At 57.2% G+C, this 57,671-nt stretch carries 46 protein-coding genes and 8 pseudogenes (2 of these 54 running past the window's edge); 36 read left to right on the forward strand and 18 right to left on the reverse strand.

What is annotated here, in order from left to right; translation table 11 throughout:
* The 3 genes from AC3WK5_RS12205 to pdxR all read right to left on the reverse strand — a co-directional run.
* Positions 1-1,202, reverse strand: partial view of an MFS transporter gene (locus AC3WK5_RS12205; RefSeq protein WP_103315128.1) — the 5' portion only. It extends 64 nt beyond the left edge of the window; only the first 1,202 of its 1,266 coding nucleotides appear in the window; the start codon lies at positions 1,200-1,202; its stop codon lies beyond the left edge, outside the window.
* A 38-nt stretch (positions 1,203-1,240) separates the two neighbouring features.
* Entirely contained in the window at positions 1,241-2,311 is a 1,071-nt protein-coding gene (locus AC3WK5_RS12210; RefSeq protein WP_103315129.1) for a sugar phosphate isomerase/epimerase family protein, read from the reverse strand.
* A 112-nt stretch (positions 2,312-2,423) separates the two neighbouring features.
* The gene (pdxR, locus tag AC3WK5_RS12215; protein WP_103315130.1) at positions 2,424-3,932 is read right to left on the reverse strand and encodes a MocR-like pyridoxine biosynthesis transcription factor PdxR; all 1,509 of its coding nucleotides are present in this window, start codon (positions 3,930-3,932) and stop codon (positions 2,424-2,426) included.
* Positions 3,933-4,178: 246 nt separating this feature from the next.
* On the opposite strand from pdxR, the gene AC3WK5_RS12220 reads away from it, so the two are divergent.
* From AC3WK5_RS12220 to AC3WK5_RS12250, 7 genes are all read left to right on the forward strand, one after another.
* Positions 4,179-5,159, forward strand: a complete 981-nt coding sequence (locus AC3WK5_RS12220; protein ID WP_054596673.1) for a quinone oxidoreductase family protein — start codon at positions 4,179-4,181, stop codon at positions 5,157-5,159.
* Between the two features lie 14 nt (positions 5,160-5,173).
* Positions 5,174-6,022: a TauD/TfdA dioxygenase family protein gene (locus AC3WK5_RS12225; RefSeq protein WP_103315131.1), complete on the forward strand. Its 849-nt coding sequence runs from the start codon at positions 5,174-5,176 to the stop codon at positions 6,020-6,022.
* 86 nt (positions 6,023-6,108) lie between these two features.
* Entirely contained in the window at positions 6,109-7,161 is a 1,053-nt protein-coding gene (locus AC3WK5_RS12230; RefSeq protein WP_103315132.1) for a beta-keto acid cleavage family enzyme, read from the forward strand.
* Positions 7,162-7,254: 93 nt separating this feature from the next.
* A complete protein-coding gene (locus tag AC3WK5_RS12235; protein WP_103315133.1) occupies positions 7,255-8,586 on the forward strand; it encodes an MFS transporter in 1,332 nt (443 codons plus the stop codon).
* Positions 8,583-9,248, forward strand: a complete 666-nt coding sequence (locus tag AC3WK5_RS12240; protein WP_103315134.1) for a DsbA family oxidoreductase — start codon at positions 8,583-8,585, stop codon at positions 9,246-9,248. Before AC3WK5_RS12235 ends, AC3WK5_RS12240 begins: the two co-directional genes overlap by 4 nt.
* The gene (locus AC3WK5_RS12245) at positions 9,245-9,571 is read left to right on the forward strand and encodes a Rieske (2Fe-2S) protein (protein ID WP_054596677.1); all 327 of its coding nucleotides are present in this window, start codon (positions 9,245-9,247) and stop codon (positions 9,569-9,571) included. Before AC3WK5_RS12240 ends, AC3WK5_RS12245 begins: the two co-directional genes overlap by 4 nt.
* A complete protein-coding gene (locus AC3WK5_RS12250) occupies positions 9,568-10,578 on the forward strand; it encodes a YeiH family protein (RefSeq protein ID WP_054596678.1) in 1,011 nt (336 codons plus the stop codon). Before AC3WK5_RS12245 ends, AC3WK5_RS12250 begins: the two co-directional genes overlap by 4 nt.
* A gap of 263 nt (positions 10,579-10,841) precedes the next feature.
* On the opposite strand, the gene AC3WK5_RS12255 is transcribed toward AC3WK5_RS12250, so the two are convergent.
* Positions 10,842-11,894: an AraC family transcriptional regulator gene (locus tag AC3WK5_RS12255; RefSeq protein WP_054596679.1), complete on the reverse strand. Its 1,053-nt coding sequence runs from the start codon at positions 11,892-11,894 to the stop codon at positions 10,842-10,844.
* Positions 11,895-12,247: 353 nt separating this feature from the next.
* Here AC3WK5_RS12255 and AC3WK5_RS12260 point away from each other — a divergent pair, with 353 nt between their 5' ends.
* The 7 genes from AC3WK5_RS12260 to AC3WK5_RS12290 all read left to right on the forward strand — a co-directional run bounded on the left by AC3WK5_RS12260 (position 12,248) and on the right by AC3WK5_RS12290 (position 23,531).
* The gene (locus tag AC3WK5_RS12260; protein ID WP_103315136.1) at positions 12,248-12,814 is read left to right on the forward strand and encodes an RBBP9/YdeN family alpha/beta hydrolase; all 567 of its coding nucleotides are present in this window, start codon (positions 12,248-12,250) and stop codon (positions 12,812-12,814) included.
* Between the two features lie 128 nt (positions 12,815-12,942).
* Positions 12,943-14,958 (forward strand): DUF1302 domain-containing protein, encoded by a 2,016-nt coding sequence (locus AC3WK5_RS12265; protein ID WP_103315137.1) that lies wholly within the window; start codon positions 12,943-12,945, stop codon positions 14,956-14,958.
* 40 nt (positions 14,959-14,998) lie between these two features.
* Positions 14,999-16,357: a DUF1329 domain-containing protein gene (locus AC3WK5_RS12270; RefSeq protein ID WP_103315138.1), complete on the forward strand. Its 1,359-nt coding sequence runs from the start codon at positions 14,999-15,001 to the stop codon at positions 16,355-16,357.
* Between the two features lie 71 nt (positions 16,358-16,428).
* The gene (locus AC3WK5_RS12275; protein WP_103315139.1) at positions 16,429-17,502 is read left to right on the forward strand and encodes a WD40/YVTN/BNR-like repeat-containing protein; all 1,074 of its coding nucleotides are present in this window, start codon (positions 16,429-16,431) and stop codon (positions 17,500-17,502) included.
* Between the two features lie 31 nt (positions 17,503-17,533).
* The gene (locus tag AC3WK5_RS12280) at positions 17,534-20,068 is read left to right on the forward strand and encodes an efflux RND transporter permease subunit (RefSeq protein ID WP_103315140.1); all 2,535 of its coding nucleotides are present in this window, start codon (positions 17,534-17,536) and stop codon (positions 20,066-20,068) included.
* Positions 20,069-20,075: 7 nt separating this feature from the next.
* Positions 20,076-21,854, forward strand: coding sequence for an acyl-CoA dehydrogenase C-terminal domain-containing protein (locus tag AC3WK5_RS12285; protein WP_103315141.1), 1,779 nt, complete (start codon positions 20,076-20,078; stop codon positions 21,852-21,854).
* Positions 21,855-21,878: 24 nt separating this feature from the next.
* Complete coding sequence (locus AC3WK5_RS12290) at positions 21,879-23,531, forward strand: fatty acid--CoA ligase (protein WP_103315142.1); 1,653 nt, start codon at positions 21,879-21,881, stop codon at positions 23,529-23,531.
* A 208-nt stretch (positions 23,532-23,739) separates the two neighbouring features.
* Here the strand turns inward: AC3WK5_RS12290 and AC3WK5_RS12295 are convergent, their stop codons facing one another.
* Positions 23,740-24,225, reverse strand: coding sequence for an Lrp/AsnC family transcriptional regulator (locus AC3WK5_RS12295; protein WP_103315143.1), 486 nt, complete (start codon positions 24,223-24,225; stop codon positions 23,740-23,742).
* A gap of 371 nt (positions 24,226-24,596) precedes the next feature.
* Here AC3WK5_RS12295 and AC3WK5_RS12300 point away from each other — a divergent pair, with 371 nt between their 5' ends.
* Positions 24,597-25,019: a DUF2000 domain-containing protein gene (locus tag AC3WK5_RS12300; protein ID WP_103315144.1), complete on the forward strand. Its 423-nt coding sequence runs from the start codon at positions 24,597-24,599 to the stop codon at positions 25,017-25,019.
* Positions 25,020-25,302: 283 nt separating this feature from the next.
* Positions 25,303-25,923: a LysE family translocator gene (locus tag AC3WK5_RS12305; RefSeq protein WP_054596689.1), complete on the forward strand. Its 621-nt coding sequence runs from the start codon at positions 25,303-25,305 to the stop codon at positions 25,921-25,923.
* 86 nt (positions 25,924-26,009) lie between these two features.
* On the opposite strand, the gene AC3WK5_RS12310 is transcribed toward AC3WK5_RS12305, so the two are convergent.
* The 3 genes from AC3WK5_RS12310 to AC3WK5_RS12320 form a co-directional block, all read right to left on the reverse strand.
* The gene (locus AC3WK5_RS12310; RefSeq protein WP_103315145.1) at positions 26,010-26,495 is read right to left on the reverse strand and encodes an adenosine-specific kinase; all 486 of its coding nucleotides are present in this window, start codon (positions 26,493-26,495) and stop codon (positions 26,010-26,012) included.
* Positions 26,496-26,595: 100 nt separating this feature from the next.
* A complete protein-coding gene (locus AC3WK5_RS12315; protein ID WP_103315146.1) occupies positions 26,596-27,225 on the reverse strand; it encodes a Vgb family protein in 630 nt (209 codons plus the stop codon).
* Between the two features lie 35 nt (positions 27,226-27,260).
* Positions 27,261-28,481, reverse strand: coding sequence for a helix-turn-helix domain-containing protein (locus AC3WK5_RS12320; protein WP_103315147.1), 1,221 nt, complete (start codon positions 28,479-28,481; stop codon positions 27,261-27,263).
* A gap of 338 nt (positions 28,482-28,819) precedes the next feature.
* Here AC3WK5_RS12320 and AC3WK5_RS12325 point away from each other — a divergent pair, with 338 nt between their 5' ends.
* Positions 28,820-28,978, forward strand: coding sequence for a hypothetical protein (locus AC3WK5_RS12325; protein ID WP_177474855.1), 159 nt, complete (start codon positions 28,820-28,822; stop codon positions 28,976-28,978).
* A 61-nt stretch (positions 28,979-29,039) separates the two neighbouring features.
* On the opposite strand, the gene AC3WK5_RS12330 is transcribed toward AC3WK5_RS12325, so the two are convergent.
* Both AC3WK5_RS12330 and AC3WK5_RS12335 read right to left on the reverse strand, forming a co-directional pair.
* Positions 29,040-29,834, reverse strand: a complete 795-nt coding sequence (locus AC3WK5_RS12330; protein WP_103315148.1) for a carbohydrate deacetylase — start codon at positions 29,832-29,834, stop codon at positions 29,040-29,042.
* A pseudogene (locus AC3WK5_RS12335) lies at positions 29,806-30,178 on the reverse strand (GNAT family N-acetyltransferase); the annotation flags it as partial. The pseudogene AC3WK5_RS12335 and the gene AC3WK5_RS12330, both read right to left, overlap by 29 nt.
* Between AC3WK5_RS12335 and AC3WK5_RS12340 the strand changes: the two are divergent.
* From AC3WK5_RS12340 to AC3WK5_RS12360, 5 genes and pseudogenes are all read left to right on the forward strand, one after another.
* Positions 30,179-30,312, forward strand: a pseudogene (locus AC3WK5_RS12340) (MFS transporter); the annotation flags it as partial. It lies immediately after the preceding pseudogene.
* A gap of 126 nt (positions 30,313-30,438) precedes the next feature.
* Complete coding sequence (locus AC3WK5_RS12345) at positions 30,439-30,996, forward strand: polysaccharide biosynthesis/export family protein (protein ID WP_054598290.1); 558 nt, start codon at positions 30,439-30,441, stop codon at positions 30,994-30,996.
* Between the two features lie 26 nt (positions 30,997-31,022).
* Positions 31,023-32,141, forward strand: coding sequence for a hypothetical protein (locus tag AC3WK5_RS12350; protein WP_103315149.1), 1,119 nt, complete (start codon positions 31,023-31,025; stop codon positions 32,139-32,141).
* A 20-nt stretch (positions 32,142-32,161) separates the two neighbouring features.
* On the forward strand, positions 32,162-33,712 hold the full coding sequence (locus tag AC3WK5_RS12355; protein ID WP_103315150.1) for a GumC family protein: 1,551 nt from the start codon (positions 32,162-32,164) through the stop codon (positions 33,710-33,712).
* Positions 33,713-33,786: 74 nt separating this feature from the next.
* A complete protein-coding gene (locus AC3WK5_RS12360; protein ID WP_256585129.1) occupies positions 33,787-34,530 on the forward strand; it encodes a CpsD/CapB family tyrosine-protein kinase in 744 nt (247 codons plus the stop codon).
* 44 nt (positions 34,531-34,574) lie between these two features.
* Here the strand turns inward: AC3WK5_RS12360 and galE are convergent, their stop codons facing one another.
* The 3 genes from galE to AC3WK5_RS12375 all read right to left on the reverse strand — a co-directional run bounded on the left by galE (position 34,575) and on the right by AC3WK5_RS12375 (position 39,856).
* Positions 34,575-35,552: a UDP-glucose 4-epimerase GalE gene (gene galE / locus AC3WK5_RS12365; RefSeq protein ID WP_103315152.1), complete on the reverse strand. Its 978-nt coding sequence runs from the start codon at positions 35,550-35,552 to the stop codon at positions 34,575-34,577.
* 87 nt (positions 35,553-35,639) lie between these two features.
* Positions 35,640-38,324, reverse strand: a complete 2,685-nt coding sequence (locus AC3WK5_RS12370; RefSeq protein ID WP_103315153.1) for a cellulase family glycosylhydrolase — start codon at positions 38,322-38,324, stop codon at positions 35,640-35,642.
* 5 nt (positions 38,325-38,329) lie between these two features.
* Positions 38,330-39,856 (reverse strand): O-antigen ligase family protein, encoded by a 1,527-nt coding sequence (locus AC3WK5_RS12375; protein WP_103315154.1) that lies wholly within the window; start codon positions 39,854-39,856, stop codon positions 38,330-38,332.
* 96 nt (positions 39,857-39,952) lie between these two features.
* Between AC3WK5_RS12375 and AC3WK5_RS12380 the strand changes: the two are divergent.
* Positions 39,953-40,501, forward strand: a pseudogene (locus AC3WK5_RS12380) (oligosaccharide flippase family protein); the annotation flags it as partial.
* 46 nt (positions 40,502-40,547) lie between these two features.
* A complete protein-coding gene (locus AC3WK5_RS12385) occupies positions 40,548-41,264 on the forward strand; it encodes a glycosyltransferase family 25 protein (RefSeq protein WP_054596700.1) in 717 nt (238 codons plus the stop codon).
* A gap of 894 nt (positions 41,265-42,158) precedes the next feature.
* Here AC3WK5_RS12385 and AC3WK5_RS12390 read toward each other — a convergent pair.
* Both AC3WK5_RS12390 and AC3WK5_RS12395 read right to left on the reverse strand, forming a co-directional pair.
* Entirely contained in the window at positions 42,159-43,529 is a 1,371-nt protein-coding gene (locus tag AC3WK5_RS12390; protein ID WP_103315155.1) for an oligosaccharide flippase family protein, read from the reverse strand.
* 66 nt (positions 43,530-43,595) lie between these two features.
* Positions 43,596-43,835: pseudogene (locus tag AC3WK5_RS12395) on the reverse strand (IS5/IS1182 family transposase); the annotation flags it as partial.
* 233 nt (positions 43,836-44,068) lie between these two features.
* On the opposite strand from AC3WK5_RS12395, the gene AC3WK5_RS12400 reads away from it, so the two are divergent.
* Positions 44,069-45,049, forward strand: a complete 981-nt coding sequence (locus tag AC3WK5_RS12400) for an IS5 family transposase (protein WP_103315297.1) — start codon at positions 44,069-44,071, stop codon at positions 45,047-45,049.
* 211 nt (positions 45,050-45,260) lie between these two features.
* Positions 45,261-46,319, forward strand: coding sequence for a GT-B fold glycosyltransferase domain-containing protein (locus tag AC3WK5_RS12405; RefSeq protein WP_146039801.1), 1,059 nt, complete (start codon positions 45,261-45,263; stop codon positions 46,317-46,319).
* A 516-nt stretch (positions 46,320-46,835) separates the two neighbouring features.
* Here the strand turns inward: AC3WK5_RS12405 and AC3WK5_RS12410 are convergent.
* Positions 46,836-47,021: pseudogene (locus tag AC3WK5_RS12410) on the reverse strand (transposase domain-containing protein); the annotation flags it as partial.
* A 200-nt stretch (positions 47,022-47,221) separates the two neighbouring features.
* On the opposite strand from AC3WK5_RS12410, the pseudogene AC3WK5_RS12415 reads away from it, so the two are divergent.
* The 10 genes and pseudogenes from AC3WK5_RS12415 to AC3WK5_RS12460 all read left to right on the forward strand — a co-directional run.
* Positions 47,222-47,562: pseudogene (locus tag AC3WK5_RS12415) on the forward strand (IS630 family transposase); the annotation flags it as partial.
* A gap of 180 nt (positions 47,563-47,742) precedes the next feature.
* Positions 47,743-48,570, forward strand: a pseudogene (locus AC3WK5_RS12420) (oligosaccharide flippase family protein); the annotation flags it as partial.
* Positions 48,571-48,607: 37 nt separating this feature from the next.
* A complete protein-coding gene (locus AC3WK5_RS12425; protein WP_103315157.1) occupies positions 48,608-49,564 on the forward strand; it encodes a glycosyltransferase family 2 protein in 957 nt (318 codons plus the stop codon).
* A gap of 9 nt (positions 49,565-49,573) precedes the next feature.
* Positions 49,574-50,098 carry a serine O-acetyltransferase gene (locus tag AC3WK5_RS12430; protein ID WP_054596705.1) on the forward strand — a complete coding sequence of 175 codons (525 nt, stop codon included), beginning with the start codon at positions 49,574-49,576 and terminating at the stop codon, positions 50,096-50,098.
* 49 nt (positions 50,099-50,147) lie between these two features.
* On the forward strand, positions 50,148-51,125 hold the full coding sequence (locus tag AC3WK5_RS12435; protein WP_103315158.1) for a glycosyltransferase family 2 protein: 978 nt from the start codon (positions 50,148-50,150) through the stop codon (positions 51,123-51,125).
* Positions 51,126-51,132: 7 nt separating this feature from the next.
* Positions 51,133-52,080 (forward strand): DUF535 family protein, encoded by a 948-nt coding sequence (locus AC3WK5_RS12440; protein ID WP_103315159.1) that lies wholly within the window; start codon positions 51,133-51,135, stop codon positions 52,078-52,080.
* Positions 52,081-52,326: 246 nt separating this feature from the next.
* Positions 52,327-53,529 (forward strand): glycosyltransferase family 4 protein, encoded by a 1,203-nt coding sequence (locus AC3WK5_RS12445; protein WP_054596708.1) that lies wholly within the window; start codon positions 52,327-52,329, stop codon positions 53,527-53,529.
* Positions 53,526-54,713 (forward strand): glycosyltransferase family 2 protein, encoded by a 1,188-nt coding sequence (locus AC3WK5_RS12450; protein WP_103315160.1) that lies wholly within the window; start codon positions 53,526-53,528, stop codon positions 54,711-54,713. Before AC3WK5_RS12445 ends, AC3WK5_RS12450 begins: the two co-directional genes overlap by 4 nt.
* Positions 54,713-55,465: a WecB/TagA/CpsF family glycosyltransferase gene (locus tag AC3WK5_RS12455; protein ID WP_103315161.1), complete on the forward strand. Its 753-nt coding sequence runs from the start codon at positions 54,713-54,715 to the stop codon at positions 55,463-55,465. The genes AC3WK5_RS12450 and AC3WK5_RS12455 overlap by 1 nt, the downstream gene beginning before the upstream one ends.
* 9 nt (positions 55,466-55,474) lie before the next feature.
* A pseudogene (locus AC3WK5_RS12460) lies at positions 55,475-55,594 on the forward strand (transposase); the annotation flags it as partial.
* Positions 55,595-55,596: 2 nt separating this feature from the next.
* On the opposite strand, the gene AC3WK5_RS12465 reads toward AC3WK5_RS12460, so the two are convergent.
* Both AC3WK5_RS12465 and AC3WK5_RS12470 read right to left on the reverse strand, forming a co-directional pair.
* Entirely contained in the window at positions 55,597-56,097 is a 501-nt protein-coding gene (locus AC3WK5_RS12465; RefSeq protein ID WP_177474853.1) for a hypothetical protein, read from the reverse strand.
* A 490-nt stretch (positions 56,098-56,587) separates the two neighbouring features.
* Positions 56,588-57,671 carry the 3' portion of a glycosyltransferase 61 family protein gene (locus AC3WK5_RS12470; RefSeq protein ID WP_103315163.1) on the reverse strand. The gene runs 23 nt beyond the window's last position, so 1,084 of the gene's 1,107 nt are visible here — the last part of the coding sequence; the start codon falls outside the window, past its right edge — the gene reads right to left on this strand; its stop codon occupies positions 56,588-56,590.

Raw genomic sequence — 57,671 nt, forward strand, 5'->3', positions numbered from 1 at the left:
AGGCTGGACACCATGAACCCAAGAATGGCCAATACGCTCATCAAACTGAAGACATAGTTGTAGCCTTGCTGGCCGGGGAAATGGTCGAGGATTGCACCATAGATGACGTAGGCGAACATGCCTGGCGCATAGCCGATCAGACAACCAATACCGAAGGCTGAGCCGGTGATGTGCTGGGGAATGCCGATTTCACCCATGGGCGCCCAGAACACACCGCGCATGGAAAAAACTATCAGCGCGAAGGAGAGGGTGGCCGCCATGCCCGCGTAGATGAAACTCGGGCTTTTCGGGATGAGCATGATCACGCCCATCAGCGGCAGCAAAGCCAGGAACGCCCATTTCAGATAGCGGCTGGTGCTCTTGAACTGTTTGTCGGCAATGAAGCCTCCGGCAGGCCCGCCGAGGATCTTGAGAAAGTACTGATTGATGATGCCGTAGGCGCCCACCAGTGCCACGGGCAGTTCGTACATGTCCTTGAGGTAGGGAATGAAATAGGTCAGGCCGCAGTAGACGATGTAGACCATGAACACGTTGAGGCTGACCAGCCAGATACCCGGGACCTTGATGGCCTCGAGCAGGTTCGACAGACCGTTCTTCGGCTTGGCGCTCGACTGCGCGGTGCCGCCCTTGAGCAGGAACCAGGTCAGGGTGCCGGCAAGAATGTCGATGACCGAGTAAAACAGGATCGCCGATTTCAGACCGGCCTCACCGGAGCCCATGGCGACGAAGACGCCCAGCGCAGAAAAGGCGACCAGGGTATCAATGACCCCACGCCCGCCTTCCAGAAGACCGAACAACCGACCCTGCTCCTGATCGTCACCCAGGTTGCGGATGGCCTTGAGCAGTGAAGGCCAAAAAATGCAATCGGCGCAGACGGCCAACAGGCTGAACACGATCAGCAGGTTGCTGAAGGGCGGGAAGGTCGCAAGGTAGAGCCCCAGGCTGCCGGTGCCGAGCAGGCCGATGGGAATCAGCTTGCGTGTGTCGTATCGGTCCGCCAGCAGGCCGCCGACGACAAACAGCGCGGTGGCGATAATGGCGTTGGCGCTCAGTAGCAAGCCGATTTCAGTATGGGTCAATCCCATGAACGTTTGCATCGGCACATAGAAGGCGTCCTTGAGGTTCGCCAGCTTGTAGATGGTGCCGCCACCGAGGATGAGAATCAGGAATCTGAGCCATTTGGCCTTGTCACGAGTTGTCATTATTGTTCTCCAGGCGTAATCGGGTAGTAACGTCAGGTTCAGGCGTTTGCGCGGTTATCCAGGGTCAGTTCGGCCAGGGTCCGGAACTCGGCCAGCAGACCTCGAACATAGGCAACCTGGTTGTTCGCCCAGCGGTGTTCGTCGGCCAGCATTCGCTCCAGCGAGTAGCCGATTGGCAGCGGCGTTTCACTCATTTCCCGATAGGCAATGAACGGGTCGGCGGCCTCGAAGGTCTGGCGGAATGCCGGGGCGACGTAGTGGTTTTCCTGCTCGAGGATGAATGCAATCACTTGCGGGGTTGATTCGCCGAGCATCAGCAATTCGAACAACATGCGTGCGCTGGGCAGGTCATCTTCGTCACAGCCCTGCAGCACGCCGTAATGGCCGAAGCCGTTTTGCTCGGGGACGATGCGCACGCCCTTGAGGTGGGTCTGGCGTATGTGCGGCGCCAGGGTACGGAGCGCCGGCAGGGGCTGTTCGCAGGCGTTGATCATGTTGCCGAAGTCGAACAAGGCATGCAGTCGAGGATGGTTGAGGCGGTTCAGCAGGTGCGCGATTTCGGCACTCTTGAGTTCTTCATGCTGCTCGAAGTCGAAGAACAGATCGTGCTCGTCAGCCTGCTGCGCGAGGTAATGCAGGTCTGATGCGATCACGTCCATGACCCGTGACAGCGTTCCCTCGTAGCGTGAGTAAACGCGGATGTTGCGCACCCCCAGGGCCTTGGCGATTCCGATAACCTGATCGACATCTTTTTTCAGGGTGCTGCTGATTTCCAGGTGCACATCCAGTCCGAGCGCATGAGCCTTCTCGGCAAACGCTCGAAGTTGCGCGGGTGTCATTTGACTCAGGCTGTTTTCCTCACCGTCGAGCAAGTGCAGGCTCAGCCCCTGCAACTCGTGACGATAGGCGAAGTCCAGCAGGTCGGCAGGCGTGACGCGGCCATGGGTGAGGTTGGTCAGCAAGGGATAGGCATGGGCAAACAGGCGCACCTGCCCAAGTCGGTCGAGCAGCTGGTGGGCCAGTACTTCAGTCAGTGCGGGAGGTGCCCCGGCCTCGACAGCCTTATGGCTGAGCAAGGCATGGAATCGTTCCTGGATCTTATTGTTCATTCGAGTCATTCCTGGTTCAGACGCCGGGTCTGCCGGCGCAGCCTTTATCGCGCCAGTCAGGAACTCTCGATAGATCCATTATCAGTTAAATCATAAGACCACTTGCCTTGCCTCAAGTGGCCTGCTGCAGGTAGCCCATGTCGGACAAGGCCTGGGCCAGTGCTTCGACGCGCTCCTCGGCCTGGCTTTCAGGCGTGCCGGCAAAGCCGATCAACAGGGCCGGTGGCAGGACATGCTCAAGGCAGTAGTCGCTCAGGGCATAGGTGTGAATGTTGTGCCGGGCCAGTTCCTTGGCGATGGCATCGTCATTCAGCTCCGCTGGCAACCAGGCGATCAGGTGCATGCCGGCTTCCACCGGGGTGATCTTGAAGAAACCGCCCAGCCGTTGCTGCAGCTGCTCGACCAGTGCTTTCTGGCGAGCCTGGTACAGCGCACGCATGCGGCGGATGTGCCCAAGGAAGTGGCCTTCGCGCATGAAGTCTGCCGTCACGGCCTGGAGCAGCGTGGGCGGGCTGCGATCCATGACCGCCCGCAAGGTACAGAAGGGTTCGATCAAGGCCTGCGGCAGTATCACGTAACCCAGTCGTAGCGAGGGGAACAGGACTTTGCTGAACGTTCCGACATAGATCACCCGAGCCCATTGATCCATCGCATAGAGCGCAGGCAGGGGGCGGCCGTTGTAGTGAAACTCACTGTCGCAGTCGTCCTCGATGATCCAGCTTTGGTTGTGCGCAGCCCAGTCGATGAGTTCCTGGCGCCGCGCATAACTCATGGTGACGCCTAGGGGATGCTGGCGAGACGGCGTGGTAAACACCAGGCGGGCGTCAGGGCACTGAGCCAGGCCTTGCTGGATGTCGATCCCCTGTTCGTCGATACGCAGCGGGACCACCAGACCACCCTGGGCCTGGAGCGCGATTCGCGCCGCGATATGCCCCGGATCCTCCATCCACACGCTGTCCTGTGGATTGAGCAACAGCATGCCCAGCAGGTTAAAGGCTTGCTGGGCGCCGGAAACGATGACCACCTGCTCGGCACTGCAGTCGATGCCACGGGCATCAAAGACGTATTCGGCAATCGCCTTGCGCAGAGCCAGCAAGCCTTGCAGTTCGCCATAGCCGAGCATGGCCTTGGTCGGCTTGTGCAGGTGGCGGTTCATCAGGCGCTTCCAGATGTGTTGCGGGAACGCGTCGTAAGTGCTGTGGCTGGGCAGGAACGAGGTAGGGCTTGCCGGATCCCAGTCGGCATAGCTAACCCCTCGAAAATGATCGCTGCGCAACGACAGCATGGACTGGCTCAGATCGGACAGGCGGGGAGGCTGGCGCTGCCGCTCATCGTCGGCCACTCCGCGGTTTTCCCACTCATTGCCGACATAGGTACCGGCCCCGGTCCGTGACGCCAGAAAACCTTCGGCAATCAGCTGATCGAAGGCATTGAGGATGGTGATTCGCGACAGTGCGAGCTCTTTGCTCAAGGTCCGGGTTGACGGCAGGCGCACGCCCCCTTGAATTCTTCCACTGAGAACCTGTTGGCGAATCTGCAAATAGAGTTGGCGGTACAGGGGAATGGAGCTGGCACGGTCCAGCTCAATACCCGACAGCAGCAAACCTGCAGGGGATTTCATGACTTGCTCGTCTGGATGGGGAGTGGTTTGACCTGGAACACCGTCAGGCACCGAGGTGCGCAAGGGTATCGAGAGGCACTGGATAAGTCATCCATCGCAGGCGTTGATGCCGCGCCCCGGGTAGCTGTCACGAAATGAAAAGCCATTGTCGTCTGATGAGAAGCGGCCCGTCAGACGGCGTCCTAGAGTCCAATCAGCGCAAATCGACGCGACACGCCAATATTGCAGACTGGAGAATAAGACAACATGGCCAAAGCCGTACGCTTCTACGAAACCGGTGGTCCCGACGTTCTTCGTTATGAAGAGGTCGACGTCGGCGAACCCGGTCCAGGCCAGGTCCGTCTTCGTCATGTAGCGGTTGGCCTGAACTATGCCGACACCTACTTTCGCAATGGCACTTACCCGATTCCGATGCCCAATGGCATGGGGGTTGAAGCTTCCGGTGTGGTCCAGGCCATCGGCGAGGGGGTTACCAACGTACAGGTCGGCGACCGCGTCACCTACACCGGGTTTCTCAATACATTGGGTGCCTACAGCACCGAGCGGCTGATCCCGGCCGCGCCGCTGATCAAGCTGCCGGAAACCATCAGTTTCGAGACGGCCGCGGCCATGACCATGCGCGGCCTGACATCGTCGTACCTGATGCGGCGCATTTACGATTTCAAGGCTGGCGACAGCATTTTGCTACACGCTGCTGCCGGTGGTGTGGGCCTGATCGTTTCGCAGTGGGCCAAGCTGCTCGGCCTGACGGTCATCGGTACCGTGTCCACCGAGGTCAAGGGTGAAATCGCCCGGGCCCATGGCTGCGACCATGTCATCAACTACAGCCATGAAGACGTCGCCCAGCGCGTTCGCGAATTGACTGATGGCGTTGGGGTCAACGTGGTGTTCGACAGTGTTGGCAAGAATACTTTCATGGGCTCCCTGGATTCGCTCAAGCGCCGCGGCCTGATGGTGTGCGTCGGCACGGCGTCCGGCCCGATCCCGGCGTTCGATCCGGTGCTGCTGGCGATGAAAGGCTCGCTGTTCATGACCCGCCCGGCTCTGGCGGACTACATCGCCGACCCGGCGGAAAAAGCCGCCCTGGCGGGTGAACTGTTCGACCTCGTCGGCAGCGGTCGAATCAAGATCGAGATTAACCAGCACTATGCTTTGCAGGATGCCGTGCAGGCTCATCGCGACCTGGAGTCACGCAAGACCACGGGTTCATCAATCTTCGTCATTTAAGGGAGTCGTCCTCCATGAAAGTCGAACAGTTGACCTGCAGCATTGGTGCGGAACTGATTGGCGTGAACCTCGCCGACGCTCTCCATGACGACGGTCTTTTTGCCGAGATTCGGGTTCAGTTGCTCAAGCATCGGGTGGTGTTCCTGCGCGATCAGGACATCAGCCGCGCCGAGCACGTGGCCTTCGCCCGTCGCTTCGGCGAGCTGGAGGATCATCCGGTGGCCGGCAGTGATCCGGATCATCCAGGTCTGGTGCGCATCTATAAGAGTCCGGACCAGCCGATGGACCGCTACGAGAACGCCTGGCACACCGATGCAACCTGGCGCGAAGCGCCGCCGATGGGCTGCGTATTGCGCTGTGTGGAGTGTCCACCGGTTGGGGGCGACACCATGTGGGCCAACATGGTGGAGGCCTACGCGCGCTTGCCGGATGACATCAAGGTGAAGATTGCCGATCTGCGCGCCCGCCACAGTATCGAAGCGAGCTTTGGTGCCGCCATGCCGATCGAAAAGCGCCTGGCGCTCAAGGCGATGTACCCGGATGCCGAGCACCCGGTGGTGCGTACCCACCCGGAAACCGGGGAAAAGGTGCTGTTCGTCAACGCCTTTACCACCCACTTGAGTAACTACCACACCCCTGAGCGGGTACGTTTTGGCCAGGACGCCAACCCCGGCGCGAGCGAGTTGCTGCGCTACCTGATCAGCCAGGCGTACATCCCCGAGTATCAGGTGCGCTGGCGCTGGAAACCCAACAGCATCGCCATCTGGGACAACCGCAGTACCCAGCACTACGCCGTCATGGATTACCCGCCGTGCCATCGCAAGATGGAACGCGCCGGGATCATCGGCGACAAGACTTACTGATCGACCGTCTCTGCATTCGTACTTGCTACAGGCTTGCCCGGCATGTCCCCGGCGTGGGCGTACAACCATAATAAAAGGAGTAACTCATGCAATTCTTCGACGATTCCCTGCACCCGGAAAACATGGAAAAAGTGGTCATCACCGTGGCCCCGTATGGCCCTGAGTGGATGCCGGAAGACTTTCCCGAAGACATCCCGCTGACCATGGATGAGCAGGTGCAGAAGGCGGTCGATTGCTATGAGGCCGGTGCCACGGTGTTGCACCTGCATGTGCGCGAACTGGACGGCAAGGGTTCCAAGCGCCTGTCCAAGTTCAACGAGTTGATCGCCGGTGTGCGCGAAGCCGTGCCGGACATGATCATCCAGGTCGGTGGTTCGATTTCCTTCGCGCCCGAAAGCGATGGTGAAGCCGCCAAGTGGCTGTCTGACGATACGCGCCACATGCTGGCGGAGCTGACGCCAAAACCGGATCAGGTCACGGTGGCCATCAACACCACTCAAATGAACATCATGGAGTTGCTGTATCCGGAATACCTGGGAGGCACGTCCCTGGCGAATCCGGCCTATCAGGCGGCCTACAGCGAGATGACCGTACCAGCAGGCCCGGCCTGGGTCGCGGAGCATTTGCGGCGGCTGATGGCGGCGGGTGTGCAGCCGCATTTCCAGCTGACCGGCATGCATGCCATGGAAACCCTGGAGCGCCTGGTGCGCAAGGGCGTGTACATGGGGCCGTTGAACCTGACCTGGATCGGCATCGGCGGCGGTTTCGATGGCCCCAATCCGTTCAACTTTTTCAACTTTGTTCACCGCGCGCCGGACGGCTGCACCTTGACCGCCGAATCGCTGCTCAAGAACGTGCTGCCGTTCAATGTCATGGCGCTGTCCATGGGGCTGCACCCACGCGTGGGTATCGAAGACACGATCATTGATCAGAAGGGCAGACGTTTCAGCTCCGTGCAGCAGATCGAGCAAACCGTGCGTGTCGCCCATGAGCTGGGGCGCGAAATCGCCAGCGGCAAAGAAGCCCGTGAGATCTACCGCATCGGTGTGCAGTACCAGAGTATCGAAGAAACCCTGTTGGCCAACGGCATGGCACCCAACCGCAAGGCTGGCCAGAAAGGTGTGCCGCAACGCGGCTGACCGGCAACAAAGGCGGGAGGTCGATGGCCTTCCGTTCGTTGCATTGCAACACGCTCGATAACAATAAATACAACAATGTTTCGAGGAGGCTGCATGGCCTTTCACCCAATCGCCGCGGACGATGACGACGCCAGTGGTGTCGGTATTGCGCGCCAATATGCCTGGATCGTCTTTGCACTGACGTTCGGCTTGTTGATTTCCGATTACATGTCGCGTCAGGTGCTGAACGCGGTGTTCCCGATGCTCAAGGGCGAGTGGGCCCTGAGCGACGGCCAGCTCGGCCTGCTCAGTGGCATTGTCGCCTTGATGGTGGGGCTGCTGACATTTCCCCTGTCGTTGCTGGCGGATCGCTTCGGTCGGGTAAAAAGCCTGGCGCTGATGGCCCTGTTGTGGAGCCTCGCCACCCTGGGCTGCGCCTTGGCGCAGGACTACCAGCAGATGTTCATTGCCCGGTTCATGGTGGGTGTCGGCGAAGCGGCTTACGGCAGCGTCGGTATTGCAGTAGTGATTTCGGTCTTTCCCAAACACATGCGTGCAACGCTGGCCAGTGCCTTCATGGCGGGTGGCATGTTCGGCTCGGTGCTGGGTATGGCTCTGGGCGGTGTACTCGCTGCCAAGTTGGGCTGGCGCTGGTCGTTCGCCGGCATGGCGCTGTTCGGCCTGCTGCTGGCGATGCTTTACCCGCTTATCGTCAAGGAATCGCGCATCGCTCCTCAACGCGCGGCTCAAGCGGCGAACAAGGTGGTTGCAGCAGTCAAGCGCCCGCTGAGTACGCTGTGTTCCAGCCCTTCAGTGATCGCGGCCTATATCGGCAGCGGCTTGCAACTGTTCGTCGGCGGCACCGTGATTGTGTGGATGCCCAGCTACCTCAATCGTTATTACGACATGGCAACGGACAAGGCCGGCGGTGTCGCGGCGATCATCGTGCTGTGCAGCGGTGCGGGGATGATTCTGTGCGGCATGCTCAGCGACCGGCTGTGTCGGCACTCGCCGGAGCGCAAGGTCGCCCTGGCCATCGCTTATTGCCTGGGTAGTTGCCTGTTGCTGTCGGCGGCGTTCGCCTTGCCGGCGGGGCCTGCGCAATTGGCGCTGATCTGCCTGGGCATGCTGATTGCCGCTGGCACCACCGGACCTGCCGGGGCGATGGTTGCCAACCTGACCCACCATTCGGTCCACGGCACGGCCTTCGCCACGCTGACCCTGGCCAACAATATGCTCGGTCTGGCCCCGGGGCCATTCATCACCGGCAGGGTGTCCGACGTCATCGGCTTGCAGGCTGCTTTTCAATGGGTGCCGCTGGTCAGCATCGCGGCAGCGGCGGTGTTCTTTTATGCCAAGTGTCATTACCACAAGGATATCGCCCGGCTTGCGGGTGAGCGGGTCAACGATTCGATTAGTGAAGCTGTGTCAGAGGTGAAGGTGTGAGTGGTCGTTTACGGATTGACGTGTTCTTCGATTTTATCTGCCCGTGGTGCCTGATCGGTAAGCGCCAACTGGAATGTGCGCAGGATTTGCTGCGCATCCAGCAACCGGAGGTGGAGATCACCACGGTGTGGCACGGGGTGCAGTTGTTGCCACAACTGCCGGTACAGGGTGAGCCCTTCGCCGAGTTCTATCTCAAGCGTCTGGGCAGCGCTGAAGCCGTACGCATGCGCCAGGCCCAGGTGCAGCAGGCCGCCAACGCGGTGGGGGTGCCCATCGACCTGAGCCGCATCGCCACCATGCCCAATACTGCTGATGCCCATCGCTTGCTGGAGCGTGCCACTGTGCTGGGCAGTACGGCACAACGTGATGTCTTGCTTGAGCGTCTGTTCGCTGCCTACTTCCAGTACGGCGAGGACCTGGGTTGCCCTGAGACCTTGATCGCCATCGCCCGGGCGTGTGGCTTCGACGCTGATGCCATGGCCTCCGTTCTGCAAGGTGACGGCGATCCTTACGTCGGCAACGAGGCAGGCGCAGGCAGCGGTGTGCCGTGTTTTCAATTCGACCGCCGTCTGACGGTGGTCGGCGCGCAGCCTGCCGACGTACTGCTTGGCGCCATGGGCGAAGCCTTGCTCGATAGCCATCGCTCACGGCTGCCAGCATGAATCGGCGTGTCCCCGTGCCCGCTGGAAAACTCCCGCAGGCGGGTGGCCGTGCGCTAATTGAATTCGAGAGTAAAAGCCTGGCGTTGTTCAACGTCGAGGGCGACTTGTTCGCCATCGACGACAGCTGCCCGCATCAGGGCGCTTCGCTGTGCGGCGGGCGCCTTGAGGGGAGGGTGATTCAATGCGGCGCCCATGGCCTGCGCTTCGATCTGCGCAGCGGCTACCTGCTCAATTCAACCCAACTCAAAGTCGCCAGCTATCCGGTCGAGGTCGTCGACGGCCAGACTTTCATCGTCATCATTTCTGAGGAGTCCGCGCCATGAGCGTCATTGCTCTCACTCATATCCATAGTCGCACGCGCGAATTGGCGCCGGGTTTCGTTGTCAGTCTGATCGTTGCAGCGGCAGCCTCCTTTTTGTCCGAGCATTACGGTGCGCCGGTGATGCTGTTCGCATTGTTGCTGGGCATGGCGCTCAACTTCCTGGCCAGTGACGGCGCGTGCAAGGCCGGCATCGAGTTCACCGCTCGCACCGTGTTGCGCATTGGTGTGGCCCTGTTAGGCATGCGCATTACCCTCGAACAGATCGCCGCGCTGGGCTGGAAGCCTTTTGCTCTGGTGGTGATTCTGGTGGTGGTGACGATCAGTGTCTCGGTGGTGGCGGCCAAGGCGCTAGGCTTTCAGCGCTTGTTCGGCATGCTCACCGGTGGGGCTACCGCGATCTGTGGCGCCTCGGCTGCGATGGCGCTGGCGGCGGCGCTGCCCAATCATCCGCAGAAAGAACGCGCCACGCTGTTCACCGTCATTGGGGTATCGGCGCTGTCCACCACGGCAATGATCCTTTACCCGATGATTGCCAACTGGCTGTCGTTGTCGCCACAAGTTGCAGGGATGTTCCTGGGCGGTACCATCCACGATGTTGCCCAGGTAGTCGGTGCCGGTTACAGCCTGTCGACCGAGACCGGCGACATAGCCACTGTGGTCAAGCTGATGCGGGTCGCCATGCTGTTGCCGGTGATCCTCTGCGCCACCCTGATCACGCGTATGCAAGGCGCCGACACCTCCGGCAAACGGCCACCGTTGCTGCCGTGGTTTGCCGTCGGTTTTCTGCTGCTGGCCTGTATCAACAGTACGGGATGGGTGGCGCCGGCGGTGCAGGGCTCGGTCAACGAACTGTCGCGCTGGAGCCTGGTGGTTTCCATCAGCGCGCTGGGCATGAAGACTCAGCTCAAGGAGCTGGCCGCCGTCGGCATCAAGCCGATCCTGCTGATGGTGGGGGAGACGGTGTTTCTCGCGGTTCTGGTGTTGCTGTTGCTGCACTGGGGACTCTAAGCCCGGCCAAGCCTCAATGTTGTCCAGTTGATACCCTGTGGCGAGGGAGCTTGCTCCCGCTGGGGTGCGTAGCAGCCCCAAAACAGTCGCCGCGTACTTTCTGAAAAACCGCAGTCGCCTTGTTGGGGGCGCTTCGCACCCCAGCGGGAGCAAGCTCCCTCGCCACAGGGCTTTTGGGCGGTGTCATGAACATCGGTTCTTTCGCGGCGACTGTGCCAGCAGTTGCCGTTTTTTTTGCAATTCCAGCGTCCAATTCAATGGGTTCAGGGTTTGATGGAACCGGGCAGTGTGGTCGGGTTCATTGGTGCTTTGGCCGCCTGTTTTTGTGAACTGCGCCACGCGGCGGGCGGCATGCCGAACTGGGTGATGAACCAACGTGTGAAGGAGCTCGCCATGGAGTAGCCGAGCATGTCGGCGATCCGGCCCAGCGAATAATTCGGGTTTTCCAGGTAGCGCAGCACCAGGTCGCGGCGCACGTCGTTGATCAGGTCGTTGAAGGCGCAGCCGTCGTCTTTGAGGCGTCGCTGCAAGGTCCGAACATTCATGCCCTGGGTCTGGGCAATTTGCTCGATGGTGGCGCGTCCCATCGGCAACAGCAGGTAGATGGCTTTGCGCACCTCGAACAGCATCGACGGCCCTTCGTGGCTCAGCAGCGAGTCGAGGTAGCTCTGGGCGTAGCGAGCCATGGCCGGATCAGCATGGGGGTTGGTCATGTCGAGGCTGGCATCGGAACAGACAATGCCATTGAACTCGCTGCCGAACTCCAGGTTGCAGCCGAACAGGCGACGATGCAGTTGCAGGTTGTCGGGGGGCTGGTGCGTGAAGTTGACGCTGTAGGGATGCCAGTGTGTACCGAGCAGAGCGGCGCACAGGCGGAACATCACGCCGATTGCCAACTCAGTGGCTTGTCGGCTGGGCATCGGTGATTCGGTGACCACCTCTTCGCGGATGATCACCATCTTGCCGGCCTCTTCAATGAAGATGGCCAGCGAATCGTTCATCAGATGACGGTAATGCACTACGACCTGCAAGGCATCACGCAGCGTGCGCTGGTGGCTGAGCAGCAGGCTGACCACGCCGAAGTCCGAGAGCTGACGCGACTCGGCCATGCTCAGGCCGAAGTTTTGACAGCCGCTGGCGGCGGCCGACTCTTCCAGCAGACGCACCGCGGCATCGATGGGAATACGGTGTTCAGGGGCTTGCAACTGGGCTTTGCTCAGGCCGACGGCCGCCAGTAAATCGCGCGGGTTGAACCCCAGGTATTGGGTGACCTCCAGGTAGTTGGTCAAGACAGCGGCGCGAACAAGCTTGGTCATGCGAAGGTCTTTCCTGGGCAGATTCCGATGGAAATGAGCATGGCGACTATATCCAGCACTTCATCGATTGAACAGTTGCGACGTCATCGATGGCGCTCCTCCGGATCTGTCGGGATTGACCACCGACTTATGCGGCAATCGACGCTGACCCGTTGATTACCGCGGTCTTGATCGGACCTGTCGGTTTTTTTACCAGCGCTCGCGCCACGCTAACGCCTGGAAATCTGTCATCAAAAGAAAAGTGACTGACGTCCAATGAAAAGCGCCTCGGGTGGGCGCTCTTTAATGTCAGTCCTACAAAAAGCCCCTGGCGATAGAGCCAGTCGAGTCATCGAGAAAGCGAAGGTGTTGATGTGGACAAACTGCAGACTGCCGCAACCGTTCTGATCGTACCGGGCCTGCGCGAGCACGTTGCCGAACATTGGCAAACGCTGCTTGAGGCCCGCCTGAGCAAGGTGCGCAGTGTGCCGCCGCTTGAAACCGACAAGCTCGACTGCAGCAAGCGGGTCCAGGCGATCCAGCACGAACTTGAGCAGATCGAAGGGCCGGTGATTCTGGTGGCCCACAGTGCCGGTGTGTTGATGGTCGCGCACTGGGCGGCTCGACACCTTCGCCCGATCAAGGGCGCGCTGCTGGCCGCGCCACCGGACCTCGATGCCGATTGGCCGCAAGGCTACCCATCCGCTGAAACGCTGCGTACCCAGGGTTGGAATCCTCTACCCAAAGAGCCTCTGCCGTTCCGCAGCCTGATGGCCGCCAGTACCAACGACCACCTCGCCAGTCTGGAAGCCGTCACTCGCCTGGCTGAGGGCTGGGGCAGCGAACTGCTCAACCTGGGTGACGTGGGTCATCTCAATCCGGCAGCGGGCTATGGTCGCTGGCCGCAAGCCGAAGCACTCATCCTGGAGTTGGACCGCTAGTTCAGGCGCCGGTTGGCCGCAGGCCTTCGGCAATTGCCCTCATTCCTGAAAAACGCAAACCACTGGAACAAGCGGTTGCGTGAGGGCGGCTGCGCTTAAAACAACTACAAAAAAGCGGAGACAACGCAATGCACAACAATAAGAAGCGTCACGGGTTCACACCCTCGCGTTACAGCGTGTTGGCCTCGACCATTCTGGCCGCCGCCATGCCGGCCGCGCATGCGGTTGAACTCGATACGGGTAACCCGGACTGGACCGCGCGTTTTGATAACACCGTCAAATACAACTACGGCGTGCGCACCGAAAACGCCGACAAGCGCATGTTGGGGACGCCGAACAACAACGATGGCGACTACAACTTCCGCAAGGCCGGAACCAACATCACCAACCGCATTGACCTGTTGACCGAGATGGACGTGGTCTACAAGAACAGCATGGGCTTTCGTGTCAGTGCCGCCAGTTGGTACGACAAGGCATACGAGAACACCGGTTCGAACGCCAATCCGTTCGTCAACGGCAACGATGCCAAGTCGGGTCTGGTCGCCAACGATCCACGTCTTGCCGCGGTCACCGGTGACAATGTCGGCAATGGCAGTCCGCACCTGAGCAACTACGCCCAGCGTTACTACACCGGTCCTTCCGGCGAAATCCTCGATGCCTTCGTGTTCTACAGCACCGAAGTGGGCGAGGAGTCGCTGTTGAGCGTCAAGGCCGGTCAGCACAACGTGTTCTGGGGCGAAACCATCCTCAACCCGGTGCATTCGATCAGCTATGGCCAGTCCGGCCTGGACCTGGCCAAGCTGGCGGCCTCTCCGGGTACCGAAGCCAAGGAACTGTTCGTTCCGCGTAATCAGTTGTCGATGTCGTTCACCGTCAATCCCGAGTTAACGGTGGGTGCCCAATACTTCCTGGATTGGAATGCCGCCCGCCTGCCGGAGGCCGGTACCTACTACGGCGGTTCCGATCTGGTCGGTTTCGGTGCGCAGTCGTTCCTGCTGGGCAACACCAATGCCGTGGTACCCGGCAGCCCTCTGGGTTGTGGCCTGGCGCCGTGCAACGGGCTGACCAACGTGCGTCGTGGCCACGACCTGACGCCGGATAAAAGCGGAGACTGGGGCGTGATGGCCAAGTGGTCGCCCGCCTGGCTGGACGGCACGCTCGGTTTCTATTACCGCAAGACCTCGGACATTTTGCCTCAAGCCTGGTTGAACGCTACCGGGGTGACATCGGCCAATCCCAATGGAACCCGGCCTGCAGGCATGGTGCCGGCTGTCGTCAACACGCTTAATTCGTTGAGCACCAGCACTTATCAATTGGCCTATGCCGACAACATCCACATCGTCGGTCTGAGCCTGTCGAAAGAGATAGGCGGCGTCAGCGTCGGCTCCGACCTGAACATCCGTCACAACATGCCGCTGGCCAGTATCCCGGCGATTCTCAGTACCACCGGACCGCTGGGGCTGGGCGCCGGTTTGGGTTTGTTGCCGGCTCGTACGGCGCAGACCGGTATCGTCTATGACGTCCCGGACAAGGGCGACAGCATGAGTGCCACCGGTGACACGTTGCACTGGACACTCAACGGCCTGATGACCCTGCCCAAGACGCCGCTGTTCGATTCGGCAACCCTGCTTACCGAGCTGTATTACAGCAATCTGCTCAAACTCGATAGCAAGAATCAGGCGCTCTACAAGGGCAACAGCAGTTACCGCGGCGTCGATGCGCCGACCCGGGACAACTGGGGCATTGCAGCCAACTTCACGCCGACCTGGTACCAGGTCTTCCCGGGTGTCGACTTGAACATGCCGATGTCCATCAACGTAGGGCTTGCCGGCGTTTCACCGGTGTCCGGTGGCGGTGCCAAAGACACCGGCAACTATGCGGTCGGCGTCGGGGCCGTTGTGTACAACAAATACTTTGTCGACCTGAAGTACGTGGATTCCTTCGGCAAGACCGACAAGTGTGACGTCAGCGGCGTAAGTACCGGCGCGGCCAATGCCGGCAGCGGTGACGGCTCCACACCGAACGCCTTCAGCGGCAACGAAAACTACGCGTGTTATGGCGGTGGCTACTCAGCCTTTTCCGGCGGTGGCGCAACCACCGCAGACCGTGGCGCGGTTTACCTGACGATGAAAACCACCTTTTGATTCACGAATGGCTTAGTCACCTGAGCAGGAGAATAACAACATGAAATTCGTGCGTACGTTGCTGGGCGTTTCTCTGGCCATGGCGGTTGCCGCTCAGGCACAGGCCGCTGTATCGACTCAGGAAGCCGCCAGGCTGGGCAACAGCCTGACCCTGGTCGGGGCTGAAAAAGCCGGGAATGCCGAGGGTTCCATTCCTGCCTATTCCGGTGGCTTGACCACGCCGCCGGCCAGTTTCAAAACCGGTGACAGCATGCGCCCGGACCCCTTTGCCGACGAAAAACCACTGCTGGTGATCGACGGCAAAAACGTCGATCAGTACAAGGGCCAACTCACGGCGACCACCGTGGAACTGGCCAAGCGTTTCCCCACTTTCCACGTCAATGTCTATCCAACCCACCGCACCGTCGCACTGCCCAAGGCTGTGCTCGACAATGGCGTAAAAAATGCCACCGGCGCCAAGTCCCTCGAAGGCGGATTGGCGATCGACAACGTGCTGCCGGGTGTGCCGTTTCCTATCCCGCAGTCGGGCAACGAGGCGATGTGGAACTTCCTGTTGCGTTATCAGGGGGTCAGCATCAACTCCAAGTACGACTCGTGGAACGTCGACTCTGCGGGTGTGCCGAGCCTGGCAACCACCGGGCAGGCGTTCATTTCCTATCCGATCTACGAAAACCTGGCGCAGCCGATCAGCAGCGCCGACGTGTACTACCAGATGAAGCTGTCCTACACCGGCCCTGCGCGCCGGGCCGGCGAAGCGGTGATGCTCAAGGACGCCGCCAACCCGTTGCAGCAGCCGCGCCGTGGCTGGCAGTACTTGCCCGGTCAGCGTCGGGTAAAACTGGCGCCGAACCTGGCTTACGACACACCAAATCCCGGCACTGCCGGTGCAGGCACCTACGACGATGTCTTTGTGTTCAACGGTGCACTCGACCGCTACGACTGGAAGCTGGTGGGCAAGCAGGAAATGGTCGTGCCCTACAACACCTACAAGCTGACCTACGCCCAGGACCCCAAGTTACTGACCACCGCCAATCACCTGGCACCCGACTACGTGCGTTGGGAAAAACACCGGGTCTGGGTGGTAGAGGGCAACCTCAAGGCGGGTGCGCGGCACATCTATCAGAAGCGTCGTTTCTACCTGGATGAAGACAGCTGGACCGCTCTGGCCTCCGATCAGTACGACGCCCGTGGTCAGTTGTACCGAGGCTCCTTCGCGTTCCTCAGCCAAAGCTATGACAAGCAGATCCCGGATTCCACGCCCTTCATGATCTACGACCTGGTCGGTGGCTCCTACAACATCAACGGTGTGGTGGGGCCTTACGGCGGCATCAAGTACATCGATCCGCTCTCCAAGGCGCAGTGGTCGCCGGAGTCCCTGGCGGGTTCCGGCATTCGCTAAGCGAACACCTGGTTTGAACGTCGGGCTGCACGGTTGTGTGTCCCGGCGCGGCTATCCGAAGAGGACGCGGTATGTGTTCGTACAAAAAGTACCTGCAGTGGGCGCTGGGCATCTTGTTTGCAATGTTGCAGGGCCTCGCCCAGGCGGCCGGTTATGTCGATGTACTGGATCTGCCGGCCAGGGCCAGCGCCCTGGCGGTCAGCAGTCCGTTGTCAGGCCTGGCGCGCGCGGGTGAGCGATTGGTTGCGGTCGGGCAACGTGGCCACATTCTCTATTCCGATGATTCCGGCAAACACTGGCAGCAAGCCGCAGTGCCGGTGAGTGCCGATCTCACGGCGGTGAATTTCCCTTCTGCCCTGCAGGGCTGGGCGGTCGGCAACGACGGCGTGGTGTTGCACAGCAGCGACGCCGGGGCGACCTGGCGCAAGCAACTGGACGGCCGCCAGATCGGTGCCTTGCTGGTCCAGCGTTATGGGGCGTTGGCCAGTGCAGAACCCGGCAACGAACAATGGCCACTGCTGGCTGCCGAAGGCCAGCGACTGGTCGAGCAGGGCGCTGATAAACCTTTGCTCGACGTCTGGTTCGCCAATGACCACCTCGGCTATGTGGTCGGTGTGTTCAACCTGATCCTGCGCACCGAGGACGCTGGCCGGAGCTGGACTCCGTTTCAGGACCGTACCGACAACCCGCAGGGCTTCCACCTCAACGCCATCGCCTCTACCGGCGATGGGGTGTACATCGCCGGTGAGCAGGGCCTGTTGCTCAAATGGAATGAGGCTCAGCAGCGTTTCGTCGCCGTGCAGACGCCCTATCAGGGCAGCTTTTTCGGCGTGCTCGGCAAGCGCGGCGAAGTGATCGCTTACGGCTTGCGCGGCAACGTGTTGCGCAGCACGGATGGCGGCCTCAGCTGGACTGCGCTCGACAGTGGCCTGCACGTCAGCATCACCGCCGGCTTCGTCGACACCAACGGTCATTACCGCTTGTTCACCCAGGGCGGGCAGAGGCTGGTCAGTCAGGGGGCTGGCGCAGACATGCGCCTGATGCGGCAACCCGAACCGTCACCGGTGGCCGGCGCTGCTCAGGCCGCCGATGGCGCGTTGGTGGTGGTTGGCAGTCGTGGTGCACAGGCACTGCCCAAAGAATAAGACCTCGAACCCTTAGAGCGAGAACCCAGTCATGGGCAATATCAAACAAGACACCATGCCGGTGATCCGCGACGTGCGTGACTTCGACCACCACTCCGGTAACCGGCTGGAGCGGATGGTGTTCAACTATCGCCCGCTGTTCATGCTGCTGATGGCGCTGGCCACTGTGGTGCTGGGCTACATGGCAGCAACGCGCCTGGAACTGCGCCCCAGCTTCGAGAAAATGATTCCGCAGAGCCAGCCGTATATCCAGAATTTCCTGGAGAACCGTCAGTCACTGCGCGGTTTGGGTAACTCGGTGCGCGTGGTGGTCGAGAATACCCGGGGCGATATCTTCGACCCCGCTTACCTGGACGTGCTCAAACAGGTCAACGATCAGCTGTTTCTCACCGAAGGCGTTGATCGCGCCTGGATGAAGTCGTTGTGGAGCCCGGCGGTGCGCTGGACCGAAGTCACCGAACAAGGCTTCCAGGGAGGCCCGGTGATGCCCGATACCTATGAGGGCAAGCCTGAGCAAATAGAACAGTTGCGCCAGAACATTTCCCGCGCCGGACTCGTCGGCAACCTGGTGGCCAGTGACTTCAAGTCGAGCATGCTGATCGTCCCGTTGCTGGACAAGGCCGCGGCCGGCGGTCAGAGCATCAACTACCACGGGTTCTCGCAGATGCTTGAAGCGCAGTTGCGCGACAGGATCGAGTTCGCCGGCGACAGTGCCGCGCGCAAAGCCGGGGAGGAGGGCAAGGGCCAGTACAAGGTCCGGGTGATCGGTTTCGCCAAACTGATGGGCGACCTGATCGACGGCCTGATTCAGGTGATGATGTTTTTCGGCCTGGCCGTGATCACCTCGCTGGTGATTATTTTCCTCTACACCCGCTGCGTTCGCAGCACTTTGCTGGTGGTCGGCTGTTCGCTGGTCGCAGTGATCTGGCAACTGGGCATCGTTGCCTGGCTGGGTTATGCCATCGACCCGTACTCGGTGCTGGTGCCTTTTTTGGTCTTCGCCATCGGTGTGTCCCACGCGGCGCAGAAGATGAACGGGATCATGCAGGACATCGCCCGGGGCACCCACAAACTGATCGCTGCGCGCTACACCTTTCGCCGTCTGTTCATCGCCGGCGTCACCGCGCTGCTGGCCGACGCCGTGGGTTTCGCCGTGCTGATGCTGATCGACATACCGGTGATCAAGGACCTGGCCATCACCGCCAGCATCGGTGTCGCGGTGCTGATCTTTACCTCGTTGTTGCTGATGCCCGTGGCGCTTTCCTATGTCGGCGTCGGCGCCAAGGCTGCCGAGCGCGCCTTGAACATCGACACCCGGGCGGACGGACACAAGGGCTTTGGCAAGCTGTGGGACTGGCTCGACCGTTTCACCACGGCCAAGTGGGCCACGGGCGCCGTACTGATCGCACTGCTGATGGGCATCGGCGGCTTCGTCATCAGCCAGCACCTGAAGATCGGCGACCTGGAAAGTGGCGCACCGGAGTTGCGTGCCGACTCGCGTTATAACCGTGACAACGCCTACATCACCCGACACTACGCGTTATCCAGCGACCTGTTCGCGGTGATGATCAAGACGCCTGCGGAAGGCTGCCTGAACTATAAGACACTGGTTCTCGCCGACCGTCTGGCCTGGGAGCTGCAGCAGTATCCGGGCGTGCAGGCGACGTCCTCGCTGGTCAATGCCGTGCGCCAGATCACGGCCGGGACCTATGAGGGCAACCCCAAACTCAACAGTATCCAGCGCAACCAGGACGTCTTGAACTATGCCGCGCAGCAAGCCTCGGTCAACTCTCCAGAGTTGTTCAATACCGACTGCTCGCTGATGCCGGTGATTGCCTTTCTCAAGGACCACAAGGCCGAGACCCTGGATGCCGTGGTCGGGATCGCCGAGACCTTTGCCCGCGAAAACAGCAGCGATGACCGCCAGTTCCTGCTGGCGGCCGGGACCTCGGGTATTGAGGCCGCGACCAACATCGTGGTCCGCGAGGCCAATCGCACCATGCTGCTTTATGTCTATGCGGCGGTGACGCTGTTCTGCCTGATGACCTTCCGCAGTTGGCGCGCGACGTTGGTTGCGCTGCTGCCGCTGGTGCTGACCTCGATCCTCTGCGAGGCGTTGATGGTGGTCATGGGCATTGGCGTGAAGGTCGCGACCCTGCCGGTGATCGCATTGGGCGTCGGGATCGGTGTCGACTACGCGTTGTACCTGCTCAGTGTGCAGTTGCATTACCAGCGTCAGGGCTTGCCGCTGGCCCAGGCCTACCGCAACGCCGTGTCGTTTACCGGCCGGGTGGTGGGCCTGGTGGGCATCACCCTGGCGGCCGGCGTGGTGTGCTGGGCCTGGTCGCCGATCAAGTTCCAGGCGGACATGGGCATCCTGCTGACCTTCATGTTCCTGTGGAACATGCTCGGCGCGCTGATTCTGATTCCTGCCCTGTCGTATTTCCTGCTGCGGGGGGCGTCGCTTGATCGTCGCCCTGTTCCGGAGGCCCCTCAGGGGCACGCCGATGCAACCGCGCCAACCCAACCTTCGGGCATGTGTCACGCCCGGACTATTGCGGAGTAAGCCAACGATGTCTGATTACAAAGCCCCCTTGCGCGACATGCATTTCGTCCTCAACGAGGTCTTCGAGGTGTCCAGGCTATGGGCCCGACTGCCCGGCCTGGCCGAGGTGATCGATGAAGAGACGGCCGCCGCGATCCTTGAAGAGGCCGGCAAGATCAGCGCCGAAGTGATCGCACCGCTGAACCGCAGCAGTGACGAACAAGGCTGCACCTGGAACAACGGCACGGTGACTGCCCCGGACGGTTTTGTCGCGGCGTACCAGGCATTCGCCGAAGGCGGTTGGGTGGGTGTCGGCGGCGACCCGCAATTCGGTGGCATGGGCATGCCCAAGGCCATTTCGGCCCAGGTCGAGGAGATGGTCAATTGCGCCAGTCTGTCGTTTGGCCTGTACCCGATGCTGACCGCCGGGGCGTGCCTGTCGATCAATGCCCACGCCAGTCGGGAACTCAAGGAACGCTATCTGCCGAACATGTACGCCGGCACCTGGACCGGTTCGATGTGCCTGACCGAGGCCCATGCGGGCACCGATCTTGGCTTGATTCGCACCCGGGCCGAACCTCAGGCCGACGGCAGTTTCAAGGTCAGCGGCAGCAAGATTTTCATTACCGGCGGCGAACACGACCTGAGCGAAAACATCATTCACCTGGTGCTGGCCAGACTGCCGGATGCGCCCGCCGGCCCTAAAGGTATTTCGCTGTTTCTGGTGCCCAAGGTACTGGTCAATGCCGATGGCTCGCTGGGCGAGCACAACGCGCTGTCCTGCGGTTCAATCGAACACAAGATGGGCATCAAGGCATCCGCCACCTGCGTGATGAACTTTGACGGCGCGACCGGCTGGATCGTCGATGCGCCGAACAAAGGCCTGGCCGCGATGTTCACCATGATGAATTACGAACGTCTGGGCGTGGGTATCCAGGGGTTGGCGCTGGGTGAGCGTTCGTACCAGAACGCAGTCGAATACGCCCGCGAACGCATCCAGAGTCGTGCGCCGACCGGCCCGCAGGCCACCGACAAAACAGCCGATCCGATCATCGTGCACCCGGATGTACGGCGCATGCTGTTGACCATGAAGGCCTTGAACGAAGGCGGGCGGGCGTTTTCCAGCTACGTGGCCCTGCAACTGGATACCGCCAAGTACAGCGACGATGTACCAACCCGCACCCGTGCCCAGGAACTGGTGTCGTTGCTGACCCCGGTGGCCAAGGCGTTTCTCACCGACATGGGGCTGGAAACCACGGTGCATGGCCAGCAGATCTTCGGTGGTCACGGCTATATCCGCGAGTGGGGGCAGGAGCAATTGGTTCGCGATGTGCGGATTACCCAGATCTACGAAGGCACCAACGGCATCCAGTCACTGGACCTCGCCGGGCGCAAGATCGTTGGCAGCGGCGGGGCGCTTTACCGTTTGTTCGCCGCCGAAATTCGCCACTTCATCGCCAACGCCAGCACTGACCTCGGCGAGTTCTGCAAGCCGTTGAGCGCCGCCGTGGACACTCTCGACGAGTTGACTGCGTGGCTGCTGGATCGGGCACCGAACAACCCGAACGAAATCGGTGCCGCCTCGGTCGAGTACCTGCAGGTGTTTGGCTACACCGCCTATGCCTACATGTGGGCCCTGATGGCCAAGGCGGCCACGGGCAAACAGGCCGAGGATGATTTCTACGCCAGCAAGCTCGGCACTGCACGTTTCTACTTTGCCCGTCTGCTGCCACGCATCCACTCGTTGAGCGCTGCGGTCAAGGCCGGCAGTGAATGCCTCTACGAACTGGACGCCGTGCAGTTCTGATCGAAAGGACAAGGAACCCCAACCATGATGGCGACAAAAATAATTCCGCCCGCCGACGGCGCCTATGCCTATCCGTTGCTGATCAAGCAATTGTTGCTGTCCGGCGTGCGCTACGAACCGGGTCGGGAAATCGTATACGCCGATAAACTGCGCTACAGCTACCAGACCCTCAACCAACGGATCCGCAGGTTGGCCAACGCCTTGACCGCTGCCGGCGTCAAGGCCGGGGATACGGTGGCCTTGCTCGATTGGGACAGCCATCGCTACCTGGAATGTTTCTTTGCCGTGCCGATGATCGGCGCGGTGCTGCACACCGTGAATATTCGTCTTTCTGCGGATCAGGTGCTCTTCACCATGAACCACGCCGAGGATGATCTGGTGCTGGTGCATGATGATTTCCTGCCCCTGGTCGAGCAGATTCAAGGACAGCTCAGTACCGTCAAAGGCTACCTCCAGCTGACCGACGACACGGCAACCGACACGTCTCTACCCGTGCTGGGGGAGTATGAGCAGCTGTTGTCTCAAGCGGCAGACCAGTACCAATTCCCTGACTTCGATGAAAACTCGGTGGCGACCCTGTTCTACACCACGGGCACCACCGGTGACCCTAAAGGCGTGTATTTCACTCATCGCCAGTTGGTGCTGCACACCTTGAATGCCGTGGGCACGCTGGGTGTCTATCAAGGTCTGCCGCTGCTGCGTTCCGATGATGTCTACATGCCCATCACCCCGATGTTTCACGTGCATGCCTGGGGTGTGCCCTATGTTGCCACCCTGATGGGTCTCAAGCAGGTGTACCCCGGTCGTTATGAGCCCAACCGCCTGGTCAGGCTGTACCGCGAAGAGAGCGTTACGTTTTCCCATTGTGTACCGACCCTGTTGCAAATGATCCTGGGCTGCGAGGAAGCGGTACAGACCCGTTTCGATGGCTGGAAAATGCTCCTGGGCGGCAGCGCCCTGACGCTGGGCATTGCCAGCGAAGCGAGCGCCAGAGGCATTCGCGTACACAGTGGCTACGGCATGTCGGAAACCTGCCCGCTGCTTTGTACGACGTACCTGCGCGATGAAGAACTGGAACTACCCACCCAAACCCAGTTGGCCATTCGTATCAAGACTGGGACGCCTGTGCCGATGGTCGATCTTAAAATCGTCGATGCCGGCGGCAATGATGTGCCTCACGACGGCGAGTCCCTGGGCGAGATCGTGGTCCGTGCGCCCTGGCTGACTCAAGGTTATTGGAAGGCGCCCGAAAAGGGCGCCGAGTTGTGGCGCGACGGTTGGATGCACACCGGTGACATCGCTTCTATCGACGCCTTGGGCGGGGTGGAAATCAAGGATCGAATCAAGGACGTCATCAAGACGGGAGGGGAGTGGATCAGCTCTCTGGAGCTGGAGAGCCTGATCAGCGAACACTCGGCCGTCATGTCGGTCGCGGTCGTGGGCATTGCCGATGAGCAATGGGGTGAACGACCGATGGCGCTGGTGGTGTGCGCGCCTGGGCAATATCTCGACCGCAAGATCCTGGAGGTGCATCTGCAAGGGTTTGTCGAGCGTGGTCGCATCAACAAATGGGCGATCCCCAAGCAGTTCAAATTCGTCGCCGAAATTCCTAAAACCAGTATCGGGAAGATTAATAAGAAACTGATCCGGGAAAGCGAAGTAATGCTGTTCACTTAAGCAATTTCACCCGCGACGCATTCTTTGTAGCAGCTGCCGAAGGCTGCGTTCGGCTGCGCAGCAGTCGTGAGTCCGGCTGCCGTGGTGTACCTGACACACCGCAATTGCTGATTTTACGACTGCTGCGCAGCCGAACGCAGCCTTCGGCAGCTGCTACAGATTGCATTCCGGAAACACAAGGCAGGCCTCTACCTTGGTGGAGGTTTGCTCAGGCTTCTAGGGAGCGCTTGACCGGGAACGACACGAACGGCTTGATCTCCTTGAGCACGAACATGCTCTGCATCTCCTTGATGCCGGGCAACTGTCGGATGACCGACATCGCGAAGTCGGCAAACGAGTCGAGATCGCGTGCCACTACCTGCAACAGGAAGTCAGCGTCACCACCGATGCTGTAGCACGCCACCACATCCTCCAGCTGCATCACTTCCTGCTCGAACTTCCGGGCCTCGGCTGCGCTGTGATGGTCGATGCTGACCCGGATGAACACCATCACTCCCAGCCCGATCCTGCGTCGGTCCAGCACCGCCCTGTAACCCTGAATAAAGCGATGTTCTTCCAGCTGCCGGACCCTGCGCCAGCAGGGCGAGGCAGACATGCCGATCTGGTCGGCCAAGGTCTGGTTGGTGATCCTGCCGTCCTGTTGCAAGGCTGTAAGGATTTTGACATCTGTCAGATTTAGCGTCTGATCGGTCATAAATTCCGCGTCCCTGTGATAAAGAGGTAGATCCTACCAGAACGCATCGGCCGGGCAATTAAAATAGAAATTTTTTCCCCGGCTAAAGGGGATAAGATTTTTTCAACTTCTAACGTTGAAGTTGCCACGCTTTAGCCTCTATGCACAAACCGATGCCGGACGCGTCGTTGAATACATAAACCACAATTGGCCGATTCCTTTTCCGAAGGACGCGATTGCAGGGTGATAAAGGATTCTTCATCTTGGCAGGTAGTGGCTATTGATAGTGGCAGTGACACTACGAAGTTAGTCGGGTTGCTCGATGGTTGGGCTGACTTCGGTGTGACAAAACTTGAAGAACTGAAGGTTTATTGACCGTCGTGGAGGATTGAATGAATTTTGATGCTGCCGTTCACAAATGCGTGATTGTCGTCGACAAAGCACTGGGGCTGGGACATGCGGCCAATGCCGTCAGCGTTATCGGCGTCAGCCTGGGGCGCTCGGTAGAAGGTCTGGTCGGACCTGACATGCAAAGCCGTGACAATGTTAATTACCCCGGCGTCATCTACGCACCGTTGCCGATTCTGCTGTCCACCAATGAGTATTTGCAGGAACTTCAAGAGAAAGCGCTGGCGGATGATGAATTTCACATCATGCCATTCAGCGCCCTGGCGCAATCCTGCAAGACGTATCAGGAGTATGAGGCGCGTATCTCCGAGGCCGACAGTTCAGCCATAGAGTTGGTTGCCATCGGCTTGATCGGGCCGAAGAAAAAAATCAGCAAGTTGACCGGTAATCTTTCGCTGTTCAAATGACAAGACGGTTGTAGTGTACGTTTTGTTCAGCCTGAGATTCTGGAGTTGGCACGTACAGTTCATCAATAACATGCAGTGTTTGAGAAGGGTGGTAACTGCAGCGGGGAGTTGAATGATATTCGGCTTGCGGCGTATTAAAAACATACTCCGTTATGTCAAGGCGTATTCGAATTTTTTACTTGGGTAGATAGTCTGTTTTATCCGGCAGTGCCATAGATAACCTTGCTTGCCGGAAGCGGAAAGCGTCGAGCAAGACAATAATAAATTACCTGAGGAGCACGACATGCTCGATTTGACGCAAGTACTTACCTATTCGGCAGCGCTGGGTATCGCTGCCGCCATTCCCGGCCCCGGCATGGCGGCGCTGGTGGCGCGGAGCGTCAGCGGTGGCGCGTTATCGGGATTTTGTCTGTTGTTTGGGCTGATCCTCGGCGATCTGACCTACCTGTCATTTGCCGTCTTTGGCCTGGCGATGATTGCCGAGCACTTCAATGCATTGTTCCAGCTGGTACGCTGGGCGGCGGCACTGTACCTGTGCTATCTGGCTTGGCAGTTCTGGTTCGCCAACCATCAGGCGATTGAAGTCGGCAAGCCGGTGAAGAAGAAGGAGCTGCTGTCAGCGGCGATATCCGGCCTGACCATTACCCTGGGCAACCCGAAAACCATTGCCTTCTACCTCGCGTTGTTGCCGCTGGTGATCAACCTTGAGACGGTCTCGTTGCAGACCTGGGGGCTGATGCTGGTGCCACTGACCATTCTGGTTCTGCTGGGCGTTGGTGCGCTGTTCATTGTTGGCGCGGTGCGTATCCGGCACCTGCTGTCGAGCCTGCGAGCACAACAGCGGCTGTTCCGCGGTGCGGCGGCGATCATGGTGGCGGCTGCCGCAGCGATGCTGATTCGTTGAGGCGCTGAGTGACCGTGGCTGCACCCTGCATGGACGTGTTTCGCTTGCAGCGCGGTCACGGCGCCACACATTGTCGGCGCTTCAGCTCAGAGCTTGTAGCCGATCTGTCGCAACAGGTTTTTGCGCCAAAGGATATCTTCGTCGCCTTCAATGTCCTTGGCGCAAAAACCATCCACTACACCGAGGATCGCTCGGCCTTGTTCGGTTTCAGCGAGAATGACTTCCGTTGGGTTGGCTGTCGCACAAAAGATATGGCACACCTCAGGAACCATTTTGAGGGTGTTCAACACGTTGAGCGGATAGAAACCATCGCCGAGGAAAATGATGAAGCTATGGCCGGCGGCGATGGCTTTTGCGTTTTTTTGGGCCAGTTCGATCATGGCGCTGTCGGTGCCGGACCAGCGCACCAGGCATTTGCCGGAGGCTTCACAAAAGGCCAGGCCAAACGTGATGCCTGGAACGCTACCGACTAATGCTTCATGAATGTCCTCGACGGACTTGATGAAGTGCGTCTGCCCAAAAATGAAGTTCGTCGCTTCCGGCTTATCGATTTTCAACGTGATGAGTTGCATCTCAAACGCCTCCTTCCGCGATGTATTATCAGGGCCCGACAACACAACCAAGCATAGTTACTGATTTGCAGCGGCGCCGTCTGCTGTCGATCGCAGCGTCTCATTCAGGTCGGCGAACCACTCTTACCTTGCCGCTGTTTCCGCCTCCACAGAAGAACTGGTCGGCGCCATCCGACTCGAGCCCCGATACGCCGACTCCAGACGGCATTTTGAGGCTCTCCAGAACCTCTCCCGTTCGCGGGTCAACTTGCCTCAATTCACTCTCGTCACCTTCCCAGGTGCCGTGCCAGAGTTCTCCATCGACCCAGGTGACGCCAGTGACGAATCGGTTGGACTCGATGGTGCGCAGAATCGCCCCGGTCTGGGGATCGATCTGATGAATTTTCCGGTCCCGATACTCGCCCACCCAGAGCGTACCTTCGGCCCATGTGAGCCCTGAGTCGCTGCCACCAGGTGCGGGAATCGTGGCGAGCACGCGACCGGTTTTCGGGTCGATCTTCTGGATGCGATCCTCGGCGATCTGAAACAGATGCTGACCGTCGAAGGCCGTGCCGGCATGCGCGGCGACATCGATCGAGCGCAGGGTATTCCCGCTCGCCGGATCAAGGGCGTTCAGTTTGTCTCCGCAAGCGAACCAGACCTGCTGGCCGTCATAGGTGACCCCATGCACATGGTCGACACCCGGAAAGGGTCCATATTCGCGGATAATTTCGGCTGCTGAGTGTTTCATGTCTTCCACCCTGGTGGTTTGGTCGTGGAGTGATCCTAGTCACTTGGAAGTGGAGCAGGGAGTAACAATGACGTCGCGAAACCCGGCACTGACGGCGTCATCCAGCGACGCGCTCGCCCGCGACCAAACCACTGGACCTTGCCGGCCGCCGCCAGCGAGTCGAGTGCCCGCTGCACGGTGCGCTGGCTGGCGCCAAGCGCCAGCGCCAGGGCCGAACTCGACCACGACTCACCGTCGGCGAGAAAGGCGAGCACTGCCGCCTGCTTCTCTTCGACGGGGCGCGCCAGCACGACGACTTCCGGTGCGCTGCGCGGCACCAGTGCAAACCCGCGCTTTGTTGCGGTCACGCCTGCCACTGTCCGCAGCGCCGCGCGAAGTCGCCCGACCTCGACGCGCAATCGCGCGCGATGCGACTCATCGTCAAGCTTCAATCGGAAGGCTCGGGCGATAAGCGTTTCCCTCGGTACGTCGGCGGGCCACGCTTCGCCCAGCGCCCGGGCGAGCGCGAACAACACCGGACGCCTTGCGAGCGAGACTTGCGCGCGTGCGTCACACACGAGATGACGGCAGGCGTCCACGACAAGCGCCTTTGACGCCAGTAGCGCTTCAACGTCCTCAAGCAGCAGAAGCCGTTCCTCACCACCAGTAATCAGGCGCGCCGCAGGCGTATCGAGGAGCAGGCGTGCGCTGTCGACCTCGGCTGTCAGTGCAGGGATACCGGCGTGGCGTGCGGCATGCTCGGCCCGAGTGAGCGCTGTCCGTGCCGTCTTCGCCTGGAGGCGGCGCATCGCGATCCCCGCCACGACCAATTCGTGGACGGCCCTCGATGCAGGCGGTAAAGGCGTGGGGTCGAGTTCGGCGAGCCTGTGCTCGGCTTCGTCGAGGTGACCGATCAGCAGCAAGCGCCGGATCTCGAGATACCGGGCATGCGCGGCGTTCACCCGGTCACCGTGTTCTTCGAGTGTCGTCCGTGCTGCATCGAGTGCTTTCGCAGGCCAGCCAAGGTCGCGCGAAGCGAGCGCAATCTCGGCCTCGGCGACCACGCACCGCGCACGGGCCAAGGCCTCTTTCGGGCCGAAGGCACGTGCCGCACTGCGCAACAGAGCCTTCGCGCGAACCAGTTCGCCGAGCTGCGCCATGGCGATGCCGCGTAACGCGAGTGCCGGCGCATCGTCGCGCAAGGCCACCCGGTTCAGTGCGCCGAGGGGATCACCCGCAGCGAGCGCACGCGCCGCGGCCGTTATCAGCGAATCCATCAGAGTCGCGCCACAGCTGTCACTCCTGCCCTCCGATACCCGCTGCTTAGTCTATCTCACGACTACCAAACAGCCTGGAGGGTAACAAGCGCTGAGTCAGGTTCTGCCTTCGCAGAAAGACATTCAGAGCTTGCTGGCGCCTGCCAGAGGCAGGCTTGCGCTACAGCCATTTCGGAGAAGGTGATTACGCCGAACAAGAGCAGGTGATTCAGGGGCTGCTGGAAGAGGCGAAAATCGCCAAGGTTGCTGTACACAGTGCAATACAGACGGTTGGTCGGTAGCAAAGCAGTGGCTTTGTTCTATCCTGAAATTGAACGCAAACCTCAGGAGGAGGGCTTATGGCAACCGAAAAGAAACGTGAACAGTACGAAGATTTTGAAGAGGAAAAGCCAGAAGAAGCGACCCCGGAAGAGAATCCACCCGATCCGACGTGGAAGCATCCGGACGACGGTAAAAGCCTTTCGGATCTTGACCAGGAATGGCCGCTTAAACCCTGAGCCATCTGCCTTTTGCACAATGCCCGTGACCAGTCCCGGGCATTGTGCTGTCATCGTTGTGCTAATCCAATGTCGTCGTGGCCGCTGCGGGTCGTGTGCGCGCCAGCACGTTATAGCAAACCCGTGGAATGCCCGGCAGGCGGTTGTCGAGCAACTTGCTCAAGGACTCACCCTGATACAGATAGGCGTCGCCAAAGTCGCTGCCGAGCATCGTCGGATGGGCAACGATTTCCAGTAGTCCGTCTGCCGGTGGCCTGGCGTTGCGCAAGTCCACCGGGGTACAGACGTAGTCCGCCGTGGCACCGGCGAGGCGCTGTAAACGCCGGTTGAGCAAGCTCTTGAATACTCGTTTGGCCAGGCTGAGGTTGTGCCCCAGATTGCGCGTCAGGCGAACGGGGACTCCTTGGCGGGCAGCAAAACGCGCGACGATCTCACCGATCGGCCAGATAGTGTGAACGTGCTGGTGGGAATCGAGATGGCTGGGCTGCAGGCCATTGTCCAGGCAGTGCTGCCATTGCGCTTCAAGCTCCTTCAGCACGGCATCGTGTTGCTGGCGGCTGAGCCACAGGCGGTGGCGGGGCAGGTTCAGGTCGAACTCGCCAGCCGTGTCGCAAAAGGTTGGCAGCTCGAGAATCGCCCGGCTGAGGGGCCGACCGTACGTGAGGTTGAAGTGCAGGCCGACGCGGCCCTTGAGCAGTGGCTGTTGCGCCAGCTCACAGGCCGCGGTGAAGGCGGGCATGTTGGCCATGACGGTAGCGGAGCTGATCACCCCGGCCTGGAAGGCCCGCAGGATGACTGCGTTTTCGTTCAGGCTGAGACCGAAATCGTCAGCGTTGACTATGACTTGGCGAGGCATGTTCGTCCTCCATGGGATGTGCAGTGGGCGCGATTTTTTTATCGACGCCGGTCACGACGGGGGAGCGGGTCAAACGTGCGACAGCTGCCGCACGTTTGGCTTGCCACTGTTGCAGCCTCGGTTTGATGTGCTGCCAGCCCTCGTCCAGACCCCAGCGAATCCACTCATCAAGCAGCACTCGGCCGCTGCCCAGACCGGCATATTGCGGCACGAGCCAGGTTGTAGTCGTAGAGCCGACCCTGTTCCAGCAAGCCTAGACGATAGCTGATGCAACGCCCGTCAAGTTCCAGCACGACCACGCGTACCTGCCCTTGGGCGGCAAAGGCGGTAAAGGCTTCGTCCATCTATTGTCGGTGGTGATCGGCTTCATCCAGGCTTCGGCGTTCTCGCCATTGTGGTCTACGCTCAAGAACGAGTACCGGGAAACGTCGGGATGATTGCCGGGATGTTCTTCAGTCTGATGTTTGGTTTCGGCGGAAATTGGTAGCCAGGAAGCTCGAGGCGATTGCTGTTTGATCGTTGCTTTGGCGTCAAAGGAGAGGGAGTGTTTTCGCCCCGTTTTTATGTGAATCTCTGTGCATGCTACTTGGTCGGAGGGATCCTTATGTTGCGTTTGTTATTGCCTGTGCTCTGCGCGCTGGTGGTCTGGCCCAGCATTACCAGTGCCGACGAAAAAGCCGCGGCTTATCTGCTAAGTCCAGGTGACGTCATTTCGATTTCCGTTTGGGGCGAAGAGAAGCTGAAACAGGAGGTGCACGTACTTCCTGATGGCAGCATTACCTTCCCGCTGGCAGGACAAGTCGATGTTGCTGGGCTTGATGCCACTGCCGTCGCAAAGAAAGTCGCTGCCAGGCTTAAGGAGTTCATACCCGATCCGAACGTGAGCGTTGTCATCACGAGCACCGCAGGCAATCTCGTCTATGTGCAGGGTAAGGTGCTGAAGCCCGGCACCGTGCAGATGTCAGGTCCAACTGCAGTGCTGCAAGTATTGAGCATGTCGGGCGGGCTCGACAAATTCGCCGACAAGGCTGGCATCAAGGTCGTGCGCCGCAATGGGGCTAAACAAGAGATCCTGCCCGTCCATTACAGCGATTTGATGTCCGGGGATGACATGTCCACCAATATTCAACTCCAGGCCGGCGATACGCTGGTCGTGCCTTAGCCTTGCGCGATGCACTAAGGATTATCTTGCCCGTGCTGCGAACGGCTGGAGTTGCGACGGCTATCTTGATCTTGCCGTGCTCCGGTGTGGCCTATGCTGCCACTTGGCAATCGGCTATCGTTCTGCCTTCGACTGTCGAGTACAACAGCAACCCGGTGCTTGTTACGGAAAACAAGAAGGGTGTGACTCGTACGATCATCGCCCCCGATTACACGCTTGTCGGTACTTCAGACCGGGATCAGTGGCGGTTCGGTCTTGGTATGAATCTGGTGCGTTCGTCTGATACGTCCATCGTTTCGGACCGCGAAGACCCCAACGTGCAGTTAGGGTGGCAGCGCGAGACCGAGACGGGTGGTTTTGGACTCACGGCGAAGTATATTGAGAGTTCAACGCTCTCCACTGCGGTTCAAGCGACCGGCGTGATTGCCACCACCGATGGTACGCAAAAGCTAACCTCGTTCGGCGGCAACTGGAGTACCGCTCTCAGTGAGCGAACTACCTTGGTTAACGAAACCGACTACACACATGTCACTTACGACATTAATACACTGACCAACTATGACGAGCTTTCGAACCGCCTAGGCTTGAACTACGCATGGAGCGAGCGTGTGGAGCTATTCACGCGTTTTGGCGTGAAGCGTTATGAGCCGCAGCAGGGATCTGCGGTGCCTTCCTCAAACAGTTACACCCCCACTGTCGGCTTGAACGTTGAGATCTCCGAGCGGCTCAAGGGGTCGCTTTACGCAGGTGTCAATCAAGTCTCTGGCTCGAACAGCCGCCCCCGTGGCCAAGGCGGTTTTTCGTTGCACTATACCGGTGAGCGTGTTGATACAAGTATCGGCGCCAGTCGTAGTACTGTCGCCAGCGGCGACGGCGGTTTTGTCGAGGTTGATAACCTGAGCGGTACATGGAGTTATGCCCTCGACGACACCAGCCGTACCGGTTTTGATACCTCATGGCAAAAAACCAAAGGGCTGGCGCCTAATACCCTGCGCAATGTCGGTGTCTGGTTTAGCCGGGAACTCTCGCCTTTTTGGGTGGCGCGCCTATCCTTCATGTACAAAGAACTCCAGCAAGATGGCTTGCCGGATGCCACCGCAAACGTCGTCGGGTTGACCTTGACCTATAGTCACCCCAACTTCTGAAATTCAGCTGGGTGATACATATGACCTCTGAATACGAAATGTCGGTCAACGACTACATTGCTGTCATCAAGCACCATGCCTTGCTGTTGATCCTGAGTTTCGCGGTAATACTCGGCCTGAGCGTAGTGGTCGCGATCTCTATCCCGCCCATCTACGAGTCATCTGGCACTATTCTGGTCGAGTCTCAGCAGATTTCGCCAGACCTGGTGGCGGGGAACAACAATACCTTTGCCGATGAGCGCATCGAAGTCATTCGCCAGCGCGTGATGACCCGTGAGCATCTGGAAGCGATCATCGACAAGTACAATCTTTTTGCTTCGCAAAGCAGGCAGTTGAGCCTTTCCGAGAAAATCGATGAAATGCGCAATGCGATTACAGTCTCCTTGGTCAGTGCTGTCGTTAAGGGGCGCGGAGAAGTGACAATTGCTTTCCGTCTTGCCTTTGAGCACCGGCAGCCAGAGATTGCCAACAAAGTGGCCAACGAACTGGTGACGCTGTTTCTGGATGAAAACATCAAGCAGCGCACCGAGCGCGCCAGTGAAACAACGGAGTTTCTGACGCAGGAGGCGGACAAGCTCAGGGTCGAACTGGAAGCCCTGGAAAACCGCTTGGCAGACTTCAAGCAAGCGCACAGCAACGCGCTTCCCGAGCATCAGGAGTTGCGCATGAATATGTTGTCACGCGCCGAAACCGAGCTTAAAGAGGTCGACCGTGACTACAAAACTGCCCGTGAGGAGTTGCGCTTCAATGAGTTGGAGCTTTCCGCAGCAGCGACCAAGCATGGATCGCCCGGCGCGGCGGTTGATAAACAGCAAGATCTGGGTAGCCTGAAGGCGGAGTACACCCGGTTACTGTCGCTGTATACCGAAGCCCATCCCGATGTGCGTGCCGTCAAACGCAAAATTGCTGCACTCGAGGCTACCAAAGGTGCTGGTGGTGCAGCGGCTCCAGTCAATCTGGACCTTGCCAAGGCTCAGGCCCGGATCGCTGCCGCAGAAACACGTATCAAGTCGCTGGCCGATCAAAAGCAGGAAATACTCAAAAAAATAGCCGACTACGAGGCGCAAATTCTTGAGACGCCGCAAGTCGAGCGCGGCTTGGTCACACTGATGCGTGACTATGAAAATGCTAAAAAGAAATACGAGGAAATACGCACCAAGGAAATGAGTGCGAAAATTTCCGAAAGCCTGGAGCAGGAAAACAAAGCCGAGCGTTTTGTTCTTCTTGAATCGCCATTGATGCCTGAAAAGCCGATACGGCCGAACCGTAAAAAAGTGGTTGCCATGGGCTTTGTTCTCGCTCCGCTGGGCGCTGGCGCATTGGTGATGGTCCTTGAGATGCTGAACCAGCGCGTGCGCGGAGCTGAAGCCTTGGCCAGTGTGCTGGGTAGACGCATATTGGTTGCGATTCCCTACATATACACCAGAGCGGAACTGGCACACCGTAAGCAGTGGCGAACGCGATTGATCGTCAGTGGAGCCGTGATAATCGTGCTTTTTTTGGTGTTCCTGCACTTCTTCTACATGCCTCTGGACCTTCTGATGTTTAAAACTCTGGGCCGGTTTGCATAAGGAATATAGCCATGGAAATAATCAAGCCCGATACCGAGAGTTCCGAGCAACAGCCTTCGTCAAGTCTCGTGACAATGCCAAAGGCCATGACAGTGACCGGGCATTCTGCTGGTCTGAATGCGCTGAGTTATGTGCAAACCAAAGTTGTACCGCTGCGGCCAGATCATCTCGAGCGCAATCGCATTGTGGCGTACAACAAAAACTCGAATATGGGGGGGGCTTTCGATCTGCTGCGTACGCAAGTTCTGAAAGTCATGGAAGAAAATGGCTGGCGCACGCTTGCTATCACCTCGCCAACTCCGGAGGCAGGCAAGACTGTATTGGCTATCAACCTGGCAATGAGCATCGCCCATCACACCACCAAGACGGCGCTACTGGTGGATTTCGACTTGCGTCGTCCGATGGTGGGTGCCTGCCTGGGTTTGCCGATGGAGAAATCGCTCAATGAATTGCTGGACAATGAAGCGGAACTGCAAGAGGTTCTGGTCAACCCGACCTTGCCGCGCTTTGTAGTCCTGCCGACGCGAGAGCCGATCCCTCTCTCCACCGAGGTGCTGTCATCGCCTACAGTGAGCGATTTGATTACTGATCTGCGCGAGCGCTACGACTCGCGTATCGTGATTTTCGACTTGCCGCCGTTGTTGAGTTCGGACGATGCTATTACCGTCTTGCCTAAATTCGACTGCGTCCTGCTGGTGGTCGCCAACGGCATGAACAGCAAGAAAGAGATCGAGGAAAGCCTTTATCATCTTGGGACAGCCAATCTGATTGGCACGGTACTAAACAAAGCCGAGCGCCCAAGTCGCTCTTACTACTAGAGCGTCACCCTTAGGTGTTCGGCGTTATGCGCCAGCGCCGACTTTCAGTGCCAAGGGTACTTCTGCTCCCAGCTCCAGGCGTGCGCCACTATCTGTTCAAGTGAGGCAAATTGCGGTTGCCAGCCAAGTAATGTGTTGGCCATGCGGGGATCGGCCACAAGGCGTGGCGGATCGCCGACGCGGCGTGGCGCTTCGCTCACGGAGATACCCTGGCCGGTCACGGCGCGTGCAGTGTCTATGACTTGTTGTACTGAGAAACCTTGACCGTTTCCGAGGTTCAAAGCCGTGCTTGCACCACCTGCCAGTAAATAATTCACGGCAAGTGCATGAGCTGCAACGAGGTCGACAACGTGGATGTAGTCGCGAATGCAAGTGCCGTCAGGTGTGTCGTAGTCACGGCCATAGACGGTGATGGTTGTGCGCCGACCGGAGGCCGCTTGCAGTATCAGTGGCAGCAGGTGGGTTTCCGGTTCACGGCGTTCACCTAACTGTCCTTCAGGGTCTGCTCCGGCGGCGTTGAAGTAGCGCAGGCAGACCGACTTGAGTCCGTATGCACGGTCGAAATCTTCAAGCATCTGCTCCACCATCCACTTGCTTCGACCATAAGGGTTGATCGCGGCCTTGGGATGCTCTTCGTCGATAGGTACATACACCGGGTCGCCATAGATGGCTGCGCTCGAGGAAAAAATGAAGTTTTTAACCCCGGCACGAACCACGGCTTGTAGCAGCGTAAGGGTTCCAGCCAGGTTGTTTTGGTAATACTTGGCAGGTTCAGTGACGGATTCGCCCACCTGTGTAAATGAGGCGAAGTGGAACACGGCATCAAAGTGCTGTCCCGCAAACAAGACGTCCAGGGCTTGTGCGTCGGCGATGTCCAGTTCGACCAATCTCCCGCCCATCAATGCGCCGCGATGGCCTGTTGAAAAGTTGTCTGCCACCACCGGTTCGTGACCTGCACGCAGTAGTTGCTTGACCATATGCGAGCCGATATAGCCTGCGCCACCAACAACCAAAAATTTCATCCTGATCTCCCCGAAACTGTTGCTGTGTAAGCGCAGATTGGAGCGTCAGCGCGATCGGCCTGACCCTGTTTTAAATAGACGGGTTAGTTATTGGCTTGCCGGCGTGCTTGATGGTGCTGTTTCGGCAAGTTTTGTTTGTGCGTCACCTGAAGTTGTAGCTTGCAGAACGCTTTTTTTCAAAAATAACCAATTGGACATCTGTTGGCCGTCGAACTTGATCGTATAGCCTCCATCAAAGTAGGTGGCGGGCAGCTCCTTCATTTGCGCAAGGATGCCGTGGGTGAAAAGTGTCAAGCCTTGCGGTGCCTGGATTGTCAGGGTGCCTTTGAGGGGCTCGACATAAAAAGGTGTTTTGTTGTCGTCTTTGGGGATGGCACGGGTACCCAGTGAAATCAGTAAGTCTTGCGATCGGCCGATAGGCGCGCTGTCCAGGCTTTGCACCACCACACTGGCATTAGCGGTCTTCACTTGAACCTGGATGTTGCCAAGGCTGATCGATTCGCCGCCGATCCAGCCGGTTGCTGCTTGGGTGCGTGGCGTATTGATGGTGTAGATGCCTTGTTTCCAGTTGTGCTTTAACTCGCCAGTGTCTGTCGTGGACTCGCTGGCATTGGCGTCCAGCAGCGACTGGTTGGGGTCATGAAACACCTGGGCATTGCTCGAGATAATGCTCTGCTGCAACCAAGGTAATTCTGGCGTCTGTGGCATGGCGATCTGCAGTTTGCCTTTCTCCATGGCGGTACGCAGTAGAACAGCGTTGGTCGGTGTGATGGGTTGGTTGAATAGCGTGCTTGGCGTCGGCGCGAAGACATAGGTCGTCATTGCTTCGCGAACGTCGCCTCGGCGGTAAAGCAAGGCGGCGGCGGGCAGGGTGGCCAGCAGGGCAGGGTCGTTATAGGCGTGCCAGTTGCTGGCACTCATCCATTCGCCGGTTAGCGGCTCCTGGCTGTAGGCATAGTGGATCAGTGCGTCCCAGCCTTGGTGGCTGGCGGTGCCAGCCATATAGAGTGGCAGCGAGTGGCGGTCGGGTGTCGGGAAGGGTTCAGTGTTCCACTCGGTGACGGTCAGGGGTTTGCCTATGACTTGGCCGGCGGCAATCCAGTGCAGTAAACCGTCACTGGTGATCGGGTTTTTCTCTAGCTGCCCAGAGCCACCGTAGCTATGGACGTCGATCAGGTCGCCAGCGGTAAGGGCCGGTAGGGCGTTAAGGCCATTGCCACCCCAGGTACTGGTCGTGGCGATGGGTACCTTCACTCCTGATTCACGTAGGTGTTGAATCATGTCTACGTTGAAACGTCGCTCCAAATCGTTAAGGAACAGCTTGGCAGGGCCGGGCTCCCAGGAGCGCCAGGTCTGGCTTGCGGATAGATTGTGCTGGTTCGCAAAGGCCTTGGCCTCGGCCATGTAGATCCGGTTGTGCTTTGGCACTCGTTTGTCTGGTAATAGGGCGTTGCCAAAGTGCTGGGTGACATCGTTTTCGTTGGTAATCAGTACGGCGGCGATCGCCGGATCGTCTTTGTAGGCGAGTCCGGTGTAGGTGTTTACATGGGTCAAATAGGCTTGGGCAAAGCGCTTCATCGCCTGCTGAATAGTGATATTTACATACGCATAGCCCTTGAGGCCGGCGTCGTTCCTGTCATCTTTTGGCATTTCGTCGAAGCCATAGATGTTGTCGTTTGCCGTGAGGGCTCGCTCGACGTGCATATCGAGCCATACATAAATGCCCTCGTCTTTGAGGCACTTGATCCACCAGTCAATTTTTTTCAGCGAATCCGGGCTTAGTTGCTGGGTGTCACGTGTGAGGTGTCTGTCGAGAAAGATGTTTGGGATGACCCATGGGGAGTCATGGTGGTGCAGTCGTACGAGATTGAACCCGAGTGCCGACAGGCGTTTGGCCTGCTGCTTGATTGCATCGTCTGGCGTAAGAAACAGCGTATAGGCCGCCAGGTTAGTGCCCCAGAAGCGCGCCGGGGTGTTGTCCGCGAATAGCAGTTGCTCGCCGGATACTTTGACGAAGCCGCGCTTACCTGCAGGTTTTTCGTGAGCGTTAAGAAAGGACAGATCGACCGGCGAGGTTTTCCAGTCGAGCGTGTCACTCGGCCAGCTCCTTGTGTCCGCCAGCCCGAAGCGCTCGGTTGTGGTCGGACCGAGTACCACATCGCCAGATAGGCTCAAAGTGGCTTTGAAATTTTGGCGGCCGGGTTTGATCGTGTTCTTGTAAAAAAAAGCACGCACCTGAGATTTATCACCCGGTTCAAAGTACACACTTGCCAGTGCAGGCTCAAAACGCATCTCAATGCGTCGGCTTTGTGTATTCCCCCAGGACCAGCCGCGGTTGTCGGGTAGCAAAGCCGGCTCACCCATTTCTCCATTGTAAAGGGCAGGATCGAACTTGAAGACGATGCCTCCGCCCATCACGTCCGGCATCATGCTGTGTGCATCCAGGGCAATGTTCCAGGTTAACTTTTGCTCGTCTTCCTTCTGAATCTGCGCACTTACGTCGAAATCCAGGTTTTTGTTCTTGCCTGCAAGGGAGTAGCTATAAGGGGAGTTCACTTTGAACGCGGTCGGCAAATCCGCCCATTCCCAGTGGCTCCCCCAGAAGGCGAATGAAGAAGAAACTACAGGGTTGCCACCGCGCGCCAGCATTGGCAGGCCACTGCGCTCATCCACGCTGGAGACCCAATCTGACGCCCAGGTGCTAAACGGCCAAATAGCAAGGGGCAGGAGAACCACTAGCAGCATATGGGGGCGGTGAAAAAAAGAGGTCATGAGCGTTACCGGAGTTGAAGGTTGGCGCTCGCACTGCTTGCAGTCTCAGTGCGCTTGAGCCTGCGCACCATCTGAGCATAGGCCACACCCAGTCCGGCCACCGACCAATACACCACGGGGATCACCGTGATACTGCTAACGGTAAAGATGGTCACCAGTATCCCGGCCAGTACCGCCAACAGCGCACGTCCGAGTCGGCGCGCCTCATCGTCTTTGTTGGGGAACGAGCGTATTGCCGTACGGATGCCGAGCAGCACAGTGGCGAAAAAAACCACGAATAGCGTCAATCCGATCAGGCCGATGTCCAGCGCCAGGGCGATATAGGTATTCACAATATCGATGACGCCCTCGCCCTGAATCATGGACTGCATCTCAGGAGTGTTGCGGTAATCGAAAGAGCCCAACCAAGGGTTGCGCTGGATGACGATCACTGAGTTGTCAATCAAGCGCTGCCGGTACGTGATGTTCTCTACGTCTACCGTACCGATGAACGGTAGCAGATCCAGGAATTTTTGCCCGCCAGGCACGATGGCCAGCAGGGGAAGGGCGAGCGCTCCGGCGATTGCCAGAAGCATCAGGCGTTTGACAGCTTTACGGCCGGTGGCGATGAACACGGTGATCATGACGGCTGCGCCAATCCAGGGGCCACGCGACACCGGTGCAAACAGACCGCCAGCCAGCAAGAGCGCGCCGAGGCATTGCTGCAATCGGCTGCGTACGCTCTCGCGCAAGAACAGGTAAAAGCCGATGGCCACGCTAATGACGTAACCCAGTGCGATTGCCTGGCCGGTGGTGGCGCTGGCGCGTAATGAATCACCACGATTCAGGTAGCTGGACATTCCCCAGTGCATGTCCAGGGCGACAATCAGCGCGTTGTACAGCAGCCAATGGCGGGCAAATTCGACGAGACCAATAAGCGCCAGCACCATGGCGGCGAGTACAAATCCCAACAGAGCATCCTTGAAGTCGCTGAGTTCCTTCAGTGCCCTGCTGGCAACGTAGTAAGGCAAAAAAACGTCTGTGAACAGGTAGAGCGTCTGGCGCAGGTTGTCGGTCAGCGTGGTGTTACGCAGGTAAAGCAGACTCGTCAGCAAGAGGTAGGCCGCTAGCAGTTTGTCAGGCCAGGTGCGTCCGAAGCTCAGTGTGCTTGCTTGCCTGCGTAGCATGAAAAAAGCCGGCAACAACAGACACAATGCGAGCAGACGAATATGGTTAAGTGCAAAAAAATAGTTGATCAGGCCGAAGCCGGGAATCTCTGCCGGGGCCGGCGGGATGAGAAACAGCAGAAGGAAAAACAGTGCCAGAGGATTGCGTTCGCGTTGTCGTGCGACGGTCAAAATAATAGCGGCAATGCCCGCGTACACCCAGAAACTGTGCGAGACAAAGGCCAGTAGCGTCAATGCGAACCACAGATTGCGGCGACGAGTGAAGTCGTGGTGTGGGATCAGGTCTACTGCTGGTCGACGCGCCAGGGCAAAAACGATACCAGCTAAAACTAGAATGACGATTAACGCGCGAAAGTGCTCAGGCATGGATTCTTGAACTCATGGATTGGTGAGCAACGGCTAGTGAGATGACCAATTGTAGCTATAGTAACGTGCGTACCATTTGAGTTTGGGGTTGATGTCATGCCTCCAATTGATTTATCGCCATCGTTGAGCCTTCGCAGGCGAGCGATATCTGCTGGGGCATGGAATCTGGGTGCGCTTGTAGCCTCTCAAGCCATTCGCTTGGGCGGCAACCTGGTAATGGCCCGTCTGCTGATGCCGGAAATGTTCGGCGTAATGATCATCGCCACCACCGTTTCGGTGGTTCTGCACTTGCTTTCCGATGTCGGTTTGCGCCAGAACATTATCCAGAGCCCGCGTGGCGACGATCCAGTGTTTCTCAATACCGCCTGGACCGTGCAGATCTTGCGTGGTGTTGTCCTTTTTGCTTCGACACTTCTAATCGCGGGCTTCACCTGGTTTGCGCAAGTCATCAATTTGTGGTCGGCCAATTCCACCTATGCCGCACCGGAGTTGCCGCTGGTGTTGGTCTTTACCGGTTTTACCGCGATCATCTTTGGGTTCCAGTCGACGAAACTCGACTTGGCCGTTCGCGATTTCCAGCAAAAGAAAGTGGTGCTCGCCGAGTTTGCGTCCCAGCTTGCCGGGCTGCTGGTCATCGCTTACCTATACTGCAATCCAACTGCCCTGATCGCCTGCGCTGAGGATCTGACGGATGAACGTGATCGACTATTTTGATCGAGCAAGAATCATCAATATCTCGTCAAGAAAGGATCGCCGTTTAGAAACAGTAGAAGAATTCGCTCGTAACGGCTTTCAAATTGATGATGAAAAAATAGGCTTTTTTGAGGCTGTTACGCCCAGTGAGAGAAATGGCTTCCCGAGCGTCGGGGCCAGAGGCTGCTTTTTGAGTCATCTGGGGGTGCTGGAAGAGGCAATGCGCCTGAATTTGAAAAATATCTTGATCATGGAGGACGACATACAGTTTTCCAGACACATTCCTCAATATGGGAGACAGGCCATCGAGTCTCTGGAAGGTATGGAGTGGGACATCGTCTATTTTGGGCATCCGTTTGAAGGGAACTCAAGCTTGCCTGCTTGGGAAGTGGTCGACCGGCCAATACATTTGTCCCATTTCTATGCTGTAAACGGGAAATGCTTTGGGAAATTGAGGGATTTTTTATTCCAGGTTCTGGAGCGGCCACCGGGACATCCTGACGGAGGTCCGATGCATTATGACGCTGCTCTCAATACGCTTATTCAAAAGAACAAAGAGATTCTAGCTTACTATTTTACCTGGAATCTTGGCTATCAAAGGCCCTCGCGGACGGACCTGCATGAACCTTCCATCTTTGACAGGGTGCCTCTCCTGCGGTCGGTAATGGTTATGCTTAGGAGGTTAAAAGCAAAAAACCTGAGAAGAACTCGATAGTTTTCTGTTACTTCGCTTTTTAGGAAAGCTCTGAAGAAGACTTCCCGTTTCTGGTGACATACACCGATCACGTTGCCTGAGATCCAATGAAGCAGTTGACCTTTTTCAGTCGCCGAGTGTAATGGTTTAATGAAATCTATGGTCACCCCATTTTTTGCAATGCTGATTAACGGGTGAAGTGGTTGGCTTGCTCAAATCTATCTGGCGTCTGCATGAGGCATGCCCCGCACCATGATGAGAGTCGCGCTGTACTTTAGGCATGATGATTCCTCGCCCGCAGTTCACCTGCAGGCTGGTAGGGTGGTTAAGGTGAGCGAGATAGGTCAGGTGGGCTAGTGTTAAATTGCCACCCTCGTTAGCCGCAGCCCAATCAGCTCGTCCCTGAAGCGGCTAGCGAGGTGAGCTCTTCCTTCCCCTTTGTGGGTCGAACTGTTATCCAGAATCACATGCAGATCCAGCCCCGCGGGAGTGCTGCGCTCAATCTGTTGCAGGAAAGCCATGTGCTTTTCAGTACCGCTCTATAGATCATGGGGTCCTCACTTGTACTCGATCACATCCGACCTGCTGGCACCGAACCTGCCAGGACGAGCTTTACCTGCCCGAGCATCTCGGGAAACCTCCCCTGGACCAGGAAGAACGCCTGTAGCCAGTTCTCTCACGCCGAACTGCGGTTACGGCGCGCCAGACGCACCACCTACGATGGGTAGACTAGCAGCGCCAGCAGCACTGCCCAGTCCAACGTGACCCAGCCTAGTAGCGTCATTAGTGGCACTGTCCCAGAGCCAGGCACGTCGAGCCTCCTGCAACCAAGTCCCTTCACATTTTCGTACTTCCACCCCTGAAGATTCACAAAGTACGAACAGCGACGATATTCGACACAGGGCTCGCCCGGGCTCAGGCAAAGAGCCTGACGAGCAACGCCCCGAACAAGGCTCCGAGCGCCAGAGCAGGTAGCACTGCAAGCTCGCGCCTCAGGTCAAAAAGACCCAGTTGGCGACTGACCTTGTAAATCAGGAAAAGCGTCAAGTAGGTATGCAGGGCGACACCCCAGATCGCATAGGTCACCCCACCGATGGCCAAAAGCAACGGCAGCAGGATGAACAGTGAAATGACCCGGATGATGTTATCCATGGCCAGGTACTTGGTCAGCCCGAGGGCCAGCCAGATCTGGTGCGCCAGAGTGAAGCGCAAGGTAAAGAGGGACAGCGAGAGGATAGCCATAATGCTGCCGGCGCCGGCATAACGTGCGTCGTATAACCAGCCGATGATCAGTGGGCTGGCGGTCAGCAAGAAGCCGCAGGCGAACAGCGAGACTAGGTCGAACAACAGCCTGAAGCGATAGTAAAGGTTGCGCAACCGCTCCTTGTCGCCACTTCTCGCCGCTTCACTGAGGGCCGGCAGGGCGACTGCCCCGGCCAGCCGCTGCAGGCTCAACTGGATGGTTCCAAGGATGCTCACGGCGATGGAGTAAACCCCCAGTTCCATGACCGACATGCTGCCGCCGAACCAGATCCGGTCACCCTGCATGGCCAGGACCCCCACCGCGGACGACAACAGTATCCAACGGCCGTAGTCGAGCATCTCGCGGAGCGCCGCCGGGTCCCACTGCGGGCGGTTGTTCGGGCCCTGGAACATCAGGTGACTGAGGACAGTGTAGACCAAGGTGGCCAATAGGCTCGCCGCCACCAGCGACCAGATAGAGCGGGTGAAGTAGCCGGCCACCAGCATCACCACCAGGCCGGCGAGCTGCGTGATCAGTTCCGCGAGCACCACCTTCTTCTGCTGAAACGTACGGATGGCCACATCGACCTTGGTCGACTGGAAGCCGTAAATAACCGCGAAAAAGCCGGTTAGTGCCAACGCCAGCGGCAGCTCTGCAGCGGCATAGGTGGTGTGCGCCGGCCACAGTTGAATGTGCTGCGCGAACCAGGCACAGAGGGCCAGCAGCTGCATCAGGAGAAACAGCACAAAACCGCGGACGATCTGCACTGTCCACATGGTATTGAGAAACAGCGGGTCGTCGCCTCGTGGGCTTTGGATAATGTTCTGCCGCAGGCCAACATCAGAAAGCAGTAGCAGCAGCACCGAAACGGTGGTGACGATGGCCATCACGCCGAACATTTCCGGCACCAGCAGGCGGGTGATCACCAGGTTGCCGCCCAGTCGCATGGCGTGGGAAGCCAGCATACACCCGATATTCAACGCCCCAGCCCAGATGACCCGCTTGCGAAGGCTCTGCGGTGACGACAACTCGATCGAAGGCATAGCAACATCCCTCACCCAATGTCTAGCGGCTACTATAGTCTCGATCTGCCATGCCGCTAGCACACTCTAGGTTTTGTACGAAAAACAGTGTCGCAAGCGCCGCATGGAACAGACCAGCGAAACCATTGCCGCAAAGCTTTCGCGAGTTTGTCGAAACCGTGTTGCGATGCGGCGGTTCTCTTACAGCCAGCCGAACATCCGCTCAATGACGTTGCGCTGCCGGTACTTCGGTCGATCGAAAAGTCTGGGTAAACCGGGTTTGGGCTTGCGCTTCATCGTCCGCAACGGGATTACCGGTTGCAACTGGGCGCTGAGCTTTTAAAAAACACGGTCAACGCGACAACTACCTTGAAAAACGCCGGAAGCAATCTATGGTGAATTCAATATCGGATCGTGTGTCCGATTGGTCCCTCGAGGTGAAAGCGTGCTTTTCTCGACAGCTATCTACGGAATCTCCGAACAAGTCTTCAACCGTGGAGAAATACACCCTCACCACCTGACCCGAGCCGCCCATGAGCCAGATGAGCCAGATGAGCCAGATGAGCCAGATGAGCTTTTCCGATTTCGAATTCGCCGGCAAGCGTAAGCAAACACGCTACGAACGATTCCTTGCCGAGATGGATCAGGTCGTGCTCTGGAGCGGCTTGCTGACGTTGATTGAGCCGTATTACCCAAAGGCTGGCGGTGGCCGCAAACCGTATTCGTTGGAAACCATGCTGCGTATTCACCTGTTGCAGAGCTGGTTCTCGCTGAGTGACCCGGCAATGGAGGGAGCACTGTATGAAATCACTCCCATGCGCCAGTTCGCCCATCTGACCTTGAGCGCGCCGATTCCTGAAGACACCATGATCATGAATTTCCGGCATTTGCTGGAAAAGCATAAGTTGGCGCTGGCGATCCTCGCGGTCATCAATGGTTATTTGCAGGAAAAAGGCCTTTCCCAGCGTCAAGGCACCATCGTCGATGCCACGATTATCCATGCGCCCAGCTCGACCAAGAACGAAGACGGCAAGCGTGATCCTGAAATGCATCAAACGAAGAAAGGTAATCAATATTTCTTCGGAGTGAAGGCGCATATCGGCGCTGATGTGGAATCGGGGCTGGTTCATCACGTTCACGGCACGGCGGCGAATGTGGCCGACGTCACCCAAGTTGCGCAGCTGCTGCACGGCGATGGAAACACGGTGTATGCCGACGCGGGGCACACCAGTGTCGAGAAATGTGAGGGGCATGAAAATCGTGAGGTGATCTGGCAGATCACCGCGCGGCGCAGCACCTATTCCAGGCTCAATAAACGCAGCCTGTTCTACAAGGCCAAGCGCAAAATCGAGTATTGCAAAGCCCAGACGCGGGCCAGGGTTGAGCATCCTTTTCGAGTGATCAAGCGCCAGTTCGGTTATGTGAAAGTGCGCTTTCGTGGACTGATGAAAAACACCGCTCAGCTGACCACGCTGTTCGCCCTGTTAACCCTGTGGATAGTTCGAAAACAGCTGATGGGTATGGGCGAGTTGCGCATGTAACACGGAGAAATGAACTAAAAAGCCCGACAAGGCGGTGCGTACGGGACGTTTCGCAGTAAATAGCGCTGAGCGCCACGGGTTTTTCAACTTGCCGAGCGGTTGCGGAAAGTTGAACGGCGCTTTCCTACAGGCATGCCAAATATATATGGGTTCACAAGTTCGTTGAATTATTCTCGTGGGTTTCGATTGCTCAATGAGGGATTTATATCAAATGTCTAATTCTTTAAATTTAGATCGGCAGGTGTTTGTTGCGCGGGATTGCAGATCTAGTGAGGTTTCAACTCCATCGATTTCGTTTGTTTGTTGTATTGAAAGTGGGCGGCTTGAAAATCAAACTCTCCTTATGATCAAAACGCTTAGAAAATTTGGCGGTCGGTTGGCAAATTGTACAGTATTTGCAGTAAAGGCACGTGTTGGTGCACCCCTTTCGCGAGCAACGTTGCGTGCAATGTGCGAGTTAGATGTGACCTACGTCGATGATAGTGCATATAATGTGGCGCCTTGGTTTAACTATTCAAATAAACCGGCGGCGGTATATTGGGCGCAATGTAATGCAACAACTGATTTAATTTCTTGGCTTGATAGTGATATTTTGATTGCATCGGAGCCATCGGGGCTGCTGTTAGATTTAGACGTTGATTTTGCCGCCCGTGCAGAATATCTTCCGCCAGCTATACATGAGGGGGTTGCAAAAAATTGTCCTTATTGGCAGTCGTTGTGCAAGTTGGTAGGCGCCAATTTCGATGAGCTTCCATGGATATCACTAGAAAGTCCGGTGGTAAAAGTGCGTGCTTACTTTAACTCGGGTGCATTTGTCTGGCGTAGAAGTAGTTGTTTTGCTGAACGCTATTTTTCAGCATTCGAAAAACTACTGAAAAGTAAACTGGCAAGCAGTTCAGGGTCTGCATGGTATGCCGATCAAGTTGTTATTTCTCCCGTGCTGGTAAAGAATAATATCAGGTGGCGCCACTTAAGCCTTGTGGAACATCACATGGCTTTTCCTGGGCATATCGTCGGTCCATCAGCGACACCGTCCATGAAAAGTTCAAATATCATTCATTATTCTGGGTCGCTTTCTGGTGAGTCGGAACCAGCAATGCTGGAACGACTCTTTAATGAAGTACCACATGTTCATAAAGAAGTGTTGGAACACAGGGTAAGCAGTGAAGCTCCCAGGCTAAATATTCTATGGGTCCCGTTACGTGTTTTGAGAAAAATCAGGCTTTGGTATTTCTTGAGATCTCTTGATGTTGCTAAAATTGGTGTGTAACGAAAGTATATCGCGCGTATTCAGCATTTATACGCTCCTGAGTGCGTATTCGTTGGGTGTAACTCAATTTCTGCTCGGTAACAATGGCTCCGTTACGCTGCAAAATTCGCGTTACAGCATTCGAAAATCTTGTCGTTTCTCAGTAAATTTTCCGGAGGTTGGTCAGAGTGTTGACGTCGGACGAGCGGTCATGAGAGTCGGTGTAGACCTGACCGCTTTCGACTTCAAGCAGGCATACCACGACCTCGTTTTTGTCATAGCCAAGGGAAATGCCACGCAGAAGTTCCATGCGCCAGCTCGGGCCACGATTTATCCAGCCCGGCGTAGACACCTGTACTTCAGTCACTTGGAAGTCTTCACATTGCGCGGACAGAAGCTCATTCAATCTGACCTCGTCATTGACCATCTCCGCCAAGTCTATCAAACGACCTTCAAGGCGCTGTTTGATGCTCACGTGATACCAGTGCGTTGTGAGCGACCCATAAACCACACATGGCAAAAAACCGATGTGGGTATTTAGCACGAGATAGTTGGGGAACAGTTCCACGGCAGCAAGGCTTCGAAGTCTTCTACCGAAGTAGCTTGCGGTAGGCATTCCAGTACGTGGTGCAGCCACGTATAGGGCTCTTGGCCGTTGGCTTTGGCAGTTTCGACCAAGCTATAGATCTGCGCGCTGGCTGTCGCGCCCTTGGGCCCGTCAGAAATACAAACCGCTGGCGGGGCACAAGTGCCGCAGTGTTGATTGGCTTAACCGAATAAAGAAAGCCTGCCCATCGTTGTTTGTGCACTGGCATGTCTTTGGAAATGAGGCTCGACTGGGTAACGGGAGCCGTATGGGTTGAGAGACTCACGTACGGTTCTGCGAGAGGCTGAAGGTGAAATTCCTTCGGCCTACTTACCATGAGAAAAGCCAGGTTCAAGCCTTGGAACGCTCGCAGCCTGGTCTGCCTCTTGGTATCGGGCATATCCGTACGCAATCGCATGACTATATCCGCCACGGCACGGTCACCTTGTTCACTGCGCTGGATTATCTTCAAGGACGCTTGATCAGCTGCATCGAGCGTCAACATGCCTGCGTGACGGTAGTTTCAGCTCGGTTCGCGAACTGGAAAGCTCGATCACCACGTTCCTGGCACTGCGAAATGCACAGCCGACACGCCACGTCTGGAATGCGAAGGGCGAAGATATCTTGAACAAGATACAGCGAGCCCGTGAGGCAATGGCTTTACGAGCTAATGGGTAAGTTATTTTCAAAACAGCACACTAGGGCAAAAACGATGCCAGCTAAAACTAGAATGACGATTAACGCGCGAAAGTGCTCAGGCATGGATTCTTGAACTCATGGATTGGTGAGCAACGGCTAGTGAGATGACCAATTGTAGCTATAGTAACGTGCGTACCATTTGAGTTTGGGGTTGATGTCATGCCTCCAATTGATTTATCGCCATCGTTGAGCCTTCGCAGGCGAGCGATATCTGCTGGGGCATGGAATCTGGGGGCGCTTGTAACGTCTCAAGCCATTCGCTTGGGCGGCAACCTGGTAATGGCCCGTCTGCTGATGCCGGAAATTTTCGGCGTAATGATCATCGCCACCACCGTTTCGGTGGTTCTGCACTTGCTTTCCGATGTCGGTTTGCGCCAGAACATTATCCAGAGCCCGCGTGGCGACGATCCAGTGTTTCTCAATACCGCCTGGACCGTGCAGATCTTGCGTGGTGTTGTCCTTTTTGCTTCGACACTTCTAATCGCGGGCTTCACCTGGTTTGCGCAAGTCATCAATTTGTGGTCGGCCAATTCCACCTATGCCGCACCGGAGTTGCCGCTGGTGTTGGTCTTTACCGGTTTTACCGCGATCATCTTTGGGTTCCAGTCGACGAAACTCGACTTGGCCGTTCGCGATTTCCAGCAAAAGAAAGTGGTGCTCGCCGAGTTTGCGTCCCAGCTTGCCGGCCTGCTGGTGATGCTGGGTGCCGGTTACTTCACCAGGTCTATCTGGTCGCTGGTGGTTGCAGGTCTGGTCGCCGCGATGGTCAGCACTCTACTGGGTCATTTCTGGTTTGAGGGACCGCCTAACCGTCTACAGTGGGACCGCTCTGCGCTCAAAGAGTTAATCGTCTTTGGCCATTGGATACTATTGTCTTCGGCAGTGGGAGTACTGGCCATGAATGGTGATCGCATCATTCGCGTTGTTTCGTTATGGGTGCTGCTGCCCCTGCTGCTGGCGCTTGGCGTAGTGGTTGGGGCGCTTGTGGCAATGAGAGTTCAACACTTTTTTGGGGAGCAACCCAATGATTAGTGCTCCTCTTGATGTGCTGGTAGTTAACTACAATACAGCGACTCTGCTGCAGCCCATGTTTAACGCGTTGCGCGAGTCAAATAGTGCGGATCGAACGCGCTATTTAGTGGTGGACAATGCCTCTGTCGATAACTCGCTAGAGTGCCTGGCAACGGTTTGCCCAGAGGCATTGCTGCTGGCCAATGAAAATAATGTTGGCTTTGGTCGTGCCAACAATCAATTGGTTGAGCACCTGCAGGGCGAGTACGCGTTGCTCCTCAATACCGATGCATTCGTTGCTGCTGATACCCTGAGCAAGACCCTCGATTACATGGCGGCTCACCCTGATTGCGGAGTCCTTGGCGTTCGGCTGGTTGGGCGAGAGGGTGATTTGCAGCCCTCCTGTCGCTATTTTCCGACGCCGTTGAATGTCTTCCTCTCGCGTACAGGGCTTGAGCGCTTTTTCCCTGTGGTGAAGAGGGTCGACGACATGGACTGGGATCATGCCTCGGTCCGTGAGTGTGACTGGGTGCCCGGCTGCTATTACTTGATCCGCCGTGAAGTCATCGATCAGGTTGGTTTGTTCGACCCGCGCTACTTTCTTTACTACGAGGAGGTCGATCACTGCAAACGCGTTAAACAGGCCGGTTGGAAGGTGGTTTATTACCCGCATACCACGGTGGTGCATATCGGCGGTGAAAGTGCCAAATCGGTTGTCGAGCTCAATGTGGTCAGTCGACAGATACCCAGGTTACAAATCGAAAGCGAGCTTTTGTACTTTCGCAAGCACCACGGTCTACTGGGTTTGGCCTCTCATATGTTACTGGTGAGCCTGGGTGATCTGATTCTGGCGCTCAAGGCTCTATTGAAAGGCCGCGGCCGGGCCGCCATAGGGGCATGTTGGCAGCATGCTCGTGATACTTGGGCGTTGCTGCGCGATACCCAATTTGCTAGCCGACCAACACGGTAGGTCAACCTTATGTTCGAAAATATACGTGCGGACTTGCGTGCATACGCTGGTGATTGGGCTGCTCAGGGGTTCTGGGTGATGCTGGTTTATCGCTTTGGGCGCTGGCGCTACGGAGTGCGCCCGGCATTCTTGCGTAAGTTGTTCTCCTTTATATACAAAGTGCTCTTCAAATTGGTGCAGATCGTGACGGGTATCGAGCTACCGTGTGAGGTGGTGATCGGGCGCAACTTCGTCATCGATCATTTCGGCGGAATCGTGATCAGTGGTTATGCTCAGTTCGGCGATGATTGCCGTATCCGCAATGGCGTGGTCGTGGGGCTCAAGAATGTGGATGAGCCGATTGCCCCGGTGATGGGTAACAACGTTGATATCGGTGCCGGTGCCAAGGTGCTGGGCAATATCCGCATTGGTAACAACGTCGTGATTGGTGCCAATGCCGTGGTGCTGACAGATGTACCGGACGACTCGGTGGCAGTGGGCGTGCCTGCGACTATCAAGAAAAGGCAGCGCGCAGAAGCAAGGGAATGCTTATGAACCCTCCGGTGGACGATATCGAGCAGTTTTACATCGCTGAGTGAACTCAATGGCTACTGGTATCGGTATCGTTGTTATCGGTCGCAATGAAGGCCTGCGGCTTGAGCGTTGCCTGGCTTCGCTGGGCGGTGCGGCGCAGAAGGTTATTTATGTCGACTCTGGATCAACGGATGGTTCAGTCCAGATGGCACGGCGGCTTGGGGTCGAGGTGGTTGAGTTGGATATGTCGATTCCCTTTACGGCTGCGCGCGCGCGCAATGAAGGATTTGCCTGCGTGCAACGTTTATTGCCGGCGATGCGGTATGTGCAGTTTGTCGATGGTGATTGCGAGGTTGTCGGTGGCTGGCTGCCCCGGGCGCAGGCCTTTCTTGATGCTCAGCCTGAGGTTGCGGTGGTCTGTGGACGGCGCCGTGAACGTTTTCCACAGCGTTCGATTTACAACTTGTTGTGTGATCTTGAATGGGATACCCCGATAGGTGAGGCCAAGGCGTGTGGTGGCGATGCGCTGATACGGGCTGAAGCGTTCGCCGCAGTGTCTGGTTTTCGAGCGGATCTTATTGCCGGGGAAGAGCCTGAGTTGTGTGTACGTCTGCGTGCGAATGGATGGAAAGTCTGGCGCCTGGCTGACGAAATGACCTTGCACGATGCGGCCATGACCCGCTTCGGCCAATGGTGGCGGCGTACCCTGCGTGGTGGCTATGCCTTTGCCGAGGGCGCATTTTTGCATGGGGCCGCACCGGAGCAACATTGGCAGCGTGAGTCGCGCCGGGCCTGGCTCTGGGGCTTGGGTGTCCCGCTGGCGACTATGATCGCGAGTTTGGTGTTGGGATGGTTTGGGCTGCTTCTGCTGCTGGTCTATCCACTGCAAGTGGTGCGCTTGGCTCGCCGGGGCGATAGATCAGCGCGCGAAAACTGGCTGCAGGCCTTCTTTCTGGTGCTGAGCAAATTTCCCGAGATGCTCGGGCAAGTCAAGTTTCTGTTGCACAGATTGGGCGCCGGCAAGACGGCGTTGATCGAATACAAGTGAGACGGCTATGAATGATTGGCTGATACTAAAAAGCGTGTTTTCTTTACATGCAGGGTATTCCTTCAGGGCGTTGAAAAATAAGCTTGTATTACTGATTTTAGTTGGAAAAAACTGGTCCGAGCTAAAGTTGTTTTTGTGGCGTATGTCGAATACCCTGGGCAAGACCGGTTTTGAGAAGTTGGGAGGTGATTGTGTCGGTGTTGTTCATTGGCCGTACATCAGTCGATGCTGGAGACCTCAGGATAGATTTGGTGTCTTGGCCTCGCATTACGAAGTCGTCACAAAAAGCTGTCCGCGGCTATTACTTCTGGGACGAAATGACAGCTTGATGTTGAGTGACTTGTCGGGGTGCTCTGTTGGTTGTTCCTTGGTTCTGGATCGTCCGGTATGGTTTATGCGTGAAGGGGAGTTAGTGCTGAATTTGTTTCAGGGTGATTTGCGTATTGCATCAATAGCGTTCACCTTGTGTCGCACGGAAGTTGAGTTATGTATTTTTATCGGTGCCGTTCAAGGGATACACAAAGGCGTAGAGAGTGACAGGTCTTTGGATATTTATAGAGCACTGACAAAAGATTTCGAAGGCCTTCGCCCAAGAAGTCTTCTGATCGAAGCTATTAAGTATATTGCAAGCAGTGTTGGTGTTGAAAAGATTTATGCGATAGGGGATGGATATCGTCATCATCGTCATCCATATTTTGGGGCTGAAAAAGCTCAAGACCTGGCGGCTGATTATGATGCCATATGGTTGGAACATGGAGCGATTCCGTCAGAGCGCGAAGACTTTTTTGAAATCCCCATGGTATTGTCCAAAAAATCGCTTGATTGTATTCCTTCAAAAAAACGTGCCATGTACCGCAGGCGTTATGAGCTTCTAGATGATATTTTTTCAAGGATAGATAGTGTGTTAATGGGACGTTGTGCAACTAACACACGCGCTCATCAGGTCGATATTTGACTGTCGGGCCTGACAGCATGAAATTGCAGTAGTCGCTCTTGGTCAGTTGCCGGGCGACACTGTTTCAACTATTGGTTTCGACGTGTATATAAGGTACCGGAGCAAAAATTCCAGGTGGGGTATTGCTCGGAAAAAATGCAAGGATCGGAATAAACCCCGTGGTGCTTGTTGACGTTTTTGATAATTGTACTACTGTAAAACTACCTGTAGTAATAGTTCACCGCAACGACATCTAAGCTGGTTCCTATGCGTATCGCTTATTTGATCAATCAATACCCCAAGGTCAGCCATAGCTTCATTCGTCGCGAGATTTTGGCGTTAGAGCGCCAGGGCTTTGTGGTGCAGCGCATTGCTCTGCGTGGTTGGGATGCCGAGTTGGTGGATGCCGAGGACGTGTCCGAGCGCAGTAAAACTTCCTATGTGTTGCAGGGCGGAGTCAAAGAGCTGTTAGTGCCTGTGCTGAAGGTACTGCGCGCCCAGCCGCGACGCTTTTTTTCGGCGTTGTGGCTGGCGCTACGTATGGGCCGGCATGCCGATCGGCCCTGGCCGTACCATTTGGTCTATTTGTCCGAGGCATGTCGCCTGCTGTTTTGGTTGCAGGCGTTCGGCGCCGAGCATGTGCATGCGCATTTCGGCACTAACTCAACCGAGGTGGTGATGCTGGCCAATGCACTCGGCGGGCCAGCGTACAGTTTTACGGTGCACGGCCCGGAAGAGTTCGACAAACCGCAGTTTATTCATTTGGGCGAGAAAGTCCGGCGCGCGGCTTTTGTCGCGGCTATCAGCTCTTATGGACGCAGCCAGCTGTTTCGCTGGGTAGCTCATGCGCACTGGGCAAGGGTAAAGGTGGTGCATTGTGGGCTGGAGCGGGCGTTTCACGATGTACCTGCAGTTGCCGTACCGTCCGTACCGCGGTTGGTCTGCGTGGGTCGCTTGTGTGAGCAGAAGGGCCAACTGTTGCTGCTTGAGGCCGCCCGTATCCTGGCAGCGCAAGCCGTGGTGTTCGAGATAGTACTGGCCGGCGACGGGGAAATACGTGCGCAAATCGAAGCCCTGATTGCACTGCATGGTTTGCAAGCGCAGGTGCGAATCACTGGCTGGATTAGCAGTGAGCAGGTGCGGGCGGAAATTCTTGCAGCGCGGGCCTTGGTGTTGCCGAGCTTCGCCGAGGGCTTGCCGGTAGTAATCATGGAGGCCATGGCCTTGCGCCGGCCAGTACTGACGACCTATGTGGCGGGCATTCCCGAGTTAGTGCGTCAGGGTGAGAACGGTTGGTTGTTTCCCGCTGGAGCTGTGGATGAGTTGGCGGCGGTGCTGGCGGACTGCCTCGCGCAACCCGTCGAGGTGTTGCAGCGGATGGGCGAGGCGGCTTATCAGAGAGTGCTGGAGCGACACGATATCGATACCGAAGCGGCCAAGTTGGCTAATTTGTTTAGGGCGCAAGCATGATCACCTTACTTGATTGGCTGTTCAGTACACTGCTGGTGCTCATAGTCCTGCCGGTGTTGGTGCTGTTTTTGCAGGTGCTGCTGGCCTGCCTGCCTGTGCGGTTGCGCTCGTCGGCGCAAAGATCGCGGCTGCGGGTGGCGGTGTTGGTACCGGCACACAACGAATCCTCGATGATCGTCGCGACGTTAAATAGCATTCGGCCGCAGTTGCTAGAGGGCGATCGCTTATTGGTGGTGGCGGACAACTGTTCTGATGACACGGCCGCGCTGGCCCGCACGGCGGGAGCCGAGGTGGTGGAACGCAGCAATGATCAGCAGTGTGGCAAAGGTTACGCGCTGGACTTTGGGGTACGTCATTTAGCGAGCGTTGCGCCGGACGTCGTGATCATTGTCGATGCTGATTGCCAGGTGGGTGAGGGCTCTATTGAGCGTTTGGCAATGTGTTGCATCGACTCAGGGCGGCCAACGCAGGCACTTAATTTAATGCTTGCTCCAGCAGGTTCCGGGCTAAAAGTGCGGTTTGCCGAGTTTGCCTGGCGAGTGAAGAATCTGGTGCGGCCGCAAGGTTGGGCTTGGCTTGGTTTGCCCTGTCAGTTAATGGGTACGGGAATGGCTTTCGTCTGGCGGGATCTGGCGTTGATCAATTTAGCCAGTGGTCACATCGTCGAAGATTTGAAGATGGGCTTCGATTTCTGCCGCAGTGGTAAGCCGCCTTTGTTTTGCCCCGATGCCCTGGTGACCAGTTATTTTCCTCGCAGTGATGAAGGCTTAAGTATCCAGCGTACGCGCTGGGAGCATGGTCATCTGGGGGTAATCCTTGGCGATGCGCCAAAGTTGTTTGTAGAGTCGATCAGCCGGCGTAACTGGAACCTCCTGGCGATGACGCTGGATTTATGGGTCCCTCCGTTGGCCTTATTGACTATAGTGTTGGGGGCTGTTTTTAGTCTGTCATGGTTGGTGTTTATGCTGTTTGGAGCTTTGGCTCCAGCATTAATCGCTTCTGCCGGGGTGGCACTATTGAATGTGGCTATCTTGCTGGCATGGAGCCAATGTGGTCGCGAGATTATATCTTTTTCAGCCTTGTTGTATGCGCCGTTCTACGTGGTGAAAAAAATACCCCTGTATCTAGGCTTTTTGCTTAAGCGCCAAGTTGAGTGGGTGCGTTCGAAGCGAGATGACAATTAATGTGCGCTTTTGCTTGGCAGCACAACTGGCAAACGATTATCCAGAAACTCAGGGTGGTCAGTGATCTCGATGATGAGCAAGGATTGATTGATGCTTTGTCCAAGCCTGAGGCGGCGACAGTACTTGGATTCGTCAATGCCTTTGCCATGAACTTGGTGGCGGGCAACACCGATTACTATAACGCGCTGTCCGCTGCTGACGTGTTACTACGGGATGGCTCCGGCATGGCTATCCTGTTTCGCCGATTCGGCTTGGTGCCGGGGTTAAATATGAATGGCACGGATTTTATCCCCAAATTACTGGCCGCTTTCAAGGGCCGGCGCGTGGCTTTTTGGGGCACTACAGAGCCCTTTCTAGCGAATGCGGTGCAGCGTAGCGAAGCGGTATTTGCGGTCAATGTAGTTTCTGCTCACCATGGTTTTGCTGAGGTGGATGCCTACATCAACCTTGCCCGGCAACTGCAGCCAGAATTGATTGTGCTGGGCATGGGCATGCCCAGGCAAGAAGCCGTTGCTGCCAGGCTGGCTGCCAGCGGCGTGCCATGCCTGATAGTGTGCGGCGGGGCGATTCTGGATTTTCTCGGTGGCAAGGTTGTTCGGGCTCCACAATGGGTGCGTCGTCTCGGTTGTGAGTGGGTATTCAGGCTGATGTGTGAGCCAAAGCGGTTATTCAGTCGCTATGTGCTTGGTAACCCAATGTTCTTGTTGCGCACGCTGAACTGCAGAGATGCGCCGACATTAAGGAAGCCCTGAAATACATTGCCGAAGGGCGAGGGCGGTTCGTCCGGCCTCTACGTTGATGACGATGCTGCGCGTGCATCTGTTGCAGAGCTGGTTCGGTTACAGCGATCCGACCATGGGGAGGCATTGTACGAAAGCACTACCTACACCTTCCGTCGATTGGCAAACACGATAAATCCAAACAACGCGGAAGAAAATAACCATGCTGCCGCAGGAAGCGGTACCGCACTCCGTTGATTGATATAAGCATTGGCTGTCCCAGCCAGACCTATACCCTGGACATGCCGACCCACCCTGAACTGGCCATTGGCAAGTGCCGCAATCAAACTGTTAAATGAAGAAGCATTGGCGCACGGCCCAAGGAAGCTGACCCACTCGCCGAGAGCGTTGACCCCATTGTTAAGCACGCCCTTGGTCGCAATGCTCTGTGTGTCAGAATCACCGGAGAAGTCGGTGTGAAAGCCAATGGCGTTGCCACCCGCGCGCTCTTTGATCAGCATGCCTGGTTGAGGCCCTAAATCCTCGCCAGAGTTGCTCATGCAATTAGATTCATAGACCAAACTGGCCGCCTGAGCACTAGAAATGGTCGCACCATTCAGGAGTATTAATAACAAAACGGATTTAATAAAAAGTGTCAGGTGCATAACATCGCCTCCCTGAGCAGAGGAGTATGCTTTTGTCGGATGAAGGATTCCTTATCAAGTTAAATTGAGCATAGTAGGCACATCGCTATCGCGTCAATAGTGCGTCACTACGATAAATATAAATAGAAAGTCAGTGCAATTGCGTCAAAATAACGTCGCAGGAAACAGGTCAGTCATCAATCAAGCGGGCTCTATCCGCATGAAATAGCTTCAGGCTTGAGCATCGTCCGCAACAGGACGGTCTCAAAGACCAAATGCAACACGCGCCCGCACCGCCTTTGGCCTTTTCCGCTCAACGTGAAGCGGGGCGGCCGCGGAAACTGAGTGCATCACCTGACCTTTTCGGTACGGTGTTGCCTTGTCGACCCAAGCGCAAGCTGTTGCAGGGCAGTGAACGTTTTGACCTGATCAAGGGCAAGGCTATTGGCGTTTGATCACTCGGAATGGGGGGCTCGACCTTGGAACGAGGAGCGTGGTTCAGATCAAGTCTTCATGAAGGGAATAGGTCTAGAGTGCGCTCAACCTCATCGGGGTCGATTCTAAAGCCATCGCCCTCTGGCGTTCCCACCACAAAGCCAAAATTCTGGTGATCGCGATCCGTTAGATACTTGTAATAACAGATGAAACGATTCGGGGGCTGCAGAGCCAGCAATGAGCCGCCAGGCTGAAGTACATTGACACCATGTACGAGATGACTCCCCTCGACCCCCACCACGGTTTTTGCTCCAGCGCAGGTCGCTACGATGGTTGGAACATCGGTTTTCGAAGGGTCGATAATGCGAAAACCTCTGCGGTTATGCAGACGTTCAGCGAGCTCCATTTCATTGTGTAACAGCCGCAATTCACCGTTGCCGCCTCGCAGAATGAAAACTCCGGGGTGAGAGCTGTACCTTACGTGCGACAGTAATTTTTCACCCATCGCGCGAAAACGTAAATGCCTATTTCGATTTTGACTTAGATCATCGAATATCACGAGCTCACGAAAAAACGCATTGCGCAAACGAACCGGTGTTATGCCAAGCCAGTCCTCATATTCGGGAGTCTGGGGAAATAGAGGAGACCTGGTGGATGGCGCGGTCGTCACCGGAACTCCTTCGTCGCATGCTAATGGGTAAGTGACACAGTCTTCCATCAGCCAGGAGCCAAACCATTTGTTTCCACCTGCTGTACAGTAAATCGCCCCGCGCTCCATCTCGGTTTCCACGGAGATTTTTGGAAGCCAACCAGATCTGGGAGATAAGCAGGATTTTGCGTTGCCCTTGTAGAGTGTTCCATCTATCAGCCAGACATCTTTAAGCAGGTAGCCCTGTGTTGGACCATGATCAACGCTGCCTATTCCTTCCATTGTACGACGGGGGTGTTCGTAAGGAAAAAAGCGTTCTTCTTCCCATCCTGTCACACGTTCGAGTTGATTGGGCAGGAAAAAAGCCGGTGGAGAAATTGATGTTTCGCCAGGCGCAATAGTCCAGGTTTTCACCGCTGCACTTTGCGGGGTTTCCGCCGGCTTTCGCATAACCCGCGCTCTTACAATATGCCGGTATGCAGCAAGGTTCCATGTTGTCCGGTGGCTGCTC

Source organism: Pseudomonas sp. FW306-02-D09B (assembly GCF_058782685.1).

Bases quoted from the DNA above. Each gene is read 5' to 3' on its own strand.
- AC3WK5_RS12210 (WP_103315129.1), bottom strand. From the start codon at position 2,311: ATGAACAATAAGATCCAGGAACGATTCCATGCCTTGCTCAGCCATAAG.
- AC3WK5_RS12250 (WP_054596678.1), top strand. From the start codon at position 9,568: ATGAGCGTCATTGCTCTCACTCATATCCATAGTCGCACGCGCGAATTG.
- AC3WK5_RS12375 (WP_103315154.1), bottom strand. From the start codon at position 39,856: ATGCCTGAGCACTTTCGCGCGTTAATCGTCATTCTAGTTTTAGCTGGT.
- AC3WK5_RS12280 (WP_103315140.1), top strand. From the start codon at position 17,534: ATGGGCAATATCAAACAAGACACCATGCCGGTGATCCGCGACGTGCGT.
- AC3WK5_RS12235 (WP_103315133.1), top strand. From the start codon at position 7,255: ATGGCCTTTCACCCAATCGCCGCGGACGATGACGACGCCAGTGGTGTC.
- AC3WK5_RS12455 (WP_103315161.1), top strand. From the start codon at position 54,713: ATGTGCGCTTTTGCTTGGCAGCACAACTGGCAAACGATTATCCAGAAA.
- AC3WK5_RS12245 (WP_054596677.1), top strand. From the start codon at position 9,245: ATGAATCGGCGTGTCCCCGTGCCCGCTGGAAAACTCCCGCAGGCGGGT.
- AC3WK5_RS12275 (WP_103315139.1), top strand. From the start codon at position 16,429: ATGTGTTCGTACAAAAAGTACCTGCAGTGGGCGCTGGGCATCTTGTTT.
- galE (WP_103315152.1), bottom strand. From the start codon at position 35,552: ATGAAATTTTTGGTTGTTGGTGGCGCAGGCTATATCGGCTCGCATATG.
- AC3WK5_RS12425 (WP_103315157.1), top strand. From the start codon at position 48,608: ATGATTAGTGCTCCTCTTGATGTGCTGGTAGTTAACTACAATACAGCG.
- AC3WK5_RS12305 (WP_054596689.1), top strand. From the start codon at position 25,303: ATGCTCGATTTGACGCAAGTACTTACCTATTCGGCAGCGCTGGGTATC.
- AC3WK5_RS12255 (WP_054596679.1), bottom strand. From the start codon at position 11,894: ATGACCAAGCTTGTTCGCGCCGCTGTCTTGACCAACTACCTGGAGGTC.
- AC3WK5_RS12230 (WP_103315132.1), top strand. From the start codon at position 6,109: ATGCAATTCTTCGACGATTCCCTGCACCCGGAAAACATGGAAAAAGTG.
- AC3WK5_RS12300 (WP_103315144.1), top strand. From the start codon at position 24,597: ATGAATTTTGATGCTGCCGTTCACAAATGCGTGATTGTCGTCGACAAA.
- AC3WK5_RS12345 (WP_054598290.1), top strand. From the start codon at position 30,439: ATGTTGCGTTTGTTATTGCCTGTGCTCTGCGCGCTGGTGGTCTGGCCC.
- AC3WK5_RS12330 (WP_103315148.1), bottom strand. From the start codon at position 29,834: ATGCCTCGCCAAGTCATAGTCAACGCTGACGATTTCGGTCTCAGCCTG.
- AC3WK5_RS12295 (WP_103315143.1), bottom strand. From the start codon at position 24,225: ATGACCGATCAGACGCTAAATCTGACAGATGTCAAAATCCTTACAGCC.
- AC3WK5_RS12265 (WP_103315137.1), top strand. From the start codon at position 12,943: ATGCACAACAATAAGAAGCGTCACGGGTTCACACCCTCGCGTTACAGC.
- AC3WK5_RS12370 (WP_103315153.1), bottom strand. From the start codon at position 38,324: ATGACCTCTTTTTTTCACCGCCCCCATATGCTGCTAGTGGTTCTCCTG.
- AC3WK5_RS12270 (WP_103315138.1), top strand. From the start codon at position 14,999: ATGAAATTCGTGCGTACGTTGCTGGGCGTTTCTCTGGCCATGGCGGTT.
- AC3WK5_RS12325 (WP_177474855.1), top strand. From the start codon at position 28,820: ATGGCAACCGAAAAGAAACGTGAACAGTACGAAGATTTTGAAGAGGAA.
- AC3WK5_RS12450 (WP_103315160.1), top strand. From the start codon at position 53,526: ATGATCACCTTACTTGATTGGCTGTTCAGTACACTGCTGGTGCTCATA.
- AC3WK5_RS12360 (WP_256585129.1), top strand. From the start codon at position 33,787: ATGCCAAAGGCCATGACAGTGACCGGGCATTCTGCTGGTCTGAATGCG.
- AC3WK5_RS12400 (WP_103315297.1), top strand. From the start codon at position 44,069: ATGAGCCAGATGAGCTTTTCCGATTTCGAATTCGCCGGCAAGCGTAAG.
- AC3WK5_RS12320 (WP_103315147.1), bottom strand. From the start codon at position 28,481: ATGGATTCGCTGATAACGGCCGCGGCGCGTGCGCTCGCTGCGGGTGAT.
- AC3WK5_RS12390 (WP_103315155.1), bottom strand. From the start codon at position 43,529: ATGCCTTCGATCGAGTTGTCGTCACCGCAGAGCCTTCGCAAGCGGGTC.
- AC3WK5_RS12315 (WP_103315146.1), bottom strand. From the start codon at position 27,225: ATGAAACACTCAGCAGCCGAAATTATCCGCGAATATGGACCCTTTCCG.
- AC3WK5_RS12435 (WP_103315158.1), top strand. From the start codon at position 50,148: ATGGCTACTGGTATCGGTATCGTTGTTATCGGTCGCAATGAAGGCCTG.
- AC3WK5_RS12405 (WP_146039801.1), top strand. From the start codon at position 45,261: ATGTCTAATTCTTTAAATTTAGATCGGCAGGTGTTTGTTGCGCGGGAT.
- AC3WK5_RS12290 (WP_103315142.1), top strand. From the start codon at position 21,879: ATGATGGCGACAAAAATAATTCCGCCCGCCGACGGCGCCTATGCCTAT.
- AC3WK5_RS12285 (WP_103315141.1), top strand. From the start codon at position 20,076: ATGTCTGATTACAAAGCCCCCTTGCGCGACATGCATTTCGTCCTCAAC.
- AC3WK5_RS12430 (WP_054596705.1), top strand. From the start codon at position 49,574: ATGTTCGAAAATATACGTGCGGACTTGCGTGCATACGCTGGTGATTGG.
- AC3WK5_RS12225 (WP_103315131.1), top strand. From the start codon at position 5,174: ATGAAAGTCGAACAGTTGACCTGCAGCATTGGTGCGGAACTGATTGGC.
- AC3WK5_RS12465 (WP_177474853.1), bottom strand. From the start codon at position 56,097: ATGCACCTGACACTTTTTATTAAATCCGTTTTGTTATTAATACTCCTG.
- AC3WK5_RS12385 (WP_054596700.1), top strand. From the start codon at position 40,548: ATGAACGTGATCGACTATTTTGATCGAGCAAGAATCATCAATATCTCG.
- AC3WK5_RS12310 (WP_103315145.1), bottom strand. From the start codon at position 26,495: ATGCAACTCATCACGTTGAAAATCGATAAGCCGGAAGCGACGAACTTC.
- AC3WK5_RS12220 (WP_054596673.1), top strand. From the start codon at position 4,179: ATGGCCAAAGCCGTACGCTTCTACGAAACCGGTGGTCCCGACGTTCTT.
- AC3WK5_RS12445 (WP_054596708.1), top strand. From the start codon at position 52,327: ATGCGTATCGCTTATTTGATCAATCAATACCCCAAGGTCAGCCATAGC.
- AC3WK5_RS12440 (WP_103315159.1), top strand. From the start codon at position 51,133: ATGAATGATTGGCTGATACTAAAAAGCGTGTTTTCTTTACATGCAGGG.
- AC3WK5_RS12355 (WP_103315150.1), top strand. From the start codon at position 32,162: ATGACCTCTGAATACGAAATGTCGGTCAACGACTACATTGCTGTCATC.
- pdxR (WP_103315130.1), bottom strand. From the start codon at position 3,932: ATGAAATCCCCTGCAGGTTTGCTGCTGTCGGGTATTGAGCTGGACCGT.